At 68.2% G+C, this 57,033-nt stretch carries 46 protein-coding genes, 5 tRNA genes and 3 pseudogenes (1 of these 54 only partly in view); 17 read left to right on the top strand and 37 right to left on the bottom strand.

Features of this window, described 5'->3' with window-relative positions; translation table 11 throughout:
• Positions 1–133: the start of an inorganic phosphate transporter gene (locus HCR68_RS04015; protein WP_167146471.1), read on the bottom strand. It extends 1,106 nt beyond the left edge of the window; 133 of the gene's 1,239 nt are visible here — the first part of the coding sequence; it begins with the start codon at positions 131–133; its stop codon lies beyond the left edge, outside the window.
• Positions 134–440: 307 nt separating this feature from the next.
• On the opposite strand from HCR68_RS04015, the gene HCR68_RS04010 reads away from it, so the two are divergent.
• Positions 441–2,042 carry an Hsp70 family protein gene (locus HCR68_RS04010; RefSeq protein WP_167146468.1) on the top strand — a complete coding sequence of 534 codons (1,602 nt, stop codon included), beginning with the start codon at positions 441–443 and terminating at the stop codon, positions 2,040–2,042.
• A gap of 21 nt (positions 2,043–2,063) precedes the next feature.
• On the opposite strand, the gene HCR68_RS04005 is transcribed toward HCR68_RS04010, so the two are convergent.
• The 7 genes and pseudogenes from HCR68_RS04005 to gndA form a co-directional block, all read right to left on the bottom strand.
• Positions 2,064–3,023 carry an aldo/keto reductase gene (locus tag HCR68_RS04005; RefSeq protein ID WP_167146466.1) on the bottom strand — a complete coding sequence of 320 codons (960 nt, stop codon included), beginning with the start codon at positions 3,021–3,023 and terminating at the stop codon, positions 2,064–2,066.
• A gap of 147 nt (positions 3,024–3,170) precedes the next feature.
• The gene (locus tag HCR68_RS04000; RefSeq protein WP_009397704.1) at positions 3,171–3,698 is read right to left on the bottom strand and encodes a MerR family transcriptional regulator; all 528 of its coding nucleotides are present in this window, start codon (positions 3,696–3,698) and stop codon (positions 3,171–3,173) included.
• A gap of 317 nt (positions 3,699–4,015) precedes the next feature.
• Positions 4,016–4,489, bottom strand: a complete 474-nt coding sequence (locus tag HCR68_RS03995) for a hypothetical protein (RefSeq protein WP_167146709.1) — start codon at positions 4,487–4,489, stop codon at positions 4,016–4,018.
• Positions 4,490–4,621: 132 nt separating this feature from the next.
• A complete protein-coding gene (locus tag HCR68_RS03990) occupies positions 4,622–5,386 on the bottom strand; it encodes a MerR family transcriptional regulator (RefSeq protein WP_208320497.1) in 765 nt (254 codons plus the stop codon).
• Positions 5,383–5,835, bottom strand: coding sequence for an FHA domain-containing protein (locus HCR68_RS03985; protein WP_167146463.1), 453 nt, complete (start codon positions 5,833–5,835; stop codon positions 5,383–5,385). The genes HCR68_RS03990 and HCR68_RS03985 overlap by 4 nt, the downstream gene beginning before the upstream one ends.
• A 255-nt stretch (positions 5,836–6,090) precedes the next feature.
• A pseudogene (gene pepN / locus HCR68_RS03980) lies at positions 6,091–8,817 on the bottom strand (aminopeptidase N).
• A gap of 61 nt (positions 8,818–8,878) precedes the next feature.
• The gene (gndA, locus tag HCR68_RS03975) at positions 8,879–10,354 is read right to left on the bottom strand and encodes an NADP-dependent phosphogluconate dehydrogenase (protein ID WP_167146460.1); all 1,476 of its coding nucleotides are present in this window, start codon (positions 10,352–10,354) and stop codon (positions 8,879–8,881) included.
• Between the two features lie 432 nt (positions 10,355–10,786).
• On the opposite strand from gndA, the gene zwf reads away from it, so the two are divergent.
• The 8 genes from zwf to HCR68_RS03935 all read left to right on the top strand — a co-directional run bounded on the left by zwf (position 10,787) and on the right by HCR68_RS03935 (position 18,308).
• Positions 10,787–12,370 (top strand): glucose-6-phosphate dehydrogenase, encoded by a 1,584-nt coding sequence (zwf, locus tag HCR68_RS03970; protein WP_167146457.1) that lies wholly within the window; start codon positions 10,787–10,789, stop codon positions 12,368–12,370.
• Positions 12,367–13,335, top strand: coding sequence for a glucose-6-phosphate dehydrogenase assembly protein OpcA (locus HCR68_RS03965; RefSeq protein WP_167146454.1), 969 nt, complete (start codon positions 12,367–12,369; stop codon positions 13,333–13,335). The genes zwf and HCR68_RS03965 overlap by 4 nt, the downstream gene beginning before the upstream one ends.
• Positions 13,328–14,122: a 6-phosphogluconolactonase gene (gene pgl / locus HCR68_RS03960; protein WP_167146451.1), complete on the top strand. Its 795-nt coding sequence runs from the start codon at positions 13,328–13,330 to the stop codon at positions 14,120–14,122. The genes HCR68_RS03965 and pgl overlap by 8 nt, the downstream gene beginning before the upstream one ends.
• Before the next feature lie 77 nt (positions 14,123–14,199).
• Complete coding sequence (locus tag HCR68_RS03955) at positions 14,200–15,261, top strand: HNH endonuclease family protein (protein ID WP_167146449.1); 1,062 nt, start codon at positions 14,200–14,202, stop codon at positions 15,259–15,261.
• 21 nt (positions 15,262–15,282) lie between these two features.
• Positions 15,283–15,720 carry an RNA-binding S4 domain-containing protein gene (locus tag HCR68_RS03950; protein ID WP_167146446.1) on the top strand — a complete coding sequence of 146 codons (438 nt, stop codon included), beginning with the start codon at positions 15,283–15,285 and terminating at the stop codon, positions 15,718–15,720.
• Between the two features lie 96 nt (positions 15,721–15,816).
• Positions 15,817–15,893 (top strand) — tRNA-Pro (locus HCR68_RS03945).
• A 473-nt stretch (positions 15,894–16,366) separates the two neighbouring features.
• Positions 16,367–17,308: a CAP domain-containing protein gene (locus HCR68_RS03940; RefSeq protein WP_167146443.1), complete on the top strand. Its 942-nt coding sequence runs from the start codon at positions 16,367–16,369 to the stop codon at positions 17,306–17,308.
• Between the two features lie 124 nt (positions 17,309–17,432).
• Positions 17,433–18,308 (top strand): HAD hydrolase family protein, encoded by an 876-nt coding sequence (locus HCR68_RS03935; protein WP_167146440.1) that lies wholly within the window; start codon positions 17,433–17,435, stop codon positions 18,306–18,308.
• Here HCR68_RS03935 and HCR68_RS03930 read toward each other — a convergent pair.
• From HCR68_RS03930 to pgi, 3 genes are read right to left on the bottom strand one after another with little or no spacing between them, the layout of a single operon-like run.
• Entirely contained in the window at positions 18,295–18,594 is a 300-nt protein-coding gene (locus HCR68_RS03930) for a rhodanese-like domain-containing protein (protein ID WP_167146437.1), read from the bottom strand. The genes HCR68_RS03935 and HCR68_RS03930 overlap by 14 nt on opposite strands.
• 48 nt (positions 18,595–18,642) lie before the next feature.
• Complete coding sequence (locus HCR68_RS03925; RefSeq protein WP_167146434.1) at positions 18,643–19,176, bottom strand: GNAT family N-acetyltransferase; 534 nt, start codon at positions 19,174–19,176, stop codon at positions 18,643–18,645.
• 4 nt (positions 19,177–19,180) lie between these two features.
• Positions 19,181–20,836, bottom strand: a complete 1,656-nt coding sequence (gene pgi / locus HCR68_RS03920) for a glucose-6-phosphate isomerase (protein WP_167146431.1) — start codon at positions 20,834–20,836, stop codon at positions 19,181–19,183.
• A 73-nt stretch (positions 20,837–20,909) separates the two neighbouring features.
• On the opposite strand from pgi, the gene HCR68_RS03915 reads away from it, so the two are divergent.
• Positions 20,910–21,740 (top strand): DNA alkylation repair protein, encoded by an 831-nt coding sequence (locus HCR68_RS03915; RefSeq protein ID WP_243858922.1) that lies wholly within the window; start codon positions 20,910–20,912, stop codon positions 21,738–21,740.
• Between the two features lie 21 nt (positions 21,741–21,761).
• Positions 21,762–22,151: a hypothetical protein gene (locus HCR68_RS03910; protein ID WP_167146428.1), complete on the top strand. Its 390-nt coding sequence runs from the start codon at positions 21,762–21,764 to the stop codon at positions 22,149–22,151.
• A 30-nt stretch (positions 22,152–22,181) separates the two neighbouring features.
• Here the strand turns inward: HCR68_RS03910 and HCR68_RS14150 are convergent, their stop codons facing one another.
• Positions 22,182–22,619, bottom strand: coding sequence for a helix-turn-helix domain-containing protein (locus HCR68_RS14150; RefSeq protein ID WP_243858921.1), 438 nt, complete (start codon positions 22,617–22,619; stop codon positions 22,182–22,184).
• An 84-nt stretch (positions 22,620–22,703) separates the two neighbouring features.
• Positions 22,704–22,925 (bottom strand): annotated as a pseudogene (locus HCR68_RS14525) (DUF6597 domain-containing transcriptional factor); the annotation flags it as partial.
• Positions 22,926–23,068: 143 nt separating this feature from the next.
• Between HCR68_RS14525 and HCR68_RS03900 the strand changes: the two are divergent.
• Complete coding sequence (locus HCR68_RS03900) at positions 23,069–23,566, top strand: VOC family protein (protein WP_167146423.1); 498 nt, start codon at positions 23,069–23,071, stop codon at positions 23,564–23,566.
• A gap of 372 nt (positions 23,567–23,938) precedes the next feature.
• Here the strand turns inward: HCR68_RS03900 and HCR68_RS03895 are convergent.
• Positions 23,939–24,808 (bottom strand): annotated as a pseudogene (locus tag HCR68_RS03895) (low temperature requirement protein A); the annotation flags it as partial.
• On the opposite strand from HCR68_RS03895, the gene HCR68_RS14425 reads away from it, so the two are divergent.
• On the top strand, positions 24,752–24,874 hold the full coding sequence (locus tag HCR68_RS14425) for a hypothetical protein (protein WP_279586963.1): 123 nt from the start codon (positions 24,752–24,754) through the stop codon (positions 24,872–24,874). The pseudogene HCR68_RS03895 and the gene HCR68_RS14425 overlap by 57 nt on opposite strands.
• Positions 24,875–24,983: 109 nt before the next feature.
• Here the strand turns inward: HCR68_RS14425 and der are convergent, their stop codons facing one another.
• The 14 genes from der to rapZ all read right to left on the bottom strand — a co-directional run bounded on the left by der (position 24,984) and on the right by rapZ (position 39,954).
• Positions 24,984–27,143 carry a bifunctional cytidylate kinase/GTPase Der gene (gene der / locus HCR68_RS03890; protein WP_167146420.1) on the bottom strand — a complete coding sequence of 720 codons (2,160 nt, stop codon included), beginning with the start codon at positions 27,141–27,143 and terminating at the stop codon, positions 24,984–24,986.
• A gap of 129 nt (positions 27,144–27,272) precedes the next feature.
• Positions 27,273–28,445, bottom strand: a complete 1,173-nt coding sequence (locus tag HCR68_RS03885; RefSeq protein ID WP_167146418.1) for a prephenate dehydrogenase — start codon at positions 28,443–28,445, stop codon at positions 27,273–27,275.
• Positions 28,442–29,416 (bottom strand): pseudouridine synthase, encoded by a 975-nt coding sequence (locus HCR68_RS03880; RefSeq protein WP_167146415.1) that lies wholly within the window; start codon positions 29,414–29,416, stop codon positions 28,442–28,444. The genes HCR68_RS03885 and HCR68_RS03880 overlap by 4 nt, the downstream gene beginning before the upstream one ends.
• Positions 29,413–30,012: an SMC-Scp complex subunit ScpB gene (gene scpB / locus HCR68_RS03875; RefSeq protein WP_167146412.1), complete on the bottom strand. Its 600-nt coding sequence runs from the start codon at positions 30,010–30,012 to the stop codon at positions 29,413–29,415. Before scpB ends, HCR68_RS03880 begins: the two co-directional genes overlap by 4 nt.
• Positions 30,009–30,830 (bottom strand): ScpA family protein, encoded by an 822-nt coding sequence (locus HCR68_RS03870; protein ID WP_167146409.1) that lies wholly within the window; start codon positions 30,828–30,830, stop codon positions 30,009–30,011. Before HCR68_RS03870 ends, scpB begins: the two co-directional genes overlap by 4 nt.
• Positions 30,820–31,692, bottom strand: coding sequence for a ParA family protein (locus HCR68_RS03865; RefSeq protein ID WP_167146407.1), 873 nt, complete (start codon positions 31,690–31,692; stop codon positions 30,820–30,822). Before HCR68_RS03865 ends, HCR68_RS03870 begins: the two co-directional genes overlap by 11 nt.
• 185 nt (positions 31,693–31,877) lie before the next feature.
• Positions 31,878–32,801, bottom strand: a complete 924-nt coding sequence (gene xerD, locus HCR68_RS03860; RefSeq protein WP_208320501.1) for a site-specific tyrosine recombinase XerD — start codon at positions 32,799–32,801, stop codon at positions 31,878–31,880.
• Positions 32,802–32,892: 91 nt separating this feature from the next.
• A complete protein-coding gene (secG, locus tag HCR68_RS03855) occupies positions 32,893–33,135 on the bottom strand; it encodes a preprotein translocase subunit SecG (RefSeq protein WP_003784896.1) in 243 nt (80 codons plus the stop codon).
• Between the two features lie 186 nt (positions 33,136–33,321).
• Complete coding sequence (gene tpiA / locus HCR68_RS03850) at positions 33,322–34,101, bottom strand: triose-phosphate isomerase (protein WP_167146404.1); 780 nt, start codon at positions 34,099–34,101, stop codon at positions 33,322–33,324.
• A 15-nt stretch (positions 34,102–34,116) separates the two neighbouring features.
• Positions 34,117–35,310 (bottom strand): phosphoglycerate kinase, encoded by a 1,194-nt coding sequence (locus HCR68_RS03845; RefSeq protein WP_167146401.1) that lies wholly within the window; start codon positions 35,308–35,310, stop codon positions 34,117–34,119.
• A gap of 111 nt (positions 35,311–35,421) precedes the next feature.
• Positions 35,422–36,429 (bottom strand): type I glyceraldehyde-3-phosphate dehydrogenase, encoded by a 1,008-nt coding sequence (gene gap / locus HCR68_RS03840; protein ID WP_003784883.1) that lies wholly within the window; start codon positions 36,427–36,429, stop codon positions 35,422–35,424.
• Between the two features lie 247 nt (positions 36,430–36,676).
• Positions 36,677–37,657: a DNA-binding protein WhiA gene (gene whiA, locus HCR68_RS03835; RefSeq protein ID WP_167146398.1), complete on the bottom strand. Its 981-nt coding sequence runs from the start codon at positions 37,655–37,657 to the stop codon at positions 36,677–36,679.
• A 317-nt stretch (positions 37,658–37,974) separates the two neighbouring features.
• Positions 37,975–38,976: a uridine diphosphate-N-acetylglucosamine-binding protein YvcK gene (gene yvcK / locus HCR68_RS03830; protein ID WP_167146395.1), complete on the bottom strand. Its 1,002-nt coding sequence runs from the start codon at positions 38,974–38,976 to the stop codon at positions 37,975–37,977.
• 3 nt (positions 38,977–38,979) lie between these two features.
• Positions 38,980–39,954 (bottom strand): RNase adapter RapZ, encoded by a 975-nt coding sequence (gene rapZ / locus HCR68_RS03825; protein WP_167146392.1) that lies wholly within the window; start codon positions 39,952–39,954, stop codon positions 38,980–38,982.
• A gap of 120 nt (positions 39,955–40,074) precedes the next feature.
• Here rapZ and purT point away from each other — a divergent pair, with 120 nt between their 5' ends.
• The gene (gene purT, locus HCR68_RS03820; RefSeq protein WP_167146388.1) at positions 40,075–41,376 is read left to right on the top strand and encodes a formate-dependent phosphoribosylglycinamide formyltransferase; all 1,302 of its coding nucleotides are present in this window, start codon (positions 40,075–40,077) and stop codon (positions 41,374–41,376) included.
• 32 nt (positions 41,377–41,408) lie between these two features.
• Here the strand turns inward: purT and HCR68_RS03815 are convergent, their stop codons facing one another.
• The 4 genes from HCR68_RS03815 to uvrC all read right to left on the bottom strand — a co-directional run bounded on the left by HCR68_RS03815 (position 41,409) and on the right by uvrC (position 48,006).
• The gene (locus tag HCR68_RS03815; RefSeq protein ID WP_167146385.1) at positions 41,409–42,860 is read right to left on the bottom strand and encodes a glycoside hydrolase family 1 protein; all 1,452 of its coding nucleotides are present in this window, start codon (positions 42,858–42,860) and stop codon (positions 41,409–41,411) included.
• A gap of 56 nt (positions 42,861–42,916) precedes the next feature.
• Positions 42,917–44,776, bottom strand: coding sequence for a beta-glucoside-specific PTS transporter subunit IIABC (locus HCR68_RS03810; protein ID WP_167146382.1), 1,860 nt, complete (start codon positions 44,774–44,776; stop codon positions 42,917–42,919).
• Positions 44,777–44,959: 183 nt separating this feature from the next.
• Positions 44,960–45,817 carry a PRD domain-containing protein gene (locus tag HCR68_RS03805; RefSeq protein WP_167146379.1) on the bottom strand — a complete coding sequence of 286 codons (858 nt, stop codon included), beginning with the start codon at positions 45,815–45,817 and terminating at the stop codon, positions 44,960–44,962.
• 53 nt (positions 45,818–45,870) lie between these two features.
• Entirely contained in the window at positions 45,871–48,006 is a 2,136-nt protein-coding gene (gene uvrC / locus HCR68_RS03800) for an excinuclease ABC subunit UvrC (protein WP_167146376.1), read from the bottom strand.
• A 106-nt stretch (positions 48,007–48,112) separates the two neighbouring features.
• On the opposite strand from uvrC, the gene HCR68_RS03795 reads away from it, so the two are divergent.
• Complete coding sequence (locus HCR68_RS03795; protein ID WP_167146373.1) at positions 48,113–48,976, top strand: HAD family hydrolase; 864 nt, start codon at positions 48,113–48,115, stop codon at positions 48,974–48,976.
• Positions 48,977–49,025: 49 nt separating this feature from the next.
• Here HCR68_RS03795 and HCR68_RS03790 read toward each other — a convergent pair.
• The 3 genes from HCR68_RS03790 to HCR68_RS03780 form a co-directional block, all read right to left on the bottom strand.
• Positions 49,026–49,100: transfer RNA gene (locus HCR68_RS03790), tRNA-Val, on the bottom strand.
• 1 nt (position 49,101) lies between these two features.
• A tRNA-Cys gene (locus HCR68_RS03785) sits at positions 49,102–49,172 on the bottom strand.
• Positions 49,173–49,208: 36 nt separating this feature from the next.
• Positions 49,209–49,281: transfer RNA gene (locus HCR68_RS03780), tRNA-Gly, on the bottom strand.
• 151 nt (positions 49,282–49,432) lie between these two features.
• Between HCR68_RS03780 and HCR68_RS03775 the strand changes: the two genes are divergently transcribed.
• A tRNA-Val gene (locus tag HCR68_RS03775) sits at positions 49,433–49,505 on the top strand.
• Between the two features lie 175 nt (positions 49,506–49,680).
• Here HCR68_RS03775 and HCR68_RS03770 read toward each other — a convergent pair.
• Positions 49,681–51,057 carry a UTP--glucose-1-phosphate uridylyltransferase gene (locus HCR68_RS03770; protein ID WP_167146370.1) on the bottom strand — a complete coding sequence of 459 codons (1,377 nt, stop codon included), beginning with the start codon at positions 51,055–51,057 and terminating at the stop codon, positions 49,681–49,683.
• Positions 51,058–51,270: 213 nt separating this feature from the next.
• Between HCR68_RS03770 and HCR68_RS03765 the strand changes: the two genes are divergently transcribed.
• Entirely contained in the window at positions 51,271–54,003 is a 2,733-nt protein-coding gene (locus HCR68_RS03765) for a DUF2339 domain-containing protein (protein ID WP_167146367.1), read from the top strand.
• A 45-nt stretch (positions 54,004–54,048) separates the two neighbouring features.
• Here HCR68_RS03765 and uvrA read toward each other — a convergent pair whose 3' ends face one another.
• A complete protein-coding gene (gene uvrA, locus HCR68_RS03760) occupies positions 54,049–56,895 on the bottom strand; it encodes an excinuclease ABC subunit UvrA (RefSeq protein WP_167146362.1) in 2,847 nt (948 codons plus the stop codon).
• Between the last annotated feature and the right edge of the window lie 138 nt (positions 56,896–57,033).

The raw sequence follows: 57,033 nt of genomic DNA, 5'->3' as shown, positions 1-57,033 counted from the left end.
CCCGCCTGGGTGTGAAGGCTCCGGTCGCCACCGACGTCGCCATGGCGTTGGACGAGTCGTGGAAACCGTTGGTGAAGTCGAAGACGAGCGCCGTCACGACGACAACGATCACGAGGAAGAGAATGGTGCTCATACCGTTCCCGATGGGAGATTGAGTGACCCTCTCTGCCACCCTGACGGGCGAGCACGGAGGTCCGGGTCGCGTGAGCGCAACCCACCAGTATTGTTACCCGCTGATCGCTCCGCTGCCTAACCGATCGCGTACAGGCTGGCGACCAGCACCGGGCACCTCCTGCCTACGTGAGGACCGTGGTCCGGCGACACGGCCTTTCGTCCCAACGAGGGGCCAACCCCTCTGAGCCGATTGTCACGTCCCACAAACAAGGCTTGACGTAGTGGCATTGCCCGGAAAGAGGGGCTCGTCACGATAGGGTCACCGCATGGCAGCGGACACCACGAACAGCCTGGACAGGATCCACAGCGGGGCCCTCCCCGGACAGGAGAACGACACCGAGTCGATGACCGACATCGACCTGGGAATCGACCTGGGAACGACCCGAACCGTCGTCGCACGCGCGGATCGGGGGAACTACCCGGTTCTCAGCTTCGCCGACGAGAACGGCGACGAGCACGACTTCATCCCCTCGTTGACGGCTCTGCGCGACGGCCGGCTCGTCCACGGTTTCGCTGCCAGGCAGGCCACCCACCAGGGAGCTCCGTTGCTGCGCAGCCTCAAACGGGTTCTGGCCTCCCCCACGCTGACGGCCTCGACCCCGGTGGTACTGGGCGACCAGAGCTTCTCCGTCCTGGAGGTTCTCTCCAGCTACCTGCGCCACCTCAAAACCGAGCTGGCGAGGCAGGACGTGGATATCAGCCGCGCTCGTGCGGTCGTCGCGGTACCCGCCCACGCCTACGGGGCTCAGCGCCTGCTGACTCTGGAGGCCTTCCAGCAGGCGGGCTTCTGCGTCGCCGCGATGCTCAACGAACCCAGCGCCGCCGGCTTCGAGTACACCCACCGCAAGGCCACCACCGTCTCCTCCAGGCGCACCCGGGTCCTGGTCTACGACCTGGGAGGAGGCACCTTCGACACCTCGCTGGTCGACGTCGTCGGCACCTCCCACGAGGTGCTGGCCTCCCATGGGCTGGGCGACCTGGGTGGGGACGACGTTGATCTGCTCATGGCGACGATGGTGCTGAACAAGGCGGGTATCGCCGAGGAGGACCTCTCCCCCACCGAGCTCGACGACCTGCTGGACCAGTGCCGGGACGCCAAGGAGCACCTCACCCCCCAGAGCCGACGAGTGCTTATTGTCCTGCGGGGTCAGGACATCGTTCTGCCCGTGGCCGACCTGTACCACGCCGGCACCCCGCTGATCGAGCGTTCCCTGGCCACGACGGCTCCGCTGGTCGGCAGGCTCGACGACGGCAGCCCGGACCTGACCGATATCGCCGGCGTCTACCTGGTCGGGGGCGCCTCCGGCCTTCCGCTGGTCCCCCGGCTCCTGCGCGAGCGCTTCGGTCGAAGAGTCCACCGCTCCCCCTACCCGGGGGCCTCGACGGCAATCGGCCTGGCCATTGCGGCGGACCGCACCAGCGATTACGACCTCACGGACCGGCTCTCACGCGGCTTCGGCGTCTTCCGTGAGGCCGACGGCGGCCATCGGCTCACCTTCGATGCGATCCTCAGCCCGGAGTCCGTTCAGGCCTCTCCCGGCGGCCGGGAGGGAACGGTCCTGACCCGTGAGTACGACGCCGCCCACAACATCGGCTGGTACCGCTTCGTGGAGTGCGCCGACGTCGACGAGGCCGGAGAGCCTCGCGGCGAGATCGCCCCCTACCAGGACATCGTCTTCCCCTTCGAGGCCTCGCTGCGGGACGTGGATGACCAGGAACTGCGCACCTACTGCGTGGAACGGCGTGACCACGGCCCGCGGATCCAGGAGCACTACCGCATCGATGAGGCCGGCCTGGTGCGCGTCACCATCACCGACCTCACCGACGGGTACAGCCGCCGCTACGTCCTGGGTCAACGCACCGAGTAGGCGCCCCGCCCCGGGAGTGGGTCAGGAGCGTGCGGCATCGGAGACCCGGGTGAGAGCCCGGGTCTCCTCGGCACTGAGATCAAGAGTCAGAGCGTCCATGATCGGCCGCAGCTGACTCAGGCTGCGCGCTGAGGCCAACGGGGCGGTGACGCCGGGCCGGTCGCGCAGCCAGGCCAGCGCCACGGCGGACGGCTCCACCGCGTGATCCGCCGCCACCTGGATGAGGGCGTCGACGACGTCGTAGCACTCCGGCCGCTGGTAGTCGGCGACCATCCCGGCCCGGTCACCGTCGATGACCTCACCGCGACGGTACTTTCCAGTCAAGAAGCCCGCGGCCAGGGCGAAGTAGGGCATGAGCCCCATACCGAGCTCGGCCGCCGCCTGTCCCCTGCCGCCCGAGCCCTCGACGTCGTCGCGGTGGAGGAGGTTGTAGTGGGGCTGCAGGACGATGGGCCGAGCACAGCCCTCGGAGTCGGCGATGGCGAACCACTGCCGGATGCGCTCGGGCGTGTAGTTGGACAGACCCACGTGGCGGATCATGCCGGCACGGCGAGCCTCCTCGAAGGCCACCACGGTCTCCTCCAGCGCTGTGGACTCGTCATCGAAGTGCGCGTAGTAGATGTCGACGACGTCGGTGCGCAGGCGGGACAGTGACTCCTCCAGTGCCAGGCGGATGTTGTCGGCGCTCAGACCGGGCCGGTCGGGCTTGGTGGAGACCTTTGTGGCCAGGACGATCCGATCACGGACGGGGCGTGAGGCGAGCCAGCTTCCGATGACGCTCTCCGACTCCCCTCCGGAGTTTCCCGGCGCCCAGAAGGAGTATCCGTCAGCGGTGTCGACGAGGTTCCCTCCGGCGTCCAGGTATGCGTCGAGCACCTCGAAGGAGGTGGCTTCATCCGCTGTCCAGCCGAAGACATTACCTCCCAGCCCAATGGGGCTGACCTGGAGATCGGCCAAGGCGCGCGTCGGTGTTCCAGTCATGTTCTCTCCTGATCCTTGAACGATGCCGGAATGATATTTGTCCTGTCATAGGTTGGGCCGGCAGAGCCAGGATACGACCGAGGCCGGAACCGCGGTATTGGTTCCAGCCTCGGCGAACGACGTGCTCGACGGCGCGTCCGGCGGAGCTCAGATGGCCTGCTGCCGTTTAGCAGCGCGACGCTTGGCCAGCTCATCCTCGACCAGTGGCGTCCCGAGCGCCTGGGCGTGGTCGACGGGAAGGTCCGCCAGAGCCCCCTCGACCTCGTGCCAGACCCGGCCGACCGCGATGCCGAAGACGCCTTGGCCGCCGGCGACAAGGTCGACGACCTCGTCCGCGGAGGTGCACTCGTAGACCGAGGCCCCGTCGCTCATGAGAGTGATGGAGGCCAGGTCCTCCACGCCACGCGAGTGCAGGGCGCTGACGGCCGTGCGGATCTGCTGGAGGGAGACGCCGGTGTCCAGAAGCCGCTTGACGACCTTGAGGACCAGGATGTCGCGGAAGGAGTAGAGGCGCTGGGAGCCCGATCCCTTGGCACTGCGGATCGACGGCTCGACCAGGCCGGTGCGGGCCCAGTAGTCGAGCTGGCGGTAGGTGATGCCGGCGGCTCGGCACGCGACCGGTCCCCGATAGCCCGAGTCGGCGTCGAGCTGAGGAAGCGGGTCGCCGAACAGCATGCCCTGAGTACGCTGAGGCCTAGCTACCGCACTGGCTTCATTCATGCTCACGAGCTGCTCCTGTCACCGGAAGAAGACGCGTCTGAGACCGACGCGGCGGCTCGCCTCGTGCGGCCACGGCTCCACGATAGGGCCAGTTGGGGCGATGCTCAACGAAGGGCACGCCCGATCTCGATGTGCCGTCAGGCATGAATCTCTAGGTGAGGTCGAGCATCCTGCTCGAAGAGTCGACAATTCCCCGCGACAGCGCCGTTTCATCACCTCAGCGCGACCGATCGATAGTGTTATAGATCACAACTCTAGTCACACGAGTCACATCAGTCCCGCGTGTCGTCAGTGAGGTCAGTGGTCTCGGACAGCATTCGTCGCCACTGCGCGAGCCTCTCGGCCCCCTGGTCATCGCTGAGATCGACGGCCCTCAAACGCGTCAGCGAGCTGCTGGCGTGCACCGGCAGCTGGTGGTAACCACTCAGGAGGAGCCCCTCGCCCGGAGTGCAGGGAACCGTCGTCACCTTGTCCTCATGTGCGGGTAGCTCGACGACGAGCCTGGCGACGATGCGGGCATCGTCGTCGACGTCCAGCTCAGTGCGCCCGATGCGCCCGCCCAGGGCCTCGACGACGTCATCGAGGAGCCTGGGCCAGGTCGGCGACCGATATGAGCCGTGGGCGTGCAGCACCAGCCCTTCGTGCGGCGTCACCGGAATCGCCAGCATCGCCGGTCCACCGTCCTCCACGAGGACAGCGACCAGGCCGTCATCAGGATTGGTGGACCTGACGCCCACCAACTGCATCAATGGCACGCCTCAACCCTAAGGGGCGGCGCTCACCCCTGTCCCGGGAACACGCATACGACGGGTGCTGACTTTCGTCGACACCCGGCTCTGCCCGAGCACCAGCACTGGGGCGCTCTCGCAAGCACGTCGTCACCCCAGTGCGTCGACGGCACGGCGCAGCAGGATTGTGTGCAGGTCCGCGACGAGCTCGGCCAGCTCCCGTGCCGTCTCCTCACCGGCGCTGCGAGACCGGGACCGGCGAGGAGCCACCGCCTGGTCGATGGTGTCCGCCTCGCGCTCGGCCGAGGCACGCACCGCGCGCAGGTTGCGCAGCGGTACGCCCTTGCGGGTGATCTCCAGGGCCAGGCGCACGGTTCTCAGGTTCTGCTGGCTGTAACGGCCGCGAACATCGGGGCTGATGAGTCCGACGGCGACGAGCTCCTCGATCTGCGACTCGCTGGCACCGGAGTGGGTCAGGAGCGCCTCCAGATCCATGGGCCCGTCATCGACGATCTGGCCGTCACGGGCGACGACCCGGGCGACAGGCTGAGGTGCGGGAGCCCCGGCGTCAGCGTCCAGACGCGCCAGACGGTCACGAATGACGTGCAGGGGAAGATACTCGTCTCGTTGCACCGCCAAGGCGTAGCGCAGGCGCTCCAGGTCGGCTTGCGAGTAGCGACGGTACCCGTTTCCGACGCGGTGGGGCCTGATGAGCCCCTCCCCCTCGAGATAGCGGACCTTGGAGATCGACAGGGCCGGGAACTCCACCTTGAGGAGATCCACCACCTGTCCGATCTTCATCGCCGGCTCTCGAGAGATGCCGCGGGGCCAGCTTCCGCCGGCCGCGCGCCCGGAGCCCTCAAGCAAGGAGGAGGGGGCGTCTCGCTTCTTGCTTCGTGCGGTTGCGGCGCTCACCGAGACGCGGCTCCGCCCTGGGGGCCGGGGTGGTAGGTCATCCGGTACTTGCCGATCTGGACCTCATCACCGGAGCGGAGGGCCACCTGCTCGACGCGTGTGCGGTTGACATAGGTGCCGTTGAGGGAACCGGAGTCACGGACGCCGTAGCCGCCGTCGGGCAGGGAGGAGAAGACCGCGTGCTTCCTGGAGACGGTGACGTCGTCGAGGAAGATGTCGGCACGCGGATGGCGTCCCACGGTTGTCTCCTCGGCATCCAGCAGGAAGCGCGCGCCGGTGGTCGGCCCGTGGTGGACGAGGAGAAGCGCCGTTCCCGACGGTAGGGCAGCGATCGCGGCGGCGTCCTGCTGGCTCAGCCCCACCACCGGGGATTCCACTGAGTTGACGACATCGGCAACCCCGAAGGTCTGGGTGGAGGAGGGATCCTGCTCGATCGGACTGCTCGACATTATTCCTGCCCCTCGGTTCGTTGCGGCGCCCGTTGCGCCGCCTCACGCACCACCATACCGTTCGTTGCACTGACGTCGAGTCAACACCACGACATGGCTTGCCGCGAATGGCGAGAAGCCTACCCACTGTCCGCCCTCAGCCAACCCCTCAGGGTGATCATGAGCACCGAATACATGTCTCGGACCGGTCACGGGATCCACTGATGTTGCTCAGGCTAGGACGAAGGTCTCATAACTCAGGGGAGGACTCGTTTCTCAGGGCGACGCCGAGGCGACACGACGGGCGGTGAGAGCACGGCGTAGGTCGTCGAGGCTCTTGAGGAGCAGCCGACGCAGAGCCGGCGGCGCCTCGGGATGGGTATCGAGCCAGTCCTCGACGGCCTGCGCATCGGCCTCGTCCCCGCAGGCGGGGAACAACCCCGTCACCAGCCGTGTGGCGATCTCCTGACCGCGCTCGGACCACATCCTCTGAAGCTCCTGGAGGTAGCTGGTGGTGAACGGGGCGGTCAGCTCACGGTGGGCGTCGACTGCGAAGCCCGCGATGAGGGCGTCGATGTGGTCGTTGCTCAAAGCAGTATCGTGGAGGAGCCGGCCGAGGACCTCCTCCTTGAGCCCCCTGCGGGGCAGCGAGCTGGAAGCCCTCAGGTGGTGGGTGATGCCGCTGGCCGTGGGATCCGCCTCACGCTGCACGTCGAGCTCGTCGGGGTCGACGGCCCCCAACCGCGCCAAGGCCGTCAGCGCCCGCCATCGCAGATCGGCGTCCAGCTCCAGGCCGGGAAGGTCGCCGCTCAGCATCTCACGGATACGGGCCACCGCCTGGGCCTGCTGCTCCTCACCGACCAGCCGCGCCTGTCCCGCGGCCTCCAGCCAGGCACGGGCGCGCACGAGCTGCACGTCCGAGCCCGGTGCGGCGCCGCGAAGCCTGCCCCAGCCACCATGCATGCAAGCGGGTTTCGATCCCTTCGGGTGCCCTGCCGGGTCATCGGCGAGGAGCCTGTCCAGGAGCGTGCGACGCATGCATGGACCGGTGTATCGGCAGGCGGCTCGCAGGGCCTGGTTCAGCAGTGTGGCCAGGGTGCCCGGCTCGGTGTCGTCGTCGGCATGGGCCAGGACGGTCTCCACGAACAGTGGTGCGCCAATGACCGCGTCGCGCAGAAGGTTGTGCAGCATCGACCAGGCCAGCGACCGGGCCATGGGGTCTCGGAGGGATCCGAGACAGGCGGCGAGGCGGGACAGGGAGGCGTCATCTGGCCGCACGACGGCGTAGGTGAGGTCCTCGTCGTTGACCAGGACGACGTCGGGAGCGGGCAGCCCCTCAGCCTCAGTGATCTCGAGCCGCTCGGTCTCCAGGGTCACCGGCAGCCGGTGGGTACGCACCAGCGCGCCGTCCTCGCCGAAGGAGTACAGCCCGACCACGAGCGTGTGCGGGCGCAGAACCGGCGCTCCTGTGGCCAGATCGGTTCCCTCCTGGCGGAGGGTCAGCGAGGCGATCCGCCCCTCGTGGGTGATCAGCTCGTCGGTGATGACGGAGGGCCCTGCGGTGCGGAGCCAGGCTCGGGCCCAGTCCTGCATGTCGCGGCCTGAGACCCGTGAGAGCACCTGCAGGAAGTCGTCCAGGGTGGCGTTGCCGTAGGCGCGGCGCTCGAAGAGAAGCCCGGAGGCCTCCAGGAAGGCCTCATGGCCGACGTAGGCGACGAGCTGCTTGAGAACGGCGGCGCCCTTGGCGTAGGTGATGCCGTCGAAGGCCTGGCGGGCGGCCTCGACGTCGTCGACCTGCGCCACGATGGGGTGGGTGGTGGCCGGCCGGGAGTCCTCCAGGTAGGCCCAGGCCTTGCGGGTGGAGGCGAAGCTCACCCACGCCTCGGTGTAGCCCGCCGCCTCGGCCTCGGCCCAGGTGCCCTGGTGGTCGGCGAAGGACTCCTTGAGCCAGGTGTCCTCCCACCAGGTGGGAGTGACGAGGTCGCCGAACCACATGTGGCACATCTCGTGGAGGATCGTGTTGGCGCGTCCGGCTCTCTGGGAACGGGTGACCGGTCCGCGGAAGAGGTAGAGGTCCTCGTTGAAGGTGACGCAGCCGGGGTTCTCCATGGCGCCCAGGTTGTACTCCGGGACGAGCACGCTGTCCTAGGAGTCCCAGGGGAAGCCGTAGCGGTAGGCCCGGTCGTAGAGGTCCAGGCCTGCACGGGTGACATCGAGCAGCTCGGCAGCGTCGAGGTGCTCGGCCAGGCTGGACCGGCAGGACCATGACAGGGGGATCGTCAGGCCCTGACGGCTCGGGGAGCTCCACTGGCCGGTCACCCGGTGCCAGGGGCCGGCCGCCAGCACGGTGAGGTAGCTGGGCAGAGGCTCTGAGGGGGCGAAGGAGGTCACCTCGACGCCGCTATCCGTCTCAGCACTGTCCGCAACACTGTCGGCGCCCGCCGTTACGCGGGCGCCTGAGCCGGTTGCCACCGCACGGGTGTTGGACATGACCGTCCAGCCGCGCGGGTGGGTGACCTCCAGGCAGAAGCAGGTCTTGAGGTCCGGCTGCTCCATGACCGGCCAGGCCCTACGGGCGTCGGAGGGCTCGAAGTGGGTGTAGAGGTAGGTGGCGCCGTCAACCGGGTCGTGGAAGCGGTGCAGCCCCTGACCCGAGTTGGAGTAGAGGCCGCGTGCCTCGATCTCCACCGCGTGCTCGCCCGGCTCCATGACCGGCAGGGCGATACGGGCTCCGTCCCAGGCCGCCGCGACCCGCTGCCCGTCGACGCTGAGCGAGTCGACCGACTGCCCCACGAAGTCCACCCAGAGGCCTTCGGCTCGTTGCCCGATGCGCAGCCGCATCAGGCAACGAACGCTGAAGGCCGTCTCCCGGGGACTGGTTGCCGTGGTGACGTCGATGGCCACGTGGCTGGAGGTCATCTGGCACACCGAGGCCCGCCAGGAGGCCTCCTCGTGACGCAGATTCGTGGGGCTGTCCGAGCGAGCGGGTGCGGAGGTCGTCATGTTGGGGCATCCACCGACGGGAGGCGGTCCATATGGGTCCAGATGACTGCCTGGTCGAGCCTCAGCTCCACTTCTCCTCGGTGCGCTCCGGCGTGGCCCACAGCGTGTGGTAGACGCCCTCGACGTCGTCGGTGCGGTGGTAGGTGTGGGAGCCGAAGAAGTCGCGCTGCCCCTGGATGAGGGCCGCCGGCAGGCGCGGGGAGCGCAGCTGGTCGACGTAGGCGAGTGAGGAGGCGAAGGCCGGAGCCGGAACGCCGGACGTGGCGGAGGTGGCCACCACCTGGCGCCAGGCGGGCAGCACCTTGGCCAGGGAGGAGGCGAAGACCGGCGCCGTCAGAAGGCTGGCCAGGTTCGGGTCCTCGTCGTAGGCGCGGGTGATGTCGTCCAGGAAGCGGGCCCGGATGATGCAGCCGCCCCGCCAGATGCGGGCCATGGCGCCCAGGTCGATGTTCCAGCCGAACTGCAGCGAGGCAGTGGCGATCTCGTCGAAGCCCTGCGCATAGGCTGCGATCTTGGAGCCGTAGAGGGCCTGCCTGACGGCGTCGACGAAGGCGCGTCGCTCCTCGGGGCCCGCCAGGGTCGGGGCCGAGGTGCCCGGAGCGATGTCGGCGGCCTGGACGGCGGCTCGGGCGGCGCCGGCTGAGGAGACGGCACGGGCGAAGGTGGCCTCGGCGATGGCGGGCACGGCCACTCCCAGCTCGAGGGCCGTCTGGGTGGTCCACACCCCGGTGCCCTTCTGACCGGCGGCGTCCACGACGACGTCGACGAACGGCTCCCCGGTGGCGGCGTCGGTGTGGGAGAGGACCTCGGTGGTGATGTCGATGAGGTAGGAGTCGAGCTCGGAGTCCTTCCAGGAACGGAAGACCTCGGCGATCTCGGGGACGGTGAACCCGCCGACGTGGCGCAGCAGGTCGTAGGCCTCGGCGATGAGCTGCATGTCGGCGTACTCGATGCCGTTGTGGACCATCTTGACGAAGTGGCCGGCGCCGTCGGGACCCACGTGGGTGCAGCAGGGGACGCCGTCGACGTGGGCGGAGATGGACTCCAGCATCGGCCCCAGGCGCTTGTAGGAGTCATCAGTGCCGCCGGGCATGATCGAGGGACCGTTGAGCGCCCCCTCCTCACCGCCGGAGACGCCCATCCCCACGAAGTGCAGTCCGCGCTCGCGCAGGGACTCCTCACGGCGGCGGGTGTCGGTGTAGAAGGTGTTGCCGGCGTCGACGATGATGTCACCGGGCTCCATGAGCTCGGCGAGCTCCTCGATGACCGCCTCGGTGGCGGCCCCGGCCTGGACCATGATGATGGCCACGCGGGGGGTGCGCAGGGAGGACACGAAGTCCTTCAGGTCGGCCGCGGGCACGAAGTCGCCCTCCGAGCCGTAGCGCTCGATGAGCCGCTCGGTGCGGGCGAGCGTACGGTTGAAGACGGCGACCGAGTGACCGTGACGAGCCAGGTTGCGGGCCAGGTTGGCTCCCATCACCCCCAGCCCGAAGACACCGAGGTCGGCTGTGGCTGGTGCGGGGGTGAAGCTGCTCATGGAGGTCCTTTCGTGTGCGACAGGCCTGTGACAGCCCTGCGATTCCAAGAGGTGGTACCGGACGATACGGGGATGCTGGTTGCGGCCTGCGAGGCGAGGCCGATGCGACGGCGATCCGGGTCCAGACGCCGGCGGGTACCAACCGGCACCTGTCAACGTCATCGACCCTACCGCGTCCGGGCCTCGTGCACGAAGATCGTCCGTGGTTCAGGCGCTCCCCCGACATAGTGCAAAGGCTCACCCGGGCTCACGGTGGGCCTGTCCCTCCCAGGCGAGTCCTCAGCAGGCACGTTACAGTGACAGTCGGCGACAGTCGGCCCGCACAGCCCCTCGGCCTCTGCGGCGGCCGACCAGGCCCCAGCGGACCACGGCGACTTGCCGAAAGTCTGCTGACGCAGTCTCCACCGTTTGTCGATTCTCAGAAAGGCTGACGTGTCCAGCTCCGACTCTGCGACTCCACTACCGCTGTCGCGGCCCGCGCGAGCAGCCAACCCGCTTCTCGACGCCCGCGATCTTCGCCTGCCGCGCATCGCCGATCCCTGCGTCCTGGTGATGTTCGGCATCACCGGTGACCTCGCGCGCCACAAGCTCCTGCCCGCCATCTACGACCTGGCCAACCGCGGCCTGCTCTCCCCCAGCTTCTCGCTGGTGGGGGTGGGGCGACGATCCTGGTCCGACGACGACCTGCGCGAGTACGTGGAGAAGGCCGCTCGCGCCGGCGCCCGCACCCCGTGGCGCCCCGCGATCTGGGAGCAGCTGGCCGCGGGGATGCGCTTCGTGGAGTTCGGCTCCTTCGAGGATGATGCCGCCTACGAGCAGCTCACCCGCGTCGTCGATGACCTCGACGCCACCCGCGGCACCCGGGGGAACCGCGCCTTCTACCTGTCGATCCCTCCGGGCTGGTTCCCGGCCGTGACCGAGCGGATCGCCCGTTCCGGGCTCGTGGAGGAGTCGGCCGACGCCTGGCGGCGCGTCGTCATCGAGAAGCCCTTCGGGCACGACCGCACCAGCGCCCGCGAGCTCGACGCCCTTGTGGGAAGGATCGTGCGTCCCGACGACGTCTTCCGGGTCGACCACTACCTGGGCAAGGAGACGGTGCAGAACATCCTGGCGCTGCGGTTCGCCAACACGATGTTCGAGCCGCTGTGGAACCAGCGTTACGTGGACCACGTCCAGATCACGATGGCCGAGGACATCGGTATCGGCACCCGGGCCGGGTACTACGACACCATCGGCTCGGCACGCGACGTCATCCAGAACCATCTGCTCCAGCTCCTGGCGCTGACCGCCATGGAGGAGCCCACCAGCATGGACGCGGCTGCTATCCGCCTGGAGAAGGAGAAGGTTCTCGACTGCGTGCGCCTGGAGCGCGACGGGGTGCTGGACCTGGACCTCACCACTGCACGGGGGCGCTATGAGGCGGGCTTCCAGGGAGGACTGCCTGTACGGGGCTACCTGGAGGAGGACGGTGTCGCCTCCGACTCCCGGACCGAGACCTTCGCCGCCCTGCGCCTGGAGATCGCCAACCGCCGCTGGGCCGGGGTGCCGTTCTACCTGCGTGCCGGCAAGCGCCTCACCCGCCGGGTGACCGAGGTGGCGGTCGTCTTCAAGCAGCCTCCGTTCCTGCCCTTCGAGTCGGCAGCCACCACTGCCGTGGGCGCCAACACGATCGTGCTGCGGATCCAGCCCGATGAGGGCATCACGCTGCGGCTGGCCTCCAAGGTGCCCGGCACCCAGATGGAGCTGCGCGACGTCTCCATGGAGTTCGGCTACGGCGCCACCTTCAACGAGGAGTCGCCGGAGGCCTACGAGCGCCTCATCCTCGACGCGCTCCTGGGCGACGCACCGCTGTTCCCCCACCAGCGCGAGGTCGACCTGTCCTGGCGCATCCTGGACCCCGTCATCGAGCACTGGAGCGGCGGAGGAGGTCCCGAGGACTACCGCCCCGGTTCCTGGGGACCGGCCAGTGCCCATGAACTCCTTGCCCGCGACGGCCGCACCTGGAGGCGCTCATGATCACCACGCTGACCGCAACGACCACCTCCCGGATCGTCTCCCACCTGTTGGAGCACGAGGGCACATCCGGGTCCTCCCGGGTGCTGACACTCGTCATCTCCACGGACGAGGAGGGACTCGAGGAGGCGCTGTGCGCCGCGCACGGAGCCAGCCGGGACCACCCGAGCCGGGTCATCGCCGTCGTCAAGCCGGCTGCCGAGGACACCGACCGGTCGACTGCGCGCAGCCGCGACGGGCACGTCTCCGCTCAGGCGGGCGGGCACCTGGACGCCGAGATCCGCGTCGGACACGACGCCGGTGCCGGCGAGACGCTGGTCCTGCGTCCCTGGGACGAGGCGGCGCTGCACACCGACACGCTGGTGGTCCCCTTCCTCCTGCCCGAGGCACCGGTGGTCGTGTGGTGGCCGACGACCGTCCCCGAGGTCCCCTCGCAGGACCCGTTGGGGCGCCTGGGCTCCACCCGCATCACCAACACTCCCGCACAGGCCTTCCCGGCCAGGGCGCTGCGGGAGCTGGCGCCGGTGAGCGTGCGCGGAGACATCGACCTGGCCTGGACCCGGATCACCCTGTGGCGCGCCATGGTGGCCTCCACCCTGGACCCGATCCTTCGCTCGGGCAGGCTGCGTGAGGTGGTCGTGGCCGGCGAGCCCCGTAACTCCTCGCTCTCTCTCATGATCGCCTGGCTGCGGCTACGGCTGGACGTCCCTGTGGAACGGGTCGATGAGGAGGGCTTCAAGGGCATCTCGTCGATCACCGCCAGGACCGACGACGGCGACATCATCATCGCCCGTCACGACCTGGAGCGGGTCACGATCACCCGCCCCGGCTCCCCCGAGCCCCAGGCGGTGACGATGGCCCGCCGCGAGCCGGTGAGCACCCTCAACGAGGAACTGCGCCGACTCACCCCCGACCTCGTCTACCAGGAGGTCCTGGCCACCTTGCTGGAGGAGCCCGCCAATGACTGACGACACTGCCGACGGCCAGGCGATCACCGAGATCCAGATGGGTGCGGCGGCGGCCTCAGAACCGGCCGTCGTCGTGGCACCGACTCTGAGCGACGCCGCCCAGCTGGCCTGCCAGGAGACCATCCGGGTCCTGGCTGAGGCGGTCGCGGACCGAGGGGTTGCCCACCTGGCCCTGACGGGCGGCTCCGGCGGGGTGGCGCTGGCCGAGTCACTGGCCCCGCTCGTTGCCGACCAGCCCGAGCCGGTGCGTCACGGCATCCACCTGTGGTTCGGAGACGAGCGCTTCGTGCCCGCTGGAGACCCGGAGCGCAACGACCTGCTGGCCGAGCCGCTGGTTGCCGCCGGTGTCCCAGGGGCTCAGGTGCACCGTCTGGCCCCTCCACAAGACGTCAGTGGGCTCGATGAGGCCACGGCGCGCATGGTCCACGAGCTTGAGGCGTCCGGCCTGACCAGTGGGGGCTTCGACGTCGTCCATGTGGGACTGGGCCCTGACGCCCATGTCTGCTCACTCTTTCCGGGGCACCCCGCCGCACTCGCGGTGGGGATCGCCGCCGTGGCCGTACGCAGCTCGCCCAAGCCACCTCCTGAGCGCTACTCGCTGACCTTCGAGGTCTTGCAGCGCGCCCGCCGGATCATGGTCGTGGCCGGCGGTGCGGCCAAGGCCGAGGCGGTGCGTCTGGGACTGGGCGCTCCCGATGTGGTCACGGCGCCCGCCTCGTGCTGCCGGGGCCGGCAGACCACCTGGTACCTGGATGAGCCGGCCGCCGCGAACCACAGCGTCGTCTGACGCTCGAGGTCCTCTGCTGCTGTGTGTCACCGGCCCGGGGGCTCCTGCGTGTCGGAGGTGGCGGCTACCGTTGACCCATGAGCTTCCCCGGCCGGTTCCTGACGCGTCTTGGTGCTCTTGGCGCACTCGGTATGTGGAGCCTTGTGGCGGCTTCTCCGGTCCTGGCCGACGACGCCTCTCACACGGCGACGCAGGAGTCCGCGGCCGCCGAGCTTGCCGCCCTTCACGAGGCGCCGTGGGACCAGCGGGGAGACTTCATCCTGTCCACCCGCGCCTCTCTCGAGGCGCTGTCACAGCTGCCCGAGGACGCTCCCGCTGCGCAGTCCTGGGGCGAGGGAGGCTCCCGCACCGGCTGGTTCGGCGAGGCGTGGACCGACGTCGACGGGGACGGCTGCGACACCCGTAACGAGATCCTGGCCCGGGACCTGACGGATACCGACTACTCCCGCGCTGACGGGGTTCAGCCCCGCGAGGAGGGACGTGGCCGGGGCGCGGGGGTGTGCCCCGACGCCACCGTCTGGTCGGGCACGCTCCAAGATCCCTACACCGGCAAGGAGATCGCCTTCAGACGTGGCCAGGACACCTCAGCCGCCGTCCAGATCGACCACGTGATACCGCTGAACTACCTCTACGCTCACGGCGCCTGGCAGTGGGATGAACGCACCCGTCTGCTATCGGCCAACGACCCGCTGAACCTCGTCGCCGTCGACGGTGAGGCCAACCAGGCCAAGGGCGCCTGTGGTCCGGCGAGCTGCCCCGTCGGCTCCACCGATACCGGCAGCTGGCGCCCCACCGGCCCGGGTGGCTGGTGGCCTGCCAACGCCTCCTACCGTTGCACCTACGCACGCCGTTTCGTCTCGGTGGCCGGCGCCTATCGGCTCGGCCTTCCGCAGGCCGACAAGGAGGCCCTGCGCTCCACCCTGACCGACTGCCTCGCCGGCGGTGACGGAGCCGAGTCCCTTCCCGAGCAGGCCACTCGCACCGCCAGGGAGATGGGGGCCACCATATGGCGGACTCCCACCTATTCAGCGCTGGCCGCCCTGGGTGCCCTCGTGCTGGGGTGGGGACTCATCGTTCGCGGTCGCACCCGACGGCGCAGTGGACGGCGGCGTCGAATCCGATCCAGGGCACGGCGCTGACCCTCCGCTTAGGATGCCGCCATGGCAGCTCGTTCTCAGCCCGCATCCGGCGCCAGCAGCAGTCCCAATGGGCCGGCGTCGGTTCGTATCGACGTCTGGCTGTGGAGCGTGCGGCAGATCAAGTCCCGCTCGGCCGCGACGAGCGCCTGCAGGGCGGGGCACGTGCGTGTCAACGGCGAGACCGTCAAACCGGCCCAGCACGTCTCGGTGGGAGACGAGGTCCGCTACCGCGTCGATGGCTTCGACCGGCTGCTGACCGTCACTCGTGTTCTCACCAAGCGGGTAGGCGCCCCGATCGCTCGTACCGCGTACATCGACACCTCTCCTCCTCGCCCGTCCCCCTTGGACGCGCCGGCCGCTGTCATCCGGGACCGGGGCGCCGGACGACCCACGAAGAGGGAGAGACGCCAGCTCGACGCGCTCATGGGAGGGGGTCGCCATCAGGATGACCGCCTCTGACCGGGGTGAGCGGCCTCACCGCTGCCAGATTTCTGAAGGAGCCGCTCGATGGGTTAGGGTTCTACTCGTTGCGAGCGGCTGGTTGCCGCGGGACAACGGGCTGTGGCGCAGTTTGGTAGCGCACTTGACTGGGGGTCAAGGGGTCGTGGGTTCAAATCCCGCCAGCCCGACCAGACTAAAGATCCGCACCTTCCGGGGTGCGGATCTTTTATGTGCGAATACATCTTTGCAGCAAGGCTGCTTCGTTTTTCCAGCCACAGTCTCGTCAATATCACAACATCCACATCTTGAATAACAACCATCAGGTGTATTTATTCTTATTTCTCTCTTCGGTTGCCTTCCCATACGTTAATTACGATCCCGTAAACGTTGGAACGACGCCGCTCATCGGCTCTCAGAGCATGCACTCCCACTTTTTGCTGACACAGCCACACGAAAGCACGACACCTACACCCATCCCTCCAGTTCAGCCGGACGCCAAATACGGTCAGAAACGTCACAAGCCAATAACATGCGAGGTGCTCGGGACTGTGGTTGAGTGAACACCGAACATCAAGGGTGTCTCACAGCATCCTGCGCACCGGCTCATAGCCGGTTGCTGCGAATCCGACTGTGTTCTCACATCCCCGATCAGAGAGAACGACACATGAACATCAAGCGCGTCATCGCCGCAGCTGCGCTCACCGTCGTGCCGCTGACCGTCTCCTCAACCGCACTGGCCGCTCCGGCCGCCCCTCAGGGTGCACCAGCCGCTGCCGCGGCGGTTCCCGCCCAGGTGACTGCGGAGGGGGCTCAGTACGCCGACACCGTCCTGACCAAGGTCAATGAGCTTCGCCGCAGCCTGAATCTTCAGCCGGTCACTCGGTATCAGGAGCTCGACTCCGTCGCCCAGGAGTGGTCCGAGCACCAGGCCAGCACCGACACCATGGAACACCGCCCCAACTTCACCTCCGCATACCCGGCTGGCTGGACCACGGGCTCTGAGAACGTGGCATGGCGTACTGCTGGTGGCGACACCGGTGCCCTGATCTTCGACCAGTGGCTCAACTCCCCCGGTCACTACCAGAACATGGTCGACCCGAACGTCAACTCCATCGGTATCGGCTTCGCTCAGACCTCCAGCGGCAAGTGGTACGCCACCCAGAACTTCGCGGCCTATAACCCCAGCAACACGCCGCTGACCCCGACGACGACGAGCAACACGCCTCCGTCCAGCAACACCCCGCCGACGGACACCACCACGGTGACCACTCCGGCACCGACCCCGGAGACCACGCCGTCAGCACCGTCCCCGGAGACCACGCCTCCCACCACCACTCAGACCACCCCTCCGGCCACGGAGACCACCCCTGAGGCCACGCCGACGCCGTCGGCTCCAGCCACCACGGCGACCACCGGGACCACGACCACCACGGCCACGGGCACCCCGGCCAAGCCGTCCTCGACTCCCGCCGTCGCGGCTCCCGGCACCACTCCGACGAAGCCCGCGCTGGCCACCACCGGTCCGAGCATCGTCATCGCCGTCCTTGCTGCCGGCCTGCTCGGCACTGGCGCCTTCCTCGTCATGCGTCGCCGCCAGGCCAGCTGACTGGGCTGAGGCTCCAAGAGCACGAGCTGTTCCTCTGACGGGCGCCTGTTGCCCACCGACGTGTGTGGGCAACAGGCGCCCGTCGTTGTCCACATCGAGGCACCAACCTTGAGAGGATGAGATGGTGAAGCGTCTTCCCCTTGAACCGGACCTCCTTGCACCGCTCCCCACCGAGATCGATCTGCGCCTCGTGGTCACAGACATGGACGGGACCCTCATCGACGGTGACGGTCGTGTTCCTGCCGGGCTGGACCAGCTCGTGGACCGGATGCGCGAGGCCGGCATCGTCTTCGTCCCCGCGTCGGGCAGGCAGCTGGCCAACCTTCGTGCGGTTCTCGGCCATACCGTTGATGACTCCCCGATCATCGCGGAGAGCGGGGCCCTCGTCATCCACGGGAGCGAGGAGATTCACTCCGACACCATCAGTGCCGAGGACGCCTCGACCGCCATCGCTACGGCCCGGGAGCTGGCGAGTTCCGGCTACGACGTCGGCGCCGTGGTGGCGTGCAAACGGTGCGCCTACATCGAGAGGTCCGACCCCGCCTTCCTGGATCAGGCCCGGCTCTACTACGGGGCGTTGGAGATCGTTGACGACCTCATGACGACCCCCCTGGATGAGGTGCTCAAGGTCGCTGTCTTCGACTTCGACGACGTCGAGGACGGCAGCTCGCAAGCGCTGAGCGCAGCGGTTCCGAATGTCCACACAATGGTGTCCGGTCTGCACTGGCTGGACATGACGTCCCCGCAGGCCTCGAAGGGACGCGCACTGGCGGCGCTCCAGGCCAGGCTCGGGATCCTTCCGGAGCAGACCGCCGTCTTCGGGGACTATCTCAACGACCTGGACCTCTACGAGTATGCGGACCTGGGCTTCGCCATGCGCAACGCCCACCCCGGCATCCACGCGGCGGCCGCCTTCACGGCGCCGGCCAACACCGAGGACGGCGTACTGCGCACGGTTGAGGAGCTGCTTCGACGCTCCCGGCCTACTACTGCTGGCTGAGCCAGGCCTTCATGCCGCCGGTGACGTTGACCAGCTCGCCGGCGTAGCCGGCCGCGGTCAGCGCCTCGATCGCCTTGGCGGAGCGCACTCCACCGGCACAGATGACTGCAGTGGGTCTGGCCGGGTCGAGCTCGCTCATCCGATCGACTACCTGCCCCAGAGAGATGTTGACCGAGCCGGAGATCGCCGAACGCGCCACCTCGTCGGGTTCACGCACGTCGAGGACGACAAGATCCTCCCCCGCCTCGAGCCGCCCACGCAGCTCGTCGACACCGATATCCTCCATCGTGTTCTCCTTAAGGGTTGTGAGTTGTCACCGGAACGAATCAGCTGCTCACGGTTCCACCAGCTCGGTGACATAACAGAGCATCCGGCTGCTGTCACCGGGCTCCAGGTTCGAGAAGCCGTGCCGCTCATAAAACCGTCGCGCCTCACGATCGACCTCATCGACGCCGATACGCATCTCAAGCGCACGCCGTTGTCTCACCTGTTCCAGCGCCTCCAGGAGCAGCCGGGAACCGATGCCATGGTTGCGCACGTTCGGTCGCACATAGAGCTCCTCGAGCTCAGCGATCGGCCCGTCGCCATAAGGTGTGGGACGCAAGGTGAGGTAGGCGAAACCTTCTGCCCGAGGATTGTCAGTGCTGCTGTCCTCGGCCAACAGCACCAGGATGTCCTGACGTTCCAGCATCGTCTGGAACCTGGAGGTGAGGTCCTGCGCCGACGGCGTCGGGGTATCGAACTCGGTGTTGAAGTCGAACAGCAGGCGGCCGATACACGACGCATCCGCCGTACCCGCCACACGCACGTGGACATGCGGAGCGTCTTCGTGCGGGTCTATCGGGACTAAGTCGCCGTCGCTGCACATCGGGCTACCGACGCAGGCCGCGGTAGCGGGTGATGAGGCCGCGGGTGGAGGCGTCCTGGTTCTTGAGAGCCGCCTCGTCTCCCTGAACGGCGGGGGCGATCTCCAGGGCCAGCTTCTTGCCGAGCTCGACGCCCCACTGGTCGAAGGAGTCGATGCCCCACACGATGCCCTGGGTGAAGGTGATGTGCTCGTAGAGGGCGATGAGCTGGCCGACGACCGCAGGGGTCAGTGCCGGGGCGAGGATCGAGGTGGTCGGCCTGTTACCCGCGAAGACGCGAGCAGGGACGATCTCCTCAGGAGTTCCCTCCGCACGCACCTCGTCGGCGGTCTTGCCGAAGGCCAGCGCTGCGGTCTGGGCCAGGTAGTTGGACAGGAACAACTCGTGGACGTCCACTCCCCCGTCCTTGACGGGATGGGCGGGGTTGACCACGGCGATGAAGTCGGCGGGGATGAGCTGGGTGCCCTGGTGGATGAGCTGGTAGAAGGCGTGCTGTCCGTTGGTGCCCGGCTCGCCCCAGAAGACCTCGCCGGTCTCGGTGGTCACGGGGCTGCCGTCCCAGCGCACGGACTTGCCGTTGGACTCCATGGTGAGCTGCTGGAGGTAGGCGGCGAAGCGGTGCAGGTACTGGGCGTAGGGCAGGACGGCGTGGGAGCCGGCCTTGAAGAAGTTGACGTACCAGACGTTGAGCAGGCCCATGAGCATGGGGACGTTCTCGGCCGGGGCCTTGGTGGCGAAGTGCTCGTCGACGGTGTGGAAGCCGGAGAGGAAGTCGGCGAAGCTCTCCGGGCCGATGGCCACGGCCAGGACCGTGCCGACGGCGGAGTCCACCGAGTAGCGCCCACCGACCCAGTTCCAGAAGCCGAAGGCGTTGGCCGGGTCGATGCCGAACTCGGCGACCTTGTCCAGGGCGGTGGACACGGCCACGAAGTGCTTGGCGATGGCGCCGTCGGTCTCGATGCCCTTGGCCTTCAGGGAGGCCAGGAACCAGTCGCGGGCCATGCGGGCGTTGGTGAGGGTCTCCAGGGTGGTGAAGGTCTTGGAGGCGATGATGAACAGGGTCGTCTCGGGGTCGAGGTCCGCGACCTTCTCCGCGCAGTCGGTGGGATCGATGTTGGAGATGAAGCGGCACTGGAGGCCCTTCTGCACATAAGGCTTGAGGGCCTCGTAGACCATGACCGGTCCGAGGTCGGAGCCGCCGATACCGATGTTGACCACCGTCTTGATGGGCTTGCCGGTGATGCCGGTCCACTCCCCCGAGCGCACGCGGCGGGCGAAGGCGTAGATCTTCTCCAGGACCTCGTGGACGTCGGTGACGACGTCCTGACCGTCCACGTTCAAGGAGTCCGAGGCCGGGCGGCGCAGGGCGGTGTGGAGAACGGCGCGGTCCTCGGTGATGTTGATGTGCTCGCCGGCGTACATGGCGTCACGGCGGCCCGGAACATCGACCTGCACGGCGAGCTCGGTCAGGGCGTCGCGGACGTCGTCGGTCAGCAGGTTCTTGGACAGGTCGACGTAGAGGTCTCCCAGCTCGTAGGAGAAGCGTTCGGCGCGCTCGGGATCGTCGGCGAACCAGGTGCGCAGGTCCGGGGTCATGGAGTCGTGGAGCTCGATGAGGCGCTTCCAGGCGGGCGTGGTGGTGGGGTCAACCGGATTCAGCATGGCTACAGTCTATGGGTGTCACAGCCGCGCGCCACTCTCCGGTGCCAACCGTTCTCAGGATTGCGGGGTCCTCATGATGGTTTCTCAAACACCGACAAGAGGCCAGCCGGTTCTCACCTCTGCCGACGCCGTTCACGACGCTCTGCTCGAGCTGGCCGACGAGTCCAAGGCGGCACAGGTCGCCCGCTACCTGCGCGCCGTGCCCGGGGGCTACGGGGAGGGCGACCGCTTTCACGGCGTGCCCGTGCCGCAGGTTCGCGCCGTTGCGAAGCGCTCCGTCCTCGACGACGCCGAACTGGAGCGTCTGGTGGCCAGCCCCTGGCACGAGGAGCGGATGGCCGCGCTGTGCGTCGCCGTAGCCCAGGCCAAGCGAATCGGCCGTCTGCTGGGCTCGAGGCGGGCCAAGCAGGATCCTGATGCACCAGCCATCCAGGAGGCGCTGGCCAGGCGCGAGCATCTGGGGCAGAGGTACCTGGACTGGGTCGGCCGGGACCTGGTCAACAACTGGGACCTGGTGGACACCTCGGCCGAGCACCTCGTGGGTGCCTGGCTCCTGGTCCCCCTCGCGGGATCGCCAGGGTTGCCCTCCCGGATCGACGATCTCATCGCGAGCAGCAGCCTGTGGGAGCGGCGAGTGGCAGTCATGTCCACCTTCGCCACCACCCGGGCCGGCACCGACTGGCCTGCCTACGCCGTCGCCCGGCGGTTGCTCGACGATCCTCACGACCTCATCCACAAGGCTGTGGGCTGGATGCTGCGGGAGGCCGGCAAACGCGTGGATGAGGGCTCGCTCGTCGACTTCCTCGACCGGTACGCCGCACGCATGCCGCGAACGATGCTGCGCTACGCCATCGAGCGGCTCTCCCCCGAGGTCCGTACCCACTACCGGTCACTGAGAACGTAACTCACCCCATATGATTGATCGATGAAACCCCCGTCAGCCGATCTCCATAGAACAGGCGGATGGCTGCATCTGGCACTCACCTACGTCGGGACGGTTGTCGTGGTTGCGTCACTGGCAGTGGGCGTCATTGCAACGACCGGCTGGCAGAACACCTACGAGCTCCCCGCGTGTATCCCAGCCTCGGACTGCATCGGTCAGACCCGCGAGGCTGTGGACGAGAACCCGGCCATCCTGTTGCTGGGGGTCATGACCCTCCTGCTGGCTGCGGCCGATGTATGGGCGCTCCTCCAGATGCGGCGGCACCGCACGACGTTCTGGGCGCAGTTCTTCGGCGCATTGCTGGCACTGACGACGATACTGACTCTCAACACTTTGACGGCGTGGTGGAACTTCCACTCCATGCTCTATTGATCGGGCGGCGCTGCCCGAGGTTTGAACCCGCTACCGGTCACTGAGAGCCTGACGATCCCTGATGGTCTGTTGTCGGTACAAGCTCGGTGAGAAGCCCAGGACCCGTCGGAAGTCGGCGGTCAGGTGGGAGTGGTCGGCGTAGCCGAGCTCGGCGGCCACCTGCGCGACGGTGAGTGCGGACTCCTCACGGAGCCGCTGTGCCGCTTCCTGGAGCCGGTAGCGTCTGATGACGGCGAGCGGAGTCAGGCCGATGTACCTCTCGGAGAGTCGCTGCAGGCTCCGAGTGGAGATGCTCAGCCGACCAGCGAGCCGGTCCGTTCGCAGAATGCTTCTGTCGGAGGCCACGGTGTCCTCCATGGCGTTGGCCATGAGAGCCAGATCGTTCAGCGGCCCGGTGTGCCTCCCCACCCATGCAGCGAGCGCGTCGGCAGCTCGTCTTCCACCGCTCTCCATGTTCGGCTCCGCCATCGCCTCAATCACCGTAGCGTGTAGACCAGGAGCCTTGACAGGCTGATGACTGTCGCGCAGGAGAGACGGTGAGCACAAGGAACCTGCCCCGGCAGGTCGCAGGAGGGCTCCGACAGCCCAGCCCTGGCCTTGCAGCTCGCGGTGGGAGATGCTCGTCGTGGGGCCGTGCAGTGTGACGCCATCCGGTTCAACGACGAGGTTACAGGCGGGGAACGGAAGAACCTCCTGCCGATCTCGTCGCCCTGGTGGCAGGTTCCAGCGCGGTATCCAGATCCAACGGACACAGTCGGCCAGCGCCTCGGACACAGGTTCGCGGTGAAAGGTCGGGAGCCTGGACGGGTAGAGAATCCCCCGTTGATCAGCAGTCGTCTTGGGCACGGCTCCTCACCATTGCGAATCTGTCGCAGATCTTCAAGTGGAGGCGCCTCATCGTCCCTACAGTCGTTGACATGAGTACACGCAATGTATCCGGAGCCACTGGTCAGTACACGACTAACGGGACTCCGCACGGGTTCACCAGCGTCACGCCGTTTCTGGCCATTGACGGCGCCGACCGGGCGCTTCGGTTCTATCGTGACGTCTTCGAGGCGCGCCTCGTGGACAGTGTCGAGATCGAGGGGGCGGTCGTCCATGCGGAGCTCGACTTCGGTCAGGGCAGGATCCAGATCGGTGAGCCGTCCGCCTTGTCCGGTCTGGTTGCAACCCCGTCGGACGAGCCGGTCTGCTACTCGATCGGCCTGTACTGCCCGGACGTCGACGCCGTCACTGAGCGGGCTGCCGCCGCCGGCGCGACCTTGCTGGAATCGCCTGACACCTTCGTGTCCGGGGACAGGTTCGCCTCCATCCGCGATCCCTTCGGCGTGCGGTGGTCGGTCATGACCCGGGTCGAGGACCTCTCGGAGCAGGAGAGCGCCGACCGCGTTGCTGCCTGGGCCAAGGAGCAGTGAGGAGAGACAAGGCGCCCGGCACTGGGGTCTGTTGCGAAAGTAGGATGGAGCACCTGCGCGGTCGTACCCTTTACCCCTCCGAACGCGTGACATAAGGTACGACCGCAACATCGGCGACTGGCGAGGGACGGCCCCCACCCGGACATACGCAACAGGACCTAGGGGACTCGACGCTGGGATGCTTGACCAGCGAGCTCGTCGAGGTCGGGAACGCCCGCGCTGGTCGGAGCCAGGGTCTCCCAGAGGCACTGCGCCACCGTGATGAGGGCGAGCATACTGACCAGGAGCACTCCGCTCAGGTGGGGGGCCTGCGATGATGAGCACCAGGCACAAGGCGCTGGCGATGACGCGGGACCGGTAGATCTTGCGGGCGGTACGCAGACGCACGACCGCGAACATGGCGAAGAAGATGACGGCGCCGCCGCACAGGAGCGCGGTGGTCTCCATCGGGACATGGTGCAGCGGCTCCGCCATGACATGGTGGAGACCGACGGCCAGGGCGATCAGACCTCCCACGAGGAGCAGGTGACCGTAGACCAAGAGGTTGCGCACCGCGAGGAACGGCGTACGTGCCCGGCCGATGAAGTGCTCGACCAGCCCCAGGCTGTGGTGGAAGTAGGACCACCACAGTCCTCCCACGAGGACGAAGGCCGCCGCCAGGGCCGTGACATCAAGCCAGGTCAGGTGCTCGAGCTCGGTCTGGGGCGTCGTGATGGACACGATCGTCTCGCCCAGGGCCACGATGATGAGCAGGCTGAATCGTTCCACGATGTTCGCGACGTCGTAGCTCTGAGCGCTCATGGACCTGCTGTGGCGCAGGGGGCCACTGAGCTCGACCAGCGCGGCGAGGGCCCACAGCACGAGCTGGCCGTTGCCGCCCAGGAGAGCACCGCCCAGGATGAGAGGGCCCTGGACGAGGCTGGACGTCAGGTCCATGCGGAAGGCGGTGCTGTTCTCACCGCGGGCCAGCAGGAAGGTGATGACCAGGCGTGATCCCCAGCAGGCCGCACCGAAGACGAGGGCTCTGTCTCCGAATGCCTGAGGCAGGGCAACGGCATTGATGATGGCGAGCATCATGAGGAGCATGATGACGAATCGGTGCCGGCTCGAGGAGGAGTCACGCAGGCTCGACTGAACCGTCACCAGCGTCCACTGCCAGTAGATGAGGACCAGCAGTATCCCGGCATGAGCCAGCCCCCTCCATCCGGGTTCGCCGCGAATGACGCCGTTGAGCTCGGTGATCAGGAAGACATAGACCAGATCGAAGAAGAGCATGATCGGGTCCACCGCCCGGTGCGGGATCAGTGAGCCGCTGCGCTGGTGCTCGGTGGCGTCTGGGGTGGTCAAGCCTTCTCCTTACTGACGTGGGTCTCGTTTCTGGCAGCGGGCAGGAGGTACGCACCCGCCAAACCGGTGCTCAGCGCCGACGACGCTTCTCTCGCACGCGTACCCCGATCTGAATGGGCGTTCCGGTGAAGCTAAACTCCTCGCGCAGGCGGCGCTCGATGAAGCGACGGTAGCCGGCGTCGAGGAAGCCGGTGGTGAAGATGACGATCCTGGGCGGGGCGACCTGCACCTGGGTGGCGAAGAGGATGCGGGGCTGCTTGCCGCCGCGCACCGGGTGCGGGGTCGCGGACTGCAGCTGCCCCAGGAAGCCGTTGAGGCGCCCCGTGGGCACGCGCGTGGTCCACCCCTCCAGGGCCGCGTCGAGGGCGCGCACGAGCCGGTTGGTGTGCCAGCCGGTGCGGGCGGCCAGGTTGATGTGGGGGGCCCAGGAGACGTGGGCCAGGTCGTGCTCGACCTCCCACAGGAGCATCTTCTGACGTTCCTCGTCCACCAGGTCCCACTTGTTGTTGACCAGGACCAGAGCACGCCCGGCGTCGACGACCTGCTGGATCACACGCACGTCCTGCTCGCTGATCGGCTCGGAGGCGTCCAGGAGGACGACGGCGACCTCGGCCTTGTCGATGGCTCCCTGCGTGCGCAGCACCGCGTAGTAGTCGGCACCTCGAGACTGCTTGACCCGGCGGCGGATCCCGGCGGTGTCGACGAAGACCCACTGGCGTCCGTCGAGCTCGATGATCTCGTCGACCGGGTCGCGGGTGGTGCCGGCGGTCTCGTTGACGACCACGCGCTCCCTGCCCGCGATGGAGTTCAGCAGCGAGGACTTGCCGACGTTGGGCCGTCCCACGAGGGCGACCCGGTGCAGGTCGTCCTCGGGCGCGGCGGTGGCCACGGCGGAGACCTCCGGGAGGATCTCCATGACGGCGTCGAGGACCTCACCACTGCCCCGGCCGTGCAGGGCTGAGACGGGGAAGGGCTCGCCCAGTCCCAGGTTCCACAGGGCGGCGGCATCCCCCTCCTGCGCCGGCGAGTCGACCTTGTTGGCCGCCAGGACCACGGGCTTGCCGCTGCGGCGCAGCATTCTGACCACCCGGGCGTCGGTCTCGGTGATGCCGACCTGGGCGTCGACGACGAGCAGGACCGCATCGGCCATCTCGACGGCGACCTCGGCCTGGGTGGCCACGGCCGCGTCGAGGCCGGCCACGTCCACCTCCCAGCCGCCCGTGTCAACGATGGTGAAGCGGCGCCCGGCCCACTCAGCCGGGTAGGAGACCCGGTCGCGGGTCACGCCGGGGGTGTCCTGGACGACGGCCTCGCGGCGCCCCAGGACCCGGTTGACCAGGGTGGACTTACCCACGTTGGGGCGGCCGACGACGGCGAGGACCGGAAGCCCGGCCTCGGTACGGTCACCGCTCGGGAGGACGCCGTCCGCCTCCAGGAGCGCGAGGTCCTCCTCGTCGAGCTCGTAGTCCGCCAGGCCCTCACGCATGGCCTGGGCCCGCAGGTCCTCCTCGGCGTCGCGCTGGGCGGCGGCGTCGGCAGCCTCCTCGACCAGGTCCAGAACCCGCTCCACGGACTGCTCCAGGGTCATCTCCGAGGTGTCGACCAGGGTGACGCCCTCGGGCGCGGTGAGGAACTGGGAGACCGTGGAGTCGTCGCGGTCGCGGCGCACCACCTGGTCGCGCAGGGCGTCGGCGTCGACCTGCTTGCCTGCGGCCTCCAGGTCCCCGGCCCGGCGTGCCAGGCGGGCCTCCTCCGAGGCGGTCACGAGCAGACGGGCGTCGGCGTCGGGGGCGATGACAGTGGTGATGTCACGACCCTCGGCGACGATGCCGGCACCCTCGGAGAAGGAGCCGGTGTGCCCGGTCGCCTCGAAGCGGATGATGTCGCGCTGACGGCGCGCCAGCTCGGCACGCACCTCGAGGTTGGTGGCGACCTTCGAGACGACGGTGGCGATGTGCGGGTCACGGATCGCGGCCGAGACGTCGGTGCCGGCCACGGTGAAGGTGGGCTGCTCAGGATCCAGTCCCATGTGCAGCGGCATCGCGACGACGGCCTCGGCGACCGCGGCCTCATCGGCCAGGTCGACGCCCTCGTGCTCGCACCACCAGGCCGCGGCCCGGTACATGGCGCCGGTATCGAGGTAGGCCAGCCCAAGCGTGGCGGCCACGCGCCGTGAGACGGTGGACTTGCCCGATCCGCTCGGTCCGTCGATCGCGACGACGATTCCCATGGTGCCCTCCATCAGGGTCCGATTCCGGTCATGAACTGGGCCAAGCGTCCCACACTCCGCTGCAATACCGCGGATCAGGCTCCCATGAGTACTGACACAGGCCGCTGCCACGGACGGACTGAACCGGTTTCACCCCGCAACGACGCGCCAGCCACAGGCATCGAGAGCCTCCTCCAGCCGTTGGGCGGCCGCCGGCAGGACGGAGATGAGCGCGATGCCGGCGCTCTGCCCGGCCGAGTGCTCCAGGGAGAAGTCCTCGATGCTGACGCCGGCGCCACCGACGTCGGAGAAGAGCCTGCCGAGCTCACCGACCGCATCGGGCACGAGGACCTGGACCTCGGCGTAGCGGCGCGGCGCCCCGCCGTGCTTGCCGGGAATGCGGGCGCGGCCGGTGTTTCCCCGGGTCATGACGTCGGTGACGGCACCAACGGCTCCCGGTGCGATGGTGTGCGCCGCACCGGGAGCCGTGTACTCAGGAGTTCCGGGCTCACAGGCAGCGGCCTCGATGCCCCTGATCAGCGTGCCGAGGTCGTCGCTGATCTGGCGCAGCAGGTCGGCCACGGGACCGGCATTGCCCACGATGATGGCCGACCACAGTCGCGGGTCCGAGGCCGCGATCCGGGTGACGTCGCGAAGGCCCTGACCAGACAGGGCCAGGGCGCTCTCCCCCAGGCCTTCGAGGCGGGCGGCCACCAGGGAGGCGACGAGCTGGGGCATGTGGGAGACGGCGGCCACGGCGGCGTCATGCTCCGCGGCGCCCATGCGTACCGGGGTGGCGCCCACGTCGACCGCCAGGTTCCTGACCACCAGCTCGGCCTCGGGTGCCGAGTCCTGTCCGACAACCACCCAGGGGCGCCCGGCGAAGAGGTCGGAGTCGGCGGCGCCGGCGCCGGAGCGCTCGCGGCCAGCCATCGGGTGGGAGCCGACGTATCTGCCTGCATCGAGGCCCGCCCGGGCGTGGACCTCGGCGACGACCCGTTCCTTGACCGAGGCGACGTCGGTGACCACGGCATGGGGGTGGGCCGCCAGCTGTGCGACGACGACGTCGGCGGTCACGTCGGGCGGGGTGGCCACGACGACGATCTGCGGCTCGGGGCTCTCCTCGCTGTGGGGGGTACCCGCTCCCATGTCGCGGGCCAGGGCCAGGGATGTGGGTGAGGTGTCGGAGAGCTGGACCTCGACGCCCGCAGCCCGCAGCGCCAGGGCGAGCGAGGTTCCCAGGAGCCCGGTGCCGATGATGAGCACCGGTCCGCGCGTGGATACCCGCGTGGACACCGACGCCCGTGGCTCAGGCGCGCTCACAGCCCGACCTCCTGCTGCAGGGCCGTGATCTCCTCACCGGTCAGGGCCCTGGTCTCACCGGGGCGCAGGCTGCCCATCCGCAGCGGTCCCAGTCGTGTGCGCGCCAGGCGCGTCACCGGGTGTCCGACGGCGTCCAGCATGCGCCGCACGATCCGGTTCTTGCCGGAGTGGAGGGTGATCTCGACGATGGAGCCGCGAGGGCCGGAGTCCTTGACGGTGACCCGGTCCGCCCGGGCCTCACCGTCCTCGAGCTCGATGCCGCGCCTTAGCTTGCGCGGCACCCAGGGCTCGACCTGTCCCTCGACGATGGCGACGTAGGTCTTGGCGATCTCGAAGCTGGGGTGCATGAGTCGGTGGGAGAGCTCGCCGTCGTTGGACAGCAGGAGCAGCCCCTCGGTCTCGGTGTCGAGGCGGCCGACGTGCACCAGGCGCAGCGAGTCGGGCAGCTCGGGGTGCTGAGCCAGGTAGTCGCGCCCGTACCGGGCCACCGTGGGGCGGCCGTCGGGGTCCTCCATGGTGGTGACGACGCCGGCCGGCTTGTGGAGCATGAGGGTGATGACCTCGGGGTTGGTGAGGATCCGGCCGCCGTCGACGCGGATCTCCTGGGTCAACGGGTCCACCCTGACGCCCGGCTCGGTGACGGTGATGCCGTCGACGCTGACGCGGCCGTCGGAGATGAGCTGCTCGCAGGCCCGGCGCGAGGCGAGCCCGGCGTGGGCGAGGACCTTCTGCAGACGCTGGCCGGAGGCCACGTGCGGGTCGTCCTGTCCTCCCTTGGAGGCGTGCTCACGCATCTGGAGCACGCGGGTCTCCTCGTCCTCGTCGATGGCCTCGGCGTCGAAGGCGGCCAGGTCGGCGGCGTCGGTCTCCTCGCTCAGCTCCTCGAGATCGTCCTCGTCGTAGAACTCCTGGTCGCCGAAGTCGCTGTGGGGCACGGAATCGGTTCTGCTGCGGTGCTTCTTCCGGGTCATGGGGTCCTCCTCGTGGCCATCTCATCGGCCTGTTCGACGATCTCCCCCAGTGCCTCGACCTGGGGCAGGTAGGGGGCCAGGGGCGGTAGATCGTCCAGGGAGTCGATTCCCAGGTACTCCAGGAACTCTCCCGTGGTCCGGTACAGGATCGCACCGGTGGTCTCGGCCCCGGCCTCCTCGATGAGGCCGCGGGCGTGCAGGGTGCGCATGACGCCGTCGACGTTGACGCCGCGGATCGCCGCGACGCGTCCGCGGGTGACCGGCTGCCGGTAGGCGACGACGGCGAGCGTCTCCAGGGCGGCCTGACTCAGGCGTGCCGTGGCGCCGCCGATGATGAACTGCTCGACGAGGTCGGCGTGCTCGGGCACGGAGGCGAAGCGCCATCCACCGGCCGCACGCCGCAGGAGGAATCCGTGAGGACGGCTGCCGGGCGTCTGGCCCCGGTACTCGGCGGCCAGGTTCTCGAGCAGCTCCTCGGCCGCCCGCTCCTCGAGGCCGAGGGCCTCGGCGATCGCGGTGGTGGTCACCGGTTCGTCGGCCACGATGAGGATCGCCTCGGCGGCGGCGCGCAGCTGCGGCTGGGCGACATCGCTCATGCGAATTCCTCCTCGAGCTCGGTCAGGTCGTCGGAGGCCATCATGCCGTTCAGGTCGCCCTGACCGCCGCACCAGGTCACGGTGATCTCCCCCATGGCCTCGATCTGCTCCAGCTCGGCGCTGCCCTGCCGGTGAAGGATGAGCAGCGCCAGGAACCGGGCGACGACGACGGCGGTGCGCTCGGCGTCCTCGATGATCTGGGCGAAGGTCAGCGCCCCGTGGTGGCGCAGCCTCAGCGCGATGAGGCTCAGCTGCTCCCCGACCGGGACCCGTTCATGAAGGTGGACGGTCTGAACGCCCGGATCAGTGGGCCGGGTGAAGGCCCCGACCGCCAGCCGAGTGAGCTCCTCGGGGGTAATGGTGGCCACGAGCCGCGGCAGAAGCGCGGCCAGCTGCGGCTCCAGCGCCACGATACGAGGATGGCTGCGTGCGGAGGTCTCCGCCCGGTGGCGGAAGAAGGCCGCGGCCTCCTTGAAGGCCCGGTACTGCAGGAGCCGGGCGAAGAGCAGGTCGCGCGCCTCAAGCAGCTCGAGGTCGGGCTCCTCATCATCCTCGTCATGGGGCAGGAGGCGGTGGGCCTTGAGCGCCAGGAGCGTGGAGGCCACGACGATGAACTCCGAGGCCCGCTCCAGGTCCCAGTCCGAGCGCATGTGGGCGATGAAGTCGTCAGTCACCTCCGCCAGCGCCAGCTCGGTGACGTCGAGCCGCTTGCGGGCGATGAGGCTCAGGAGCAGGTCGAAGGGCCCCTCGAACTGGGGCAGCGCAACACTGAAACCGGGCAGCCTGGGCGGGCCCTGATCCTCCGGCTCAGGCGACATCGCCGCGGGCGATGACCTCGCGGGCCAGCCGGCGGTAGGCGTCCGCGCCGGGGTGGGAGGGCGCGTAGCTGGTGATCGGCTCGTTGGCCACGGAGGCGTCCGGGAACTTGATCGTGCGCCGGATGCGCGTGTCGAAGAGCTGCTCGCCGAAGGCCTGCTCCAGGCGCTCGAGCACCTCGCGCGAGTGCAGGGTGCGCGAGTCCACCATGGTGGCCAGGATGCCGTCGATCTCCAGGGTGGCGTTGAGGCGGTCCTTGACCCGCTCGACGGTCTCGACCAGGAGCGCCACCCCTCGCAGCGCGAAGAACTCGGTCTCCAGCGGGATGATGACGCCGTGGGAGGCGGTCAGGGCGTTGATGGTGAGCAGTCCGAGGGAGGGCTGGCAGTCCACGAGGATGACGTCGTACTCGTCGAGGACGGGACGCAGCACCCGCTTGAGGGCCTGCTCACGGGCGACCTCGTTGACGAGCTGGACCTCGGCGGCGGACAGGTCGATATTGGCCGGGACGATGTCCAGCCCCTCCACCGTGGTCTCGTGGATGACGGTGCGGATGTCCGGGCGGCTGGCGACGAGCAGGTCGTAGATCGTGGAGTCGAGCTCGTGGGCGTTGATGCCCAGTCCGGCTGAGGCGGCTCCCTGGGGGTCGAAGTCGACGATGAGGACCTTGCGCCCCAGCTCGGCCAGGGCCGCTCCGAGGTTGATCGTCGTCGTGGTCTTGCCGACGCCGCCCTTCTGGTTGCACATGGAGATGACCCGAGCGGGTCCGTGCGACTCCAGCGGCGCGGGAACGGGGAAGTCCTTCTCCTCGCTCTCTTCGGAGCCGGGGTTGTCGATCAGGCCTGGCTGGATGGAGTCATTCACGCTCTCCAGCCTAGTCGAAAGCCGCCCGACCTCGCCCAGTTCAGACAGGACACGCCAGAGAACGACCCAGACGATGGCCTGCTTCCAGGCTGAACCCCGCCGATGCCCCGTCGATGCCCCGTCGATACTCAGGCTTCCCTCACCGGGAGCCGGGTCGCTGGGTGCACCAGGCGCGCGTTCTAAGCTCAGGCCAGTGCTCGCGGATGGCTGGTGGCGTAGACCTCCCGCAGGTGGTCGACGGTGACCTTCGTATAGATCTGGGTGGTGGTGACGGAGGCATGCCCGAGCATCTCCTGGACGACGCGCACGTCCGCTCCTCCCGCCAGCAGATGGGTGGCGAAGGAGTGACGCAGGGTGTGGGGAGAGATGTGGCGCTCGTCGGAGGCCCCGCCCCCGGTCAGCCGGGCCCGTTCGGCGGCCTGCTGCAGAACGGCCCAGGCGCTCTGCCGACTCAGGGGACGTCCCAGGGTGTTGAGGAAGACCTGCGGTACTCCCCTGCCCTTCTCCGCCAGGACCGGCCGGCCTCGTACCAGGTAGGCGTCCAGCGCCTCCCAGGCGTAGGTCCCCATGGGGACGACGCGTTCCTTGCGCCCCTTGCCGAACAGTCGCAGCAGCCGGGAGTCTGTGTCGAGGTCGTCGACGACGAGCCCGACCGCCTCGGAGATGCGGGCGCCGGTGGCGTAGAGGACCTCCAGCAGCGCCCGGTCCCGCAGGCTCACCGGGGAGTCGTCGATGCCGGCGGCCTCCAGGAGGCTGCGGACCTCCTCGATGCTCAGGGCCTTGGGCAGTCGCCGTCCGGGCTGGGGCGGGCGCACCGTGGCCGAGGGGTCCTGGGGGGTGGCGCCCTCGGCCAGGAGGAACTTGTGCCAACCGCGTACGGCGGTGACGGTTCTGGAGGCGGATGACGATGCCAGCGGGCGGCCGCCGTCGGCTCCGGAGCGCAGTACCTCGAGGAAGCCGGCCACGTCGTTGCGGCTCACCTCCTGTGGGGCCGCGATGCCGCTGTTTCTCAGGTAGCGCAGGTACCGGCCGAGGTCGCGTTCGTAGGCGCTCAGGGTGTGGGGGCTCAGCCCGCGCTCGACGCGCAGGTGGGAGAGGTAGCCGCGCAGCGCCCGGTCCAGGGCGTCACCACGCGGGTCGTGGGTGGTACCGGCGGCCGGAGCCGTCGTCTTCGAGGTGCTCGTCGCAACCAGCCGACGCTCAGCCGAGCTTGGCGACCAGGCCGAGCCCGACGATCGTGATCGTCCAGGTGATGGCCACGGCCACCGTGATGCGATCGAGGTTGCGCTCGGCCACGCCGGAGGATCCGGCCGAGGAGGAGATGCCGCCGCCGAACATGTCCGACAGGCCGCCTCCCTTGCCCTTGTGCAGGAGGATCGACATGATGAGGAAGAAGCTCGAGAGGACGAGCAGCACCTGAAGGACGATACGCACAACGTTCACGCCGCGTTCCCTTCGTCGTTGGTTTCGTCTTGCCGTGGGGGTCTGACGCGCCGGTTGGGGTCCGGCACGGTTCTCGACGGGGTCTGCGCCCCCACCTGTCCGCTCGGCAGTCTACCTGCAACGCGCCGGGTCCTGGACACCTCCTGGTGTGAGGTGTCCAGGACCCGGCGGTGCGCCTCAGGCTGATCAGGCGTAGAAGCCCGCCATGGCGGCGAAGGAGTCGGCCTTGAGGGAGGCTCCGCCGACCAGGGCGCCGTCGACGTCGGGCTGGGCCATGAGCTCCTTGATGTTGCCGGGCTTGGCCGAACCGCCGTAGAGGATGCGGGTGGCGTCGGCAGTGGCGTCACCGTAGTCGGCACGCAGGGCCTCACGGATCGCTCCGCACACCTCCTGGGCGTCCTCGGCGGTGGCGGTCTCACCGGTGCCGATGGCCCAGATGGGCTCGTAGGCGATGACGATCTTGGCGATGTCATCACCGCTCCACCCCTCGAGGGCGGCGCGGATCTGGCCCAGGACGAACTCGACGTGGGTACCCGCCTTGCGGATCTCCAGCGCCTCACCGCAGCACAGGATGGGGGTCATGCCGGCGTCGAGCACCTTGCGGGCCTTGGCGCCCACGAGGGCGTCGGACTCGCCGTGGTACTCGCGGCGCTCGGAGTGGCCCATGACCACGTAGCTGCAGCCGAGTTTGGTGAGCATCTCGGTGGAGACCTCACCGGTGTAGGCGCCGTTGTCGTGGGTGGAGACGTCCTGGGCGCCGTACTTGATGCTCAGGGAGTCGGCCTCGACGACGGTCTGCACGGTGCGGATGTCCGTGAAGGGCGGGATCACCAGGACCTCGCACTTGGCGTAGTCGTGGTCGCGGTCCTTGAGCTCCATGGCCAGGCCCTGGACGAGGTGGTTCGCCTCGAGGTGGTCGAGGTTCATCTTCCAGTTGCCCGCCATGAGCGGGGTGCGGTTGCTCATCTAGGTTGCCTTCCTTCAGTCTTCGAGCACTGCGATACCCGGCAGGGTCTTGCCCTCGAGGAGCTCGAGGGACGCGCCACCACCGGTGGAGATGTGGGAGAACGTGGCCTCATCGAAGCCGAGCGTGCGCACGGCCGCGGCGGAGTCGCCACCACCGATGACGGAGAAGGCGTCGGAGGAGGAGATCGCCTTGGCCACGGCCTTGGTGCCCTCGGCGAAGGCCGGGAACTCGAAGACGCCCATGGGGCCGTTCCACACCACGGTCTTGGAGGTGGCGATGGCGTCGGCGAAGAGCTCTCGCGTCTTGGGACCGATGTCCAGGCCCATCTGGTCGGCGGGCAGCTCGTCGGAGGGCACGACGGTGGCCGGGGCGTCCGCGGCGAAGGCGGGGGCCACGACGGTGTCAACGGGGAGGAGGAGCTCGACTCCGTTGGCCTTGGCGGTCTCCAGGTAGCCCTTGACGGTCTCGATCTGATCCTTCTCCAGCAGGGAGGTCCCCACCTCGTGGCCCTGTGCGGCCAGGAAGGTGTAGGCCATGCCGCCACCGATGAGGAGGCGGTCGGCCTTGCCCAGCAGGTTGGAGATGACGCCCAGCTTGTCGGAGACCTTGGAGCCGCCGAGCACCACGGTGTAGGGGCGCTCGGGGTCGTTGACGGCGCGGCCCAGCGACTCGATCTCCTTGACGACGAGCAGGCCGGCGGCCGAGGGCAGGAGCTTGGCGACGTCGTAGACGGAGGCCTGCTTGCGGTGCACGACGCCGAAGCCGTCGGACACGAAGACGTCGGCCAGGGCGGCGAGCTCGGCGGCGAAGGCTGCGCGCTCGGCGTCGTCCTTGGAGGTCTCGGCGGCGTTGAAGCGCACGTTCTCCAGCAGGACGATCTCGCCGTCGCCGGCCGCGGCGACGGCGGCCTTGGCGGACTCACCGACGGTGTCCTCGGCGAGAGTCACCTTGGCGCCGGTGACCTCGGCGAGGCGCTTGGCGACGGGGGCCAGGGAGTAGTCGGGGTTGACCTGCCCCTTGGGACGACCCAGGTGGGCGGTGATGATCACCTTGGCACCGGCGTCGAGCAGGGCGCGCAGGGTGGGCAGAGCAGCCTGGATACGGCCGTCGTCGGTGATGTTCTTGTCGGCGTCCAGCGGCACGTTGAAGTCGGAGCGGACCAGGACTCGCTTGCCCTTGAGGTCGCCCAGGGACTCGATGGTCTTCATAAAGCCTCTCATCGGTTGTGGGTGATGGTGTGGGATCTGACGGACGGCGCCCGCGCACGCATAGCGTGGCGCGGGCGCCGTCTCCTAGAGAGTCATGCTCTCGGTCTGGTCTCAGGCGAGCTTGGAGCCGACCAGGGCGGTCAGGCGGACCAGGGCGTTGGAGTAGCCCCACTCGTTGTCGTACCAGGAGAGGACCTTGACGAGGTTGCCGATGACCTTGGTCTCGGTGGCGTCGAAGATCGAGGTGTGCGGGTTGCCCACGATGTCGGTGGAGACGATCGGGTCCTCGGTGTACTCGAGAACGCCCTTGAGCTCACCCTCGGCAGCGGCCTTGACGGCGGCCTTGACGGCGTCGACGGAGACCTCCTTCTCGGCGATGAAGGTCAGGTCGGTCAGCGAGCCGGTCGGGGTGGGAACGCGCACGGCCAGACCGTCGAACTTGCCCTTGAGGGCGGGCAGGACGAGGGCCACGGCCTGAGCGGCACCGGTCTTGGTGGGGATCATGTTCAGCGCGGCGGCGCGGGCACGGCGGAGGTCGCTGTGCGGGGCGTCGAGGACGCGCTGGTCACCCGTGTAGGAGTGGATGGTGGTCATGATGCCGCGCTCGATGCCGAAGTTCTCGTGGAGGACCTTGGCCAGGGGGGCGAGGCAGTTGGTGGTGCACGAGGCGTTGGACACGATGTTCATCGTGGCGTTGTCGTAGTCGCCCTCGTTGACACCCATGACGAAGGTGCCGTCGACGTTCTTGGCGGGGGCGGAGATGACGACCTTCTTGGCGCCACCGTCGAGGTGGGCCTTGGCCTTCTCGCCGTCGGTGAAGAAGCCGGTGGACTCCACGACGACCTCAACGCCCAGGTCGCCCCAGGGCAGGTCGGCGGGGTTGCGCTGAGCGAGCACCTTGATGTGCTTGCCGTTGACGGTGATGCCATCCTCGTCGTAGGAGACCTCGCCGTTGAAACGACCGAGGATCGAGTCGTACTTGAGCAGGTGGGCCAGGGTCTTGTTGTCCGTCAGGTCGTTGACGGCGACAACCTCGATGTCGGCGCCCTGCTCGAGGGCGGCGCGGAAGAAGTTGCGGCCGATCCGGCCGAAGCCGTTAATACCAACGCGGGTGGTCACTTTGTGTCCTCCTAGTGCGCCGGTGACGGCGCACGGTTGCTGGGCTCTTCTCACACACAGCGTGTGCTCCGGAACATCTTCAGCTCACATCCGATTCAGCTCCGGCACGGCCGAGTCTAGCCACACTGGGCAGCCGCTGGGAGCCGCCGGCCACGCCACGGGCGAACACTGTGACGCAGAAACCAGCCTCGTCGGGGTCTATGACCATCGATTGCCCCCGGAGTCAGGACCGAGGTCCCATCTGGACTCAGGGCTCGAGCATCTCCTGAGTGAGAACCGACTCGGTGTCCGGGATGCCCAGCTCATGCGCCTGCTTGTCCGCCATGGCCAGGAGCCGGCGGATGCGTCCGGCGACGGCGTCCTTGGTCAGCTGCGGGTCGGAGAGCTGGCCGAGCTCCTCCAGGGAGGCCTGCTTGTGCGCGATGCGCAGCCTGCCGGCCTGGAGCAGGTGGGAGGGAACATCGTCCCCCAGGATCTCGAAGGCGCGCTCGACCCGGGCCCCCGAGGCCACGGCCGCGCGGGCCGAACGGCGCAGGTTCGCGTCGTCGAAGTTGGCCAGGCGGTTGGCCGTGCCCCTCGACTCGCGTCGGGAGCGGCGCTCGGCCCACACCTTGAAGGCCTCCGGCGCCCCCATCCGCTCCAGGAGGATGCCGATGGCCTCACCGTCACGGACGACGACGCGGTCGGCTCCGCGCACCTCGCGGGCCTTGGCCGAGATGTCGAAGCGCCGCGCGGCTCCTACGAGGGCGAGCGCCGCCTCGGACCCGGGACAGGTGACCTCCAGGGAGGAGGACCGGCCGGGCTCGGTCAGCGAGCCGCGGGCGAGGAAGGCCCCGCGCCAGGCGGCAGCGGCGGCGTTGCGTCCGCCCTGGACGACGGCGACCGGCATGCCGCGCACCGGCCGGCCCCGATCGTCGACCAGCCCGGAGAGCCGGGCCAGGTCCTTGCCCCGCTGGGTGACTCGCAGCACGTAGCGGGACCCCCGGTGCAGGGAGCCGCCCTGGACGACCATGACCTCGGGCTCCATCCCGTAGAGCTCCTTGAGGTGCTGGTGCAGCCGACGTACGGCTCCACCGTGGTCGAGCTCGGCCTCGACGACGATGCGTCCCGAGACGATGTGCAGCCCCCCGGCGAAGCGCAGCATCGCGGAGACCTCCGCCCGCCTTTGGGCGGCGTTCTCGGTGGCGACGAGCGCGAGCTCATCCTTGACGGTGACCGTCAGCGACATGGGTGGGCTCCTCGTGGTCGGGGGTCGTCGGGGGTCGTGGTCGGTTATAGATCGTTTATGGTCGGTATGGTCGGTGCGAATGGGGTGATTGCCACCTGCCGGTCTCGCTCAGGGTGACGCAGCGCCAGGAGACGCGTCTAGGAAAATTCTTAGCCGTGGCACCCTGCTGCTGGCTGGGCGGGGCCGCGGAGAATTATGAACGATGGCGAGCATCCGGACTCATCAATGAGTCCAGTGTCACGTTCTGTCATGATCCGTTGATCCGTTGCGACCGGCCGGCTCGTCAGCGCGGTTGTCCGACGCAACCGCCGGTTGCCTCAGGTCTGCGTCTCGTCGGTGACGTCCCCCAGCGCCCCTTCGAAGGCGTCCCGGAAGGCGGCCGCCAGGCGCAGCGGGTCGTGGTGGCACAGGGCCTCACCGGTCCGCACCTGCCGCAGGACGACGGTGGCCCCCATGGCCGAGGCCACCGACTCGAGATCGACGACGTCCTCGACGGTCGAGGGGTCGGCCAGCACCACGTCCAGGCGCAGGTCGGGTGCGTACTGGCGCAGCACCCGCAGGTGGTCGGCGCTGGTCATCCCGTCGGTCTCGCCCTGCTGCGCGGAGAGGTTGAGGACCACGACCTTGCGGGCCGAGGTGTTCACCAGCGCATGACGCATGGAGGGGAGAATGAGATGAGGAAGTACCGAGGTGTACCAGGAGCCCGGTCCCAGGACCACCCAGTCCGCCTCGTCGATGGCGCGCAGCGCCTCGGGGTGGGCGTCGGCGTCCTCGGGAACGATCCCCACGTTCTCCAGACGTCCTCGGGCCGAGGCGACCGCCACCTGACCGCTGACCCTGCGGCTGGTCCCGCCCGAGACGATGTCCGCCTCGATGACCAGGGGTGAGGAGGACATGGGCACGACCCGGCCGTGGATCGTCAGCAGGCGCCCCACCCAGTCGAGTCCGGCGACGTCGTCTCCCAGCAGCTGCCACAGCGCCAGGATGAGCAGGTTCCCCAGGGCGTGGTTGTCGAGCTCGCCCTGGCCCTCGAAACGGTGCTGGAGCACGTCGCGCCAGGTCAGTCCCCACTCGGAGTCCTCGCACAGAGAGGCCAGCGCCATGCGCAGGTCCCCCGGCGGCAGACAGTCGAACTCCCGACGCAGGCGCCCTGAGGAGCCGCCGTCGTCGGCGACGGTGACGACGGCGGTGAGCCGGTGAGTGACGTGACGCAGTGCCCGGAGAGTGGCTGACAGGCCGTGTCCGCCCCCCAGAGCGACGACGGCGGGCCCCTCCTCACCGCGGCGGGGCCACCCGGCCGCATCGATCGTCGTTCCCACTGTCTACTCCCGTCCCAGGTCACGGTGCTGGACAACGACCTCGAAGCCAGCTCGTCTCAGCCTGGCCCCGAGCCTCTCCGCCGAGGCCACCGATCGGTGCTTGCCCCCGGTGCAGCCCACGGCCAGGGTAACGTGAGGCTTGAGCTCATCAACGTACTGCGGGAGCGCGGGGATGAGCAGGTCCGCGTATCCGTCGACGAAGGCGGCCGCCCCCTTCTGGGCGAAGACGTAGTCGGCCACGGGCGAGTCTCGGCCGGTGAGGTGGCGCAGCTCGGAGACCCAGTAGGGGTTGGGGATGAAGCGCACGTCCAGGACGTGGTCGGCGTCCAGGGGGATGCCGTACTTGAACCCGAAGGACATGACATTGATGCGAAGCGCCAGGTCGGACTCGTGGGCCACGAGCTCGCGCACCCGACGGGCCAGGTCGTGGACGGAGTAGTTGGAGGTGTCGATGACGATGTCGGCCACCCCCCGCAGCCCTCCCAGCAAGGTGCGCTCGTGCTCGATGCCGTCCAGGACGGAGCCGTTGCCCTGCAGCGGGTGGGGCCGGCGTGAGGACTCGAAGCGCCTGACCAGAACGGCGTCGGAGGCGTCCAGGAAGATGAGTCGCACGTCGGTGCCGTTGTCCCGGACCTTGCGCAGGTAGTCCATGAAGTGGGAGAAGAACTCGCGGCTGCGCACGTCGACCACCGCGGCCAGCCGGTGCACACCGGCGCCGACCGTCGTCATCATGCCGGACAGGGCCGGCAGCAGCTGGGGCGGAAGGTTGTCCACCACGTACCAGTCGAGGTCCTCCAGGGCGTTGGCCGCGCGCGAGCGCCCGGCCCCGGACATACCCGTGACAATGATCATCTCGGGACGCTCGGCGGGCGGGACGGGAGGAGTGGCCTCGTCGAGGGCGGGGATCTCGATGGGAACCGTGTCCTCAAGCCGCTTGCGCTTACCGGAGGAGGGCTGGGGGCGGCGCTCGTCATCCATGGCCCAAGCATCGCACGCCCGAATGAGTCCGCCCATCGCCGACGCCGGATTACCGGTAGCGTTTCACCGTTGCCCGTACTCGCTGTCGCCGGTTCTCGGCACCAGACGCCAGGAGGCCCCATGAGCCCCTCCCCCATGTCCGATCAGATGTCCGACCAGAGCACCCACCCGTCCCTCTCACCGTCCCTGGAGACTGCGGCGGTGCAGCCGGCCGCTCCGGTTCTGGGCACGCCCTGGACCCGCAGCGCGACGAGGGTGGCGCTGCTGGGCGCCGGCGAGATCGGCAAGGAGGTGACGATCGCGCTGAGCCGTCTGGGAGTGGAGGTCACGGCCATTGACCGTTACGACGGGGCTCCGGCCCAGCAGGTGGCCCACAACGCCCTGACGGTGGACATGAGCGATCCCGAGGCGCTGACCGCGGCGATCCGTTCCAGTGGCGCCGCCATCGTGGTCCCCGAGATCGAGGCGCTGGCCACCGATGCGCTGGTGGCCCTGGAGCAGGCCGGTGAGGTGCGGGTGGTGCCGACGGCCCGCGCGACACAGCTGACGATGAACCGTGAGGGGATCCGCCGTCTCGCGGCCGAGGAGCTGGCGCTGCCGACCAGCCCCTACGCCTTCGCCTCAAGCCTGGAGGAGCTGACGGCCGGTGCCCGGCAGGTGGGCTTCCCGTGCGTGGTCAAGCCGGTCATGTCATCGTCGGGCCACGGCCAGTCGGTGGTGCACGGCCCGCAGGACCTGGAGTCGGCATGGCGCTACGCGGCCGCTGATGGGCGCGTGGACCGGGGGCGGGTCATCGTGGAGGGCCTCGTCCGCTTCGACACCGAGATCACGCTGCTCACGGTGCGCTCGCGCGACCCGCGGACCGGCCAGACGGTGACGAGCTTCTGCGAGCCGATCGGGCACCGCCAGGTCGACGGGGACTACGTGGAGTCCTGGCAGCCGCAGAGCCTCAGTCCGGCGGCCCTGGAGCGGGCGCGCGAGGTGGCCCGGTCCGTCACCACGGCGCTGGGCGGCTGGGGGCTGTTCGGGGTCGAGCTGTTCATATGCGGTGAGGAGGTCCTCTTCTCCGAGGTCTCTCCGCGTCCTCATGACACCGGGCTGGTGACGCTCGCGAGCCAGCGCCTGAGCGAGTTCGAGCTGCACGCCCGCGCTCTGCTGGGCCTACCCGTGGACACCTCGCTGCGCTCCCCCGGCGCCTCGGTGACGATCAAGGCCGCGGATAGGTCCGCGCCCGGTGAGGGCGTGAGCTTCGAGGGCCTTGATGAGGCACTCGCGCAGGAAGGCGTGGACCTGCGGCTGTTCGGCAAGCCCGAGGCCCATGCCGGCCGGCGCCTGGGCGTCGTCGTGGCCTACGCCGACGACGTCCGGACGGCCGGCGACCGGGCGCGGGCCGGTGCCTGGGCGATCCGTCCCAGCGTCTGAGTCGGAGCGACCGGGCACCGGTTTACCTGGGCTCAGTCCTGCTTCGGGGGCACGAGGACGCCACCGTTGGAAGCGATGACGTCGCGGTACCAGCCGAAGGACTTCTTGCGGTAGCGGGCCTGGGTGCCGTGTCCGTCGTCGTCGCGGTCCACGTAGATGAAGCCGTAGCGCTTGGACATCTGCGCGGTGGAGGCCGAGACCAGGTCGATGCACCCCCAGGAGGTGTAGCCCAGGACCTGGACGCCGTCGGCGATCGCCTCGGCGACCTGGACGAGGTGGTCGTTCATGTAGGCGATGCGGTAGTCGTCCTCGACGGTCGGCCCGTCGGGGCCCTCGACGAGGACGTCCTTGGCTCCCAGGCCGTTCTCGACGATGAACAGGGGCTTGCCCCAGCGGTCCCAGTAGTCGTTCAGCACCGTGCGCAGTCCCTCCGGGTCGATCTGCCATCCCCACTCGGAGGCCTCAAGGGTGGGGTTGGGCACGCCGCCCATGAGGTTGCCCTCTCCGACCTGGGCCTCCTGGGTGACGGTCTCGCACACGGACATGTAGTAGGAGAAGGAGACGAAGTCGACGGTGTTCTCGCGCAGCAGCCTGCGATCCTCCTCGGTGATCTCCAGCTCGATGCCCTTGTCTCGCAGGGTGCGCAGCAGGTAGCCGGGGTACTCGCCGCGCACGTGGAGGTCCCCGAAGGCGTAGTTGGCGCGCTCGGCCTGCTTGGCGGCCCACACGTCCCGGGGGTCGGGGGTGAGCGGGTAGGTGGGTACGGCCAGGATCATGCAGCCGACCTGGATGTCGGGATTGATCTCGTGGGCGATCCTGGTGGCAGCCGCTGAGGCGACGAGCTCATGGTGGATGGCCTGGTAGAGGTCCTTCTCGCTCAGCTCGGCCTTGGGGGTGGCGATGCCGCCGGACAGGAAGGGCTGGTGAAGCACGGAGTTGATCTCGTTGAAGGTCAGCCAGTACCTCACCCGCTTGCCGTAGCGCTCGAACAGGGTGCGGGCGTAGCGCTCGAAGAACCCGATGAGGCGGCGGTCGGTCCACCCGTCGTAGGTGCGGGCCAGGTGAAGCGGGGTCTCGTAGTGGCTGATGGTGACCAACGGCTCGATCCCGTGCTTCTCGAGCTCGTCGAGGACGCGGTCGTAGAAGGCCAGCCCCTCCTCGTTGGGCTCGGTCTCGTCACCGAGCGGGAAGATGCGGCTCCAGGCGATGGAGAAGCGGAAGACCTTGAAGCCCATCTCCGCGAACAGGGCGATGTCCTCGGCGTAGCGGTGGTAGAAGTCGATCGCCTCGAGCTTGAGGTTGTCCGGTGTGGGGGCCTGGGTGGGAGGGGCCATGATGCCGCGGGGCATGACGTCCTGAACGGACAGGCCCTTGCCGTCCTCGTTGTAGGCCCCTTCGATCTGGTTGGCGGCGGTGGCTCCTCCCCACAGGAAGCCATCGGGGAAGCGCAGGTTGGTCTCGGGAGTCGTGGGTGTGACGGTCATGTGCTTGTCTCCTGTCTTGTGCTGTCTTGTCTCAGCTGCTGGTGATGGGAACCGGTTCAGTGGTCGATCTCGACCACCGTGCTGGTGGTAGTGACCTCGCCATCCACGATCGGGACGACGGCGCCCAGTGAGGCGGTGTTGGTGACGACGAGGATCGTGGTGGGGTCGTAGCCGGCGTCGCGGACGATCTGGAGATCCACGTCTACCAGGGACTCACCGCGTGCGACCCGCTCGCCGGCGCTCACCTTCGGGGTGAATCCCTCCCCCTTGAGGTTGACGGTGTCCAGGCCGACGTGGATGAGGACCTCGACGCCGTCATCGGTCTTAATGCCGTAGGCGTGGCCGGAGTCCATGGCGGTGACGATAGTGCCCGACGCCGGCGCCAGAATGCGACCATCGGAGGGGACGATGCCCACGCCGTTGCCGAGCGCGCCGGAGGAGAAGACCGGGTCGGCGACGTTCTCCAAGGGCCTGGCGGTTCCGTTCACCGGTGAGGTGAGTGCGGTGGTGGGCTCGGCGTCGGTCTCGTCAGAGCTGTCAAGGAAGCTCTTCTCCTCCTCGACCGGGTCCTTGAACCCGAGGGTGAGAGTGAGGGTCAGGGAGATGACGACGGCCACGGCGATGCCGATGAAGACGAGGGGGACGTTGCCGTGGTTCAGCAATGCGGGGAAGCCGACAAAGGAGGGGAAGACGAAGATCGTCGTGGCCCCCTCTGCAACTCCGATGATGGCCCCGCCGATCGCGCCGCCGATGCACCCGTAGACAAAGGGACGCTTGAGGGGCAGGTTGACGCCGTAGATCCCGGGCTCGGTGATGCCGGCAAGGAATCCTGACAGTGCGGCGGGTCCCGACAGCTCGCGCATCTTTTTGCTGCGGGTACGGATCATGACGCCGAGCATGGCTGCTGCCTGAGCCAGGACGGCGGCGAAGAGGGGGCCGGCAAGGAGCGAGTACCCGATGCTCTTGTCGTTGATGTCGTTGAGCATGATCGGCACGAAGCCCCAGTGGACACCGAAGATGACGAAGACCTGCCACATGGCTCCCATGACGGCTCCACCGAGCCATGGTGCCACCACGAACAGCCACTGGACACCGCCCGAGATCGACGACGACAGCCAGGTCATCAGCGGTCCGACGGTGAGGAAGGTGAGAGGCACCATGACGGCCAGGACGATCATCGGCACGGTAAAGTTACGGATCGCACCGGGAAGCACCTTCTTGAGCCATCGTTCGAGGTGGCTCTGGATCCACACTGCCACGATGATGGGCAGGAGGGACGAGGTGTAGTTAGCCATGACCACCGGAATCCCGAAGAAGGTGACGTCACCCGTTCCGGCGAGCGCGACGATATCGGGGTAGACCAGAGCGCCGGCGATGGCGACCGACGTGATCTCATTGGTCTTGAAACGGCGTCCCGCACTGATGGCCAGCACGATGGGCAGGAAGTAGAAGATGGAGTCCCCGGCCGCGTTGAGAATGGCGTGGGTGGAGGAGCTCTCCTTCATCCAGCCGAGCGTCGTGGCCAGCGCGAGGACAGCCTTGACCAGGCCGGCTCCGGCCAGGGGCCACAGAATCGGCTGGATGAGGGACGAGATGAGCGCGATGGCTCGGTCCAGCAGGTTCCCCTGAGGGGCGCGGTCCTGGGCATCGCCAGCCCCTTGGACTGACACGAGCCTCTCCAGCTCCTCATAGAGCAGGGGGACGTCGTTGCCGATGACCACCTGGTACTGGCCGCCGGCCTGCACCACGGTGACGACGCCGTCGAGCTTTCTGACCTCATCGTTGGAGGCCTTGGACTCGTCCTTGAGAACGAATCGCATCCGGGTTGCGCAGTGGGTCATGGAGGAGATGTTCTCCTCGCCTCCGATATTGTCCAGCAGCTGCGGCGCCAGCGCCGCGTAGTCGACCTTCGCCATTGATGTCCTCCTGAGTCAGTAACCACTTCCGGGAAACAAAAAAGACCCGAGACAGTGGCAGCGCGTTAGCGCCGTCGTGTCTCAGGTCTTGCCCCGGACGGGTCACAATCCTGTGAATTCCTTACCGGAATTCGTTACGAATACTATGGATGATCGAATCGCCGGACAAGATCTCGTTCTGTGTTACGTGTCACCTTGAGTGGTCTGTGGGAGGGCGGAGGTCAGCCGGGCCACGTGCAGAGCGAGGTAGGCGGTCTCATCGGCTGTCACGGTGGTGCCCAGTCGGATCTCCAGCAGGTCCCGGATGCGTAGAGCCACACGGTAGGAGTCGGGGTGGGAAACGCGAAGCGCCTGGGTCACCAGGGAGGCGGTACCGTCCTCGATCTGGACGGAGGTGCGCGCTCGCACCAGGAAGTAGCGCAGGTGAACCGCGAAGCGGGCAGCGTTGACGGAGTCGGGGTCGAAGGCCTCCCCGAGGGTCTTCTCCAGCAGTCCCATGACCTGGCCGATGAGCCTGGACTGCTCGCTGGCGGCCTGCGCCGAGGGGGCACCGATGGCGGCGGTGAAGAGGTGGAGGGCCAGGGCAACGGCCTCACCGCCGGGCAGCTGGATCTCCTGCGCGGCATTGATCTCCTCGACCATGGCCTCGGCCAGTCGCAGCTCCTCGGGGTGCAGGTGGGCGACCTCTGCGCGCAGCGGATAGTCCATGGTCAGTCCCTGACGGACCCGCTCCATGGCCTGGTTGATGTGGTCGACGACGGCGATGACGCTCGAGGAGGGGACATCCGTTCCCAGCTTCCGGGCCGCCTGACGGAAGACGCGCTCGGCGAGAGCCAGGCGCTCAAGCGGGATCCCGGCAATGACCTCGGCCACCGACTGGGCGTTGTCGGCGGGGATGTAGCGACGTGAGATGAGGGAGGTGTCGACGCTCTGGCCACGCTTGCGCTGGAATCCGAGTCCCCTGCCGGTGAGGATCGCCTCGCGCCCAATCTCGTCGCGTGCCAGCACGACGTTGTTGTTGAGCACTCGCAGTATCTCCACGAACCGATTGTGCCATGCGGGACTACGCCCCGGTCCCGGATCCCGGTAGGATCCTAAGAGTCCTCCTGCGAGCCGTTGAGGTGGGCCAGGATGCTGCCGGCCAGGGCCGGGCCGATGCCCTTGACGCGGGTGATGTCGTCGACCTCTGCCTGCCGTATACGTTTGACCGAGCCGAACTCACGCAGCAGGGCAGCCTGGCGGGCCGGCCCCAGGCCGGGGACCCCGTCCAGGACGGAGCGGGTCATGCCTGCTGAGCGCTTCCTGCGGTGGTGGGTGATGGCGAAGCGGTGGGACTCGTCGCGCAGGTGCTGAAGCAGATAGAGGGCCGGGGAGGTGCGCGGCAGGATGACGGGGAACTCCTCCCCCGGTACCCACACCTCCTCGAGGCGCTTGGCCAGCCCGATGAGCGGCACGTCGATGCCGAGCTCATCGAGGACGGCGCGAGCGGCGTTGACCTGGGGCAGACCGCCGTCGACGACGACGAGTCCGGGGGCGTAGGAGAAGCGCCTCGCCTTACCGGTCTCGGGGTCGATGGGTCCGGACGCGACGGCGACGCCCTCGACGTCCTCGATCTCCTCCGCCGCCCGGGCGGCCGCCTCGCCCTGCCCCTGCTCGGCGATGAGCCGCTTGAACCGACGGGAAAGGACCTCGTGCATGGCGGCGGTGTCATCGGTGGCACCACTGCCGTCCTGCCCTCGCACGGTGAATCGGCGGTAGTCGGACTTGCGCGGTGCGCCGTCCTCGAAGACGACCATGGAGCCGACCTGGTAGGTGCCCTGGGTGTGGGAGATGTCGTAGCACTCGACGCGCAGGGGCGCCTCGGGCAGGTCGAGGGCCTCGGCGAGCTCGTCGAGGGCGAGGGTGCGCTGGGTGAGGTCGCCGGCGCGTCGGGTCTTGTGCAGGCGCAGGGCCTCCTCGGCGTTCTTGCGCACCGTGTCCATGAGGGCGGCCTTGTCGCCGCGCTGCGGCACGCGTAGGTCGACCTTGGCGCCGCGCAGCCCGGCCAGCCAGGCGCGCACGGTCGCGGCGTTGCTGGGCATCTCGGGGACCAGGATCTCTCGGGGAACCGCGGTGGTGGCCGTGTGGGCGACGTCGTCGACGCTGGTGGCCGCCGACGCGCCGTTCGAGCCCTTCGGTCCGCTGCGGGGCTGAGGGCTGGAGGGGGCGCGGTCGCCCACGCCGACGGAGGTGGTGGTTCCGGATGAGGTGGGCGCTCCACCCTGGTGGACGGCTCCGGCGTCGGCGGGATCGAGGAGGGAGGCGTAGACCTGCTCGAGGAGACGCTCGATGAGCTCGGCGTTTCCGGCCTCATCGACGAGGTCGACGACCCAGCCGCGCTGCCCGCGCACCCGTCCGCCGCGCACGTGGAAGACCTGGACGGCGGCCTCGAGCTCGTCGCGCACCAGGGCGAAGACGTCGGCATCGGTGGCGTCGGGCAGGACGACGGCGTTGCCCTCGATGACCTTGCGCAGCGCGGCGGCGTCGTCCCGGAGGCGGGCGGCCCTCTCGAAGTCGAGGGCGGCGGCGGCCGCCTTCATCTCGGACTCGACCTGGCGCAGGTAGGGGCCAGTGCGACCGGCCATGAAGGCGCAGAAGTCCTCGGCCAGCGCCCTGTGGTCCTGGGGGCTGATGCGGCCCACGCAAGGCGCCGAGCACTTGTCGATGTAGCCCAGCAGGCAGGGCCGCCCCGAGGCCTGTGCGCGGCGGAAGACACCGGCTGAGCAGGAGCGCACCGGGAAGACGCGCAGCAGCTGGTCGACGGTCTCGCGGATGGACCAGGCCTGGACGAAGGGACCGAAGTACCGGGTCCCGGGCTTGCGGGCCCCGCGGACCACCTGGACCCGGGGGTAGGTCTCCCCCATGGTCACCGCCAGGTAGGGGTAGGACTTGTCGTCCTTGTACATGACGTTGAAGCGGGGGTTGAACTCCTTGATCCAGGAGTACTCTAGGGCCAGGGACTCCACCTCGGTGGACACGACGGTCCACTCCACGGCGCAGGCGGTGGTCACCATCTTCTGGGTGCGCGGGTGCAGGGCGGCGAGGTCCTGGAAGTAGCTGGACAGGCGGGCCCGCAGGTTCTTGGCCTTTCCGACGTAGATGACTCGCCCCTGCCCGTCCAGGAACCGGTAGACGCCCGGTGACGTGGGGATCTCGCCGGGGGCGGGACGGTACGTCGAGGGGTCGGCCATGCCCGTTAGGGTAGACGCCATCCGACCTCATGCACGACACGCCCCGGCCGCGCGGGCTGGGACGATTCCACCGCCGCCCGGTGACGGGTTCACCAAGGAGGATCCGATGAGCACCGCCGCCCCTGCATCCGTTCCCCGCACGGTGTTTCTCGACGTTGATGGCACGCTCGTCACGTACAGCAACGTCCTGCCCGACTCCGCGGTCCGGGCCATCAGAGAGGCCAGAGACTCCGGTCACCGCGTCTACGTGTGCACAGGGCGCTCGCGCGCAGAGATGCCGGAGACGATCTGGCGGATCGGGCTGGACGGGATGATCGGAGGTAACGGCGCCTACGTGGAGGATGACGGCGAGGTTCTCCTTCATCAGCACCTCTCAAGGGCGCAGTGCGAGAAGATCGTCTCCTGGCTGAGGAGGAGGGGCCTGGACTTCTATCTCGAGGCGAACTCGGGACTGTACGCCCCTGGCACCTTCCGAGAGACGGCGCGGCCCGCGATCCGCGCCTACGCCGCCGGAAAGGGCGCGGCAGGTGCGAGCAGCATGGAGGTCGACGATGTGTTCCCAGGAATGGTCTTCACCGATGAGCTGGTGCGCGATGATGTCAACAAGATCAGCTTTCTGCTGGCCTCACCCGACGTTGATCTGGCCGCAGCGCACCGAGAGCTCCCGGGCCTGGTCATCGGGTCCTGGGGCGGGAGCAGTCATGAGCCGCTCTTCGGCGATGCGAGCTGTGCGGGCGTGTCCAAACGGCACGCCATTGACGTGCTGCTGGCCCACCGCGACGCAGACAGGCGGCAAGCGGTGGCCTTCGGCGATGCGACCGTTGACATCGAGATGCTGGAGTACTGCGGTACGGGGGTGGCGATGGGCAACGGGTCGCCGGCGGTCAAGGAGGCGGCCGACTTGGTCACCGACGACGTCGAGGCCGACGGCCTGGCCAGGGCCTTTGAGCGTCTCGGGCTGGCTGGGTGACCATCCGCGACGACGAAGGCCTGAGCTCAACGGCTCAGGCCTTCGTACGTGGTGGGCGATACTGGGTTCGAACCAGTGACCTCTTCCGTGTCAGGGAAGCGCGCTACCGCTGCGCCAATCGCCCGAGGTGGGTACCGGATTCGAACCGGTGTCAACGGCTTTGCAGGCCGGTGCCTAACCTCTCGGCCAACCCACCATGAGATGCTGGGGCTGGGCGCTCCCGGCTCCTCGGAGCGGATGACGGGACTCGAACCCGCGACCCTCACCTTGGCAAGGTGATGCTCTACCAACTGAGCCACATCCGCATATTCTCCTCGCGGTCCGGCCGAACCGCTCGGTGCTGGAAAACCATAGCATCACGATCGCGCCGACAGGCAAACAGCATAGCGGTGATTCACCTCACCGAACAGCCGTTTGCTCCGGAGCCGCAAGCCTGGCTATGGTTAGCGCCGCACCGGGCGATTGGCTCAGGGGTTAGAGCGCCTCGTTCACACCGAGGAGGTCACTGGTTCGATTCCAGTATCGCCCACCGGACCACACGTGCTGCGTCCGTCATTCCTCGAGGAATGACGGACGTTTCCTTTTCTCACTCTCGCTCACTCTCACTGGCCCACAAGCGCCAGGCACTCAGAAACGGGGCTCCGGCCGTGAAGACCGGAGCCCCGCCCGATCGGAGTCGCCCAGAGGCGGTCTCCGGCGAGCAATCAGATCCGGGCGCCGTCGGCGATCTTTCCGGGCGAGCCCTCCTGCCCCACGTGCGCCTCACCGGTGGCGACGACGTCGCCGCCGAAGGCCCAGTCTCCCTCCACGGTCAACGACTGCGCGTCCTTGATCGAGGGAACACCGTCCGGGAACCGGGCCTCGAAGTCCTGGATCTTCTTGTAGAAGCGGGGGTCGAGACTCACGGTGCAGGCGCGCTCCGGGACCATCTGCAGCAGGCCGTCGTCGTCGACCTCGTAGACGTCCGAGCGTACGAGCAGCAGGTCGTTGGTGGTCTTGACCGGCAGGAACCGGGAACGGGGAACCTCGATGGCGGTCGCGCCCTCGAAGGCCTCCACCGCAGCCCCCATGGCGGTCTCCAGCTGGATGACCGGTGTCGAGGAGGAGTCCGCGGGATCGACGGTCTTGCTGTTCCTGATGAGCGGCAGCCCGAGGATCCCCTCCCTCTCGCTGAGGGTGTCGCGCAGCACCTTGAGGTCGAACCACAGGTTGTTGGTGTGGAAGAAGGGGTGGCGGAACTGATCGGTGAAGTAGTGCATCTGGTCATCGGGCGTCTGCGCCGTGTCCCGCAGGATGATGCGCCCGTCGCTCTTGCGCACGGCCAGGTGCCCACCCTTGACATCGGCCGGCGTGCGACGGCACATCTCCGGGGCGTAGGGGGCGCCCGAGGCCGCGAACCAGCCGGCGATCCTGGCCGACGGCGCCGCCCCGAGATTGTCCGAGTTGGCGGTCATGGCGTACCGGTACCCCTTGTCCAGGAGTGCGTCGAGCAGGCCGGAGGCGAGCAGCGCCGTGTAGATGTCGCCGTGCCCCGGTGGGCACCACTCGAGCTCGGGGTCGGCCTCCCACTCCACCGGGCTCAGATCGTCGGCACGAAGCTTGGGCTCCCGGTTCTGCAGGAAGTCCAGGGGCAGGCCGTCGACCTGGATGTCGGGGTGCCCGGCCAGCACCTCCAGCGAGTCCTCGCGGGTGCGGAAGGAGTTCATGAGGATCAGCGGCAGACTCACCCCATAGCGCCGGCGGGCCGCCGCGACCTGGTCGACCAGCAGATCGAGGAAGGTCTTGCCGTCACGCACCGGGAGGAGGGACTTGGCACGATCCAGACCCATGGAGGTCCCCAGCCCCCCGTTGAGACGGATGAGGACTGTCCTGCTCAACGCCTCCTTGGCCGCCTCCTCACTGACTTCGACGTCGGCGAGGGAATCGATCTGCGTCAGCGGCTCAATAGTCTCCTCGGGAATGAGTCCCGTGGCTCCGGCCTCCAGGGACTGGTAGTAGTGCGTGAAGACCGTGATGGCCTGCTCGGCGACGCCTGCGTCGCGCATCTTGTGCTGGGCAGCAGTGAGTCCGTTCTCGCTCATGACGCGTAGCCTAACTCAGGCTGGCCGTTCTTGGGGCAGTTTGTTCGACTCTGTTCGTTTGCGAAGGAGCTGCCAGCGCCCTCGCAGTCTCAGCGGATTATCCACAGGGGAGCATTTCCCCTACCGCGCCTCGGCTTCGCCCCCTATTCTCGTTTGAACCGGTTGAGTGACGAGCTGCTTCCTGTCAGGCCCCGAGTGACGAGGAGAACCGCCATGCCCACCCCACCCAATGCGGGTCCGAATATCACTCTGCTCCTGCAGAGACTGGACCTCATCGAGAAGAAGATCGACTGGGTTGCACAACGCGTCACCTGGCTGACCTACACCGCCGGCGGTCCGGCGCGGGCGGAAGGTGGGCGGCCCATGACGGAGAGAAGCACCTATCGCGCCCCCTCCTCTGCGGCTGCTGAGACCGGCATGGTCGTCACTGATGTCACGCATGATGTCACTGATGTCAGTGACGACGTCGCCGTGCCTCGGCCCAGCGCGGACTCACCTACGGCGGTGACATCGCCTCTGGCGGGCAGCCCTGCGACGAGCACCATCATCGAGGTTCCTCATCAGGATCTGCCCACGCCCCCGTCCTTGGCACGAATCGTCGAGGACGAGGCCATGAAGGATGAAGAGACTGGGCGGACCGCTCCGGTACAGAGCTCCGACTCGCCCGGCACCCCAGAATCCGAGCAGCCGACGGCTCAACGTCATGAGGAGCCCAGCCGCATCGCTCCCGAGCACTCCGCCGAGTCCTGGACGAGCCCCGGTTCAACGGGACATGCACCCGCCCCGTCCACTGCCGTCCCCGGGCCGCAGTCATTTCAGGAGGAGCCCGCTGGTCGTGGCATCATGGGTGCCACCGATGCCGGCGAGATCCCCAGTTGGGTACAGCGGACGGTGCGGGAGGGCAACCTCGGGCGCTATCTGCTCTCCGGCGCCGCTGCGGTGCTCGTCCTGTCCGCAGGGGTCAGTCTTCTGGCCCTTGTGTGGGACTCCATTCCCGACCCGGTCAAGATCCTGGCTCTGGCACTGATCGCGGTGGCGATGACGGCAGCCGGCGCCCGCCTGGGGACCAGCCGGCCCCGTTACCGGGTCGCCGCGGCGACTATCACGGGAACCGGTGGCGGGCTCGGCTTCGTCTCCATCGTGGGAGCAGTCCTTCTGGACGGGATGTTCAGCCCGGAGCCCGCTCTGGGCCTCATGGCCTGCTGGGGGCTCGTGCTGCTGGTCGTATCCCATCTGACACGGGTGCTGTTCACCGCGGTCGTCTCCACCATCGGCGCCCTGGTGACCATCGGCTTCGCGGTCAACCATGTGACGCATCAGCCGAGCTCCGCGATCGTCACCTGGCTGATGATCGGCGTCTACGTCGCGGTCCTGGCACTCACCTGCGGGTTCCTCTCGCGGGGTACGCAGCGGATGCGCCTGGCTGCCTGGTATCCGGTGACATCATTGGCGGCGACTGTGGTCGCGCTCGTCTTCGCGCCGATCAGGCCGATGCTGCGCATCTCCCCAGTCGGTGGCACCGCTACCGTGATGGCTCTGTGCCTGCTGCTGGTCTGCCAGACGATGCACGCAAGCAGAGGTCTGTGGAGTACCGGTGTCCGGGCGGCAGGCTGGGACTGGGCCCTGGCCGCCGCGGCACTCCTGGTGGCCTACAGGAACCTGCTGACGGAGCAGGTGGGCCTCGAGCTGACGCACTCCGCTGTCATCGCCACCTTCATTCTCGAGCTCCTCCTGCTGGCCGTAGCGGCGCTCGCTTCCCTCATACCCCACAGCCCCGACCCGTGGCGCAGCGCCATGGCGATCGGCCACGAGGCGTCCTTCTTCCCCTTCGCACTGGTGGGAATGGCGATCGTCAACGACCCCCGCGTCTATCTCTTCGTGGTCGTGACCGCGATGCTCTGCTTCCTGCCTGCTGTCGTGGGCGGCCGGGTGGAACCGGCTCCGATCCTGGCCCTCCTCGGTACCGCTCCGATCCTCACACTCCCCGACATCGCTTACTCCCGTGCCGAGATCCTGTCGCTCATCACCGCCGTTGCGGTCTCCGTACTCCTGGTGGCTGTGACAGAGGGCCTCGGCGATCGGGCCGCGCGCAGCATGCCTGCACCTGCACCTGCGCCGTCACAGGTTCAGCCGCGGCTTGTGGCCCTGCGACTGGCACTGGCGGCTATCGTCTTCAACCTCGCGGTTCTCACTCCGTTCCTCGCAAGGGGCCTTGTGAATGACTCCCCGAACGCCCGGGCGGGCCTGCACATGGTTCCAGGCCTGGTCCTGATCGCCTTCATCGCCCTGGGGGCCTTCTCGAGCGGTGCCACCCCCCTTCGGGTGCTCAGCGGCCAGAGCCGAGGAGCCCGCTACAGGGTGGGTCCCCACGGCGAGGCCCTGCCCGACCCGCACAGCTCACTGGCCGGGGCACCGGCCCCGTCCTGGATCGTCTCGGGGATCATCGCCATCAGTGCCACCGTGACGCTGTCGTGGGCGGAGGACCTGACCTCGACGGCCTGGACCCTAGCGTTGGTGGCCGTCGCCCTGGGACTGGGGGCCGGTGCCACGTGGATCCTGCTCCCCTGGGGGCGGCGCACAGAGGTGTGCCTGAGCCTGGCTGTCGGGAACTCTCTGCTCATGTGGCTCTCGGTCATGGTGGCAACCAGCATCGGTCCGGGCTCGGTGCTCATGTCGGTGCTGGTGCTGCTGACCGGCGGGGCCTGCATCGTCTTCGGGTTCAAGGCGCACCTGACGATCCTGCGCCACTACGGACTGACCCTGGTACTCCTGTCCGTCCTCAAGCTCGCCGCCGTGGACGCGGCCTCGCAGAACTCGATGATTCGGGTCATCTCGCTGGCTGCCGCGGGCATCATCTGCTTCATCCTCTCGCTGCTCTACAACCGCTACGCGCAGGAGCAGCACCGCGAGCGGGCGAAGAGAGCGGAAGGCCGCAGCCGGCCCTGACACCGAACCACCCGCTGGCCTCGTCAGCTCAGCGCCACCCGCGGCTCAGCCGTGGGTGTCCCGAAGCATCGGAGCCAGGAACTGGCCTGTGTAGGAGGATTCCGTGGCCGCGACCTTCTCCGGCGTGCCGGTGACGACGACGGTTCCTCCGCCCTTGCCGCCCTCGGGACCCATGTCGATGACCCAGTCGGCGTTGGCGATGACGTCGAGGTTGTGCTCGATGACGACCACGGAGTTGCCCTTGTCCACCAGGCCCTGGAGCACCCCGAGCAGCTTGCGGATGTCCTCGAAGTGCAGCCCGGTGGTCGGCTCGTCGAGGACGTAGATGGTGCGCCCGGTGGAGCGGCGCTGGAGCTCGGTGGCGAGCTTGACGCGCTGGGCCTCACCGCCGGAGAGCGTGGTCGCGGACTGTCCCAGGCGCACGTATCCCAGTCCCACCTCAACCAGGGTGTTGAGGTGGCGGGAGATGACTGTGGAGGAGGAGAAGAACTCTGCGGCCTGGTGAATGGTCATGTCCAGGACGTCGGCGACAGTCTTGTCCTTGTAACGGATCTCCAGGGTCTCCCGGTTGTAGCGGGCGCCGTGGCAGACCTCGCAGGGCACGTAGACGTCGGGCAGGAAGTTCATCTCGATCTTGAGCGTGCCGTCTCCCTTGCAGGACTCGCAGCGCCCGCCCTTGACGTTGAAGGAGAAGCGCCCGGGTCCGTAGCCACGCACCTTCGACTCGGGCACAGCGGCGAAGATCTTGCGAATGTGGTCCCACACCCCGGTGTAGGTGGCGGGATTGGATCGGGGGGTGCGTCCGATCGGCGACTGGTCGACGTGGACGACCTTGTCGAGGTGCTCCACTCCGCGGACCGTCTTGTGCCTTCCGGGAACACCGCGGGCACGGTTGAGCCGGTTGGCGAGCACCTGGTAGAGGATGGAGTTGACCAGGGAGGACTTACCCGAGCCGGACACTCCCGTCACGGCGGTGAGCACGCCGAGCGGAAAGGACACGGTGACGTCCTTGAGGTTGTTCTCGCGGCCGCCGACGACGGTGACCTCGCGGTTCCTGTCACGTTTGCGCCGCTTGGCGGGGATCTCGATCCGACGCCGCCTGGCCAGGTAGTCGCCGGTGACGGAGCCCTCGACCCCGGCCAGGCCCGCGACGTCACCGGAGTAGACGACCTCCCCGCCCAGCTCGCCGGCGCCGGGGCCGATGTCGACGATCCAGTCGGCCGAGCGGATGGTGTCCTCATCATGCTCGACGACGATGAGCGTGTTACCCAGGTCCCGGAGTCGCTGAAGGGTCTCGATGAGACGGGTGTTGTCGCGCTGGTGGAGCCCGATGCTGGGCTCGTCCAGAACATAGAGGACGCCCACCAGGCCGGAGCCGATCTGGGTGGCCAGACGGATCCGCTGGGCCTCGCCTCCGGAGAGCGTGGCCGCACCGCGGGCCAGGCTGAGGTAGTCCAGCCCCACGTCCACCAGGAAGCCGAGGCGCGCGTTGATCTCGGTCAGGACGCTGCCGGCGATCTGGGCGGCCTGGCCGGTGAGGTTGAGCTCAGCCAGGAAGTCCCGGGCCTCGCTGATGGGCAGCTCGCACAGCTGGGCGATGGACAGGTCTCCCACGCGCACGGCCAGCACCTCGGGCTTGAGCCGGGCGCCGTCGCACACGGGACAGGGGATCTCGCGCATGTAGGCCTGGTAGCGCTCACGGGACCAGTCGGACTCGGTCTCGTCGTGCTTGCGCATGACGTAGTCGAGCACACCCTCGAAGCCGGTGGAGTAGATGCGCTCGCGCCCCCAGCGGTTGCGGTAGGTGACCTTGACCTCGTAGTCCTTGCCGCGAAGGATCGCCTCCCGAGCACGCGCCGGCAGCGCCCGCCAGGGCGTGTCGACGTCGAAGGACAGCTCCCTGCCCAGGGCCTCGAGCTGGCGGGTGAAGTACTTCTGGTGACTCGACCAGGGGGCGACGGCGCCCTCGGCCAGGGTGAGCTCCTCATCGGGGACGACGAGCTCGGGGTCCACCTCGAGCCGGGTCCCGATGCCCGTGCAGGCCGGGCAGGCGCCATAGGGTGCGTTGAAGGAGAAGGTACGCGGCTCCATCTCGTCCAGCGCCAGGGGGTGCTCGTTGGGACAGGCGCGCTTCTCGGAGTAGCGACGCTCCCTGTCGGGGTCGTCCTCGGGCAGGTCGACCTGCTCGATGATGACCAGCCCCTCGGCAAGAGCGAGCGCCGTCTCGACCGAGTCGGTCAGACGCTGGCGGATTCCGTCACGGACGACGAGACGATCGACGATGACCTCGATGTCGTGCTTGAGGCGCTTGTTGAGGGTCGGGGGGTTGTCGAGGCGCTCGGAGACGCCGTCGACACGTACCCGGTTGAAGCCGCGTCCGCGCAGCTCGCCGAACAGCTCGGAGTACTCGCCCTTGCGGCCCCGCACCACCGGAGCGAGCACCTGGAAGCGGGTGCCCTCGGGAAGGGAGCGGACCTGGTCGACGATCTGCTGGGGAGTCTGGGAGGAGATGACCGCGTCGCAGACGGGGCAGTGCTGTACCCCGGCCCTCGAGTACAGCAGACGCAGGTAGTCGTAGACCTCCGTCACGGTGCCCACCGTGGAGCGGGGGTTGCGCGAGGTGGACTTCTGGTCGATGGACACCGCTGGGCTCAGGCCCTCGATGAGCTCGACGTCGGGCTTGTCCATCTGGCCCAGGAACTGGCGGGCGTAGGAGGACAGGGACTCCACGTATCGGCGCTGTCCCTCGGCGAAGATCGTGTCGAAGGCGAGGGAGGACTTGCCCGAGCCGGACAGGCCGGTGAAGACGATCATCGTGTCGCGAGGCAGGTCCAGGTCGACGCCCTTGAGATTGTGCTCGCGGGCCCCACGGATGGTGAGAGAGTCGTTCACGGGATTCGAGTCTAGATGAGTAAGTCCAAGGGGTGGGTTAGTGGTCGTAGGGGGTCAGGGAGCGTAGGACAGGCGCGCTGGTGAGGCTGTTGTGCCAGATGGCGGCTGTCAGGGCCAGGATTCGTTGGGTGATGCGTG

The sequence above is a fragment of the Actinomyces sp. ZJ308 genome, from assembly GCF_011752065.1.
Taxonomy (GTDB): domain Bacteria; phylum Actinomycetota; class Actinomycetes; order Actinomycetales; family Actinomycetaceae; genus Actinomyces.
This window is presented reverse-complemented; position numbering and strand designations above follow the sequence as displayed.

Excerpts from the sequence above, each read along its gene's own strand:
- HCR68_RS04010 (WP_167146468.1), top strand. The coding sequence starts at position 441 with ATGGCAGCGGACACCACGAACAGCCTGGACAGGATCCACAGCGGGGCC.
- HCR68_RS04005 (WP_167146466.1), bottom strand. The coding sequence starts at position 3,023 with ATGACTGGAACACCGACGCGCGCCTTGGCCGATCTCCAGGTCAGCCCC.
- HCR68_RS04000 (WP_009397704.1), bottom strand. The coding sequence starts at position 3,698 with ATGCTGTTCGGCGACCCGCTTCCTCAGCTCGACGCCGACTCGGGCTAT.
- HCR68_RS03995 (WP_167146709.1), bottom strand. The coding sequence starts at position 4,489 with ATGCAGTTGGTGGGCGTCAGGTCCACCAATCCTGATGACGGCCTGGTC.
- HCR68_RS03985 (WP_167146463.1), bottom strand. The coding sequence starts at position 5,835 with ATGTCGAGCAGTCCGATCGAGCAGGATCCCTCCTCCACCCAGACCTTC.
- gndA (WP_167146460.1), bottom strand. The coding sequence starts at position 10,354 with ATGAGCAGCTTCACCCCCGCACCAGCCACAGCCGACCTCGGTGTCTTC.
- HCR68_RS03965 (WP_167146454.1), top strand. The coding sequence starts at position 12,367 with ATGATCACCACGCTGACCGCAACGACCACCTCCCGGATCGTCTCCCAC.
- pgl (WP_167146451.1), top strand. The coding sequence starts at position 13,328 with ATGACTGACGACACTGCCGACGGCCAGGCGATCACCGAGATCCAGATG.
- HCR68_RS03955 (WP_167146449.1), top strand. The coding sequence starts at position 14,200 with ATGAGCTTCCCCGGCCGGTTCCTGACGCGTCTTGGTGCTCTTGGCGCA.
- HCR68_RS03950 (WP_167146446.1), top strand. The coding sequence starts at position 15,283 with ATGGCAGCTCGTTCTCAGCCCGCATCCGGCGCCAGCAGCAGTCCCAAT.
- HCR68_RS03940 (WP_167146443.1), top strand. The coding sequence starts at position 16,367 with ATGAACATCAAGCGCGTCATCGCCGCAGCTGCGCTCACCGTCGTGCCG.
- HCR68_RS03930 (WP_167146437.1), bottom strand. The coding sequence starts at position 18,594 with ATGGAGGATATCGGTGTCGACGAGCTGCGTGGGCGGCTCGAGGCGGGG.
- HCR68_RS03925 (WP_167146434.1), bottom strand. The coding sequence starts at position 19,176 with ATGTGCAGCGACGGCGACTTAGTCCCGATAGACCCGCACGAAGACGCT.
- pgi (WP_167146431.1), bottom strand. The coding sequence starts at position 20,836 with ATGCTGAATCCGGTTGACCCCACCACCACGCCCGCCTGGAAGCGCCTC.
- HCR68_RS03915 (WP_243858922.1), top strand. The coding sequence starts at position 20,910 with ATGATGGTTTCTCAAACACCGACAAGAGGCCAGCCGGTTCTCACCTCT.
- HCR68_RS03910 (WP_167146428.1), top strand. The coding sequence starts at position 21,762 with ATGAAACCCCCGTCAGCCGATCTCCATAGAACAGGCGGATGGCTGCAT.
- HCR68_RS14150 (WP_243858921.1), bottom strand. The coding sequence starts at position 22,619 with ATGGCGGAGCCGAACATGGAGAGCGGTGGAAGACGAGCTGCCGACGCG.
- HCR68_RS03900 (WP_167146423.1), top strand. The coding sequence starts at position 23,069 with ATGAGTACACGCAATGTATCCGGAGCCACTGGTCAGTACACGACTAAC.
- HCR68_RS14425 (WP_279586963.1), top strand. The coding sequence starts at position 24,752 with ATGAGCCAGCCCCCTCCATCCGGGTTCGCCGCGAATGACGCCGTTGAG.
- der (WP_167146420.1), bottom strand. The coding sequence starts at position 27,143 with ATGGGAATCGTCGTCGCGATCGACGGACCGAGCGGATCGGGCAAGTCC.
- HCR68_RS03880 (WP_167146415.1), bottom strand. The coding sequence starts at position 29,416 with ATGACCCGGAAGAAGCACCGCAGCAGAACCGATTCCGTGCCCCACAGC.
- scpB (WP_167146412.1), bottom strand. The coding sequence starts at position 30,012 with ATGAGCGATGTCGCCCAGCCGCAGCTGCGCGCCGCCGCCGAGGCGATC.
- HCR68_RS03870 (WP_167146409.1), bottom strand. The coding sequence starts at position 30,830 with ATGTCGCCTGAGCCGGAGGATCAGGGCCCGCCCAGGCTGCCCGGTTTC.
- tpiA (WP_167146404.1), bottom strand. The coding sequence starts at position 34,101 with ATGAGCAACCGCACCCCGCTCATGGCGGGCAACTGGAAGATGAACCTC.
- HCR68_RS03845 (WP_167146401.1), bottom strand. The coding sequence starts at position 35,310 with ATGAAGACCATCGAGTCCCTGGGCGACCTCAAGGGCAAGCGAGTCCTG.
- whiA (WP_167146398.1), bottom strand. The coding sequence starts at position 37,657 with ATGTCGCTGACGGTCACCGTCAAGGATGAGCTCGCGCTCGTCGCCACC.
- rapZ (WP_167146392.1), bottom strand. The coding sequence starts at position 39,954 with ATGGATGACGAGCGCCGCCCCCAGCCCTCCTCCGGTAAGCGCAAGCGG.
- purT (WP_167146388.1), top strand. The coding sequence starts at position 40,075 with ATGAGCCCCTCCCCCATGTCCGATCAGATGTCCGACCAGAGCACCCAC.
- HCR68_RS03815 (WP_167146385.1), bottom strand. The coding sequence starts at position 42,860 with ATGACCGTCACACCCACGACTCCCGAGACCAACCTGCGCTTCCCCGAT.
- HCR68_RS03810 (WP_167146382.1), bottom strand. The coding sequence starts at position 44,776 with ATGGCGAAGGTCGACTACGCGGCGCTGGCGCCGCAGCTGCTGGACAAT.
- uvrC (WP_167146376.1), bottom strand. The coding sequence starts at position 48,006 with ATGGCCGACCCCTCGACGTACCGTCCCGCCCCCGGCGAGATCCCCACG.
- HCR68_RS03795 (WP_167146373.1), top strand. The coding sequence starts at position 48,113 with ATGAGCACCGCCGCCCCTGCATCCGTTCCCCGCACGGTGTTTCTCGAC.
- HCR68_RS03770 (WP_167146370.1), bottom strand. The coding sequence starts at position 51,057 with ATGAGCGAGAACGGACTCACTGCTGCCCAGCACAAGATGCGCGACGCA.
- HCR68_RS03765 (WP_167146367.1), top strand. The coding sequence starts at position 51,271 with ATGCCCACCCCACCCAATGCGGGTCCGAATATCACTCTGCTCCTGCAG.